The 47425-nt window shown below is 40.7% G+C and carries 49 protein-coding genes, 1 other RNA gene and 4 pseudogenes; 39 read left to right on the top strand and 15 right to left on the bottom strand.

The annotated features are described in order from the left end of the window. The coding region (locus HSISS3_RS10445) for an ISL3 family transposase (RefSeq protein WP_042772122.1) at positions 1–345 on the bottom strand (345 nt) is incomplete at its 3' end. A 275-nt stretch (positions 346–620) separates the two neighbouring features. Further along, positions 621–1877, bottom strand: coding sequence for a tyrosine--tRNA ligase (gene tyrS / locus HSISS3_RS10440; RefSeq protein WP_021152636.1), 1257 nt, complete (start codon positions 1875–1877; stop codon positions 621–623). Between the two features lie 101 nt (positions 1878–1978). On the opposite strand from tyrS, the gene pbp1b reads away from it, so the two are divergent. The 17 genes from pbp1b to HSISS3_RS10355 all read left to right on the top strand — a co-directional run bounded on the left by pbp1b (position 1979) and on the right by HSISS3_RS10355 (position 20953). After that, entirely contained in the window at positions 1979–4402 is a 2424-nt protein-coding gene (pbp1b, locus tag HSISS3_RS10435; protein WP_008536095.1) for a penicillin-binding protein PBP1B, read from the top strand. Positions 4403–4745: 343 nt separating this feature from the next. Further along, the gene (gene rpoB / locus HSISS3_RS10430; protein ID WP_021152635.1) at positions 4746–8327 is read left to right on the top strand and encodes a DNA-directed RNA polymerase subunit beta; all 3582 of its coding nucleotides are present in this window, start codon (positions 4746–4748) and stop codon (positions 8325–8327) included. Between the two features lie 101 nt (positions 8328–8428). Then, a complete protein-coding gene (gene rpoC, locus HSISS3_RS10425; RefSeq protein ID WP_042772014.1) occupies positions 8429–12067 on the top strand; it encodes a DNA-directed RNA polymerase subunit beta' in 3639 nt (1212 codons plus the stop codon). A 156-nt stretch (positions 12068–12223) separates the two neighbouring features. Then, entirely contained in the window at positions 12224–12586 is a 363-nt protein-coding gene (locus HSISS3_RS10420; RefSeq protein ID WP_021152633.1) for a DUF1033 family protein, read from the top strand. Positions 12587–12683: 97 nt separating this feature from the next. Further along, positions 12684–13625, top strand: coding sequence for a competence type IV pilus ATPase ComGA (gene comGA, locus HSISS3_RS10415; RefSeq protein WP_008536104.1), 942 nt, complete (start codon positions 12684–12686; stop codon positions 13623–13625). Continuing rightward, positions 13507–14607 carry a competence type IV pilus assembly protein ComGB gene (gene comGB, locus HSISS3_RS10410; RefSeq protein ID WP_134954269.1) on the top strand — a complete coding sequence of 367 codons (1101 nt, stop codon included), beginning with the start codon at positions 13507–13509 and terminating at the stop codon, positions 14605–14607. Before comGA ends, comGB begins: the two co-directional genes overlap by 119 nt. Positions 14608–14615: 8 nt before the next feature. Then, positions 14616–14930, top strand: a complete 315-nt coding sequence (gene comGC, locus HSISS3_RS10405; RefSeq protein WP_037609465.1) for a competence type IV pilus major pilin ComGC — start codon at positions 14616–14618, stop codon at positions 14928–14930. Continuing rightward, positions 14890–15318, top strand: coding sequence for a competence type IV pilus minor pilin ComGD (gene comGD, locus HSISS3_RS10400; RefSeq protein WP_269139625.1), 429 nt, complete (start codon positions 14890–14892; stop codon positions 15316–15318). Before comGC ends, comGD begins: the two co-directional genes overlap by 41 nt. Next, a complete protein-coding gene (gene comGE / locus HSISS3_RS10395) occupies positions 15290–15580 on the top strand; it encodes a competence type IV pilus minor pilin ComGE (protein WP_002887438.1) in 291 nt (96 codons plus the stop codon). Before comGD ends, comGE begins: the two co-directional genes overlap by 29 nt. Continuing rightward, entirely contained in the window at positions 15567–16004 is a 438-nt protein-coding gene (gene comGF / locus HSISS3_RS10390) for a competence type IV pilus minor pilin ComGF (RefSeq protein ID WP_021152629.1), read from the top strand. The genes comGE and comGF overlap by 14 nt, the downstream gene beginning before the upstream one ends. Beyond that, positions 15982–16299 carry a competence type IV pilus minor pilin ComGG gene (gene comGG, locus HSISS3_RS10385; RefSeq protein WP_008536113.1) on the top strand — a complete coding sequence of 106 codons (318 nt, stop codon included), beginning with the start codon at positions 15982–15984 and terminating at the stop codon, positions 16297–16299. The genes comGF and comGG overlap by 23 nt, the downstream gene beginning before the upstream one ends. Positions 16300–16343: 44 nt before the next feature. Next, a complete protein-coding gene (locus tag HSISS3_RS10380; RefSeq protein WP_008536115.1) occupies positions 16344–17300 on the top strand; it encodes a class I SAM-dependent methyltransferase in 957 nt (318 codons plus the stop codon). 56 nt (positions 17301–17356) lie between these two features. Next, entirely contained in the window at positions 17357–18550 is a 1194-nt protein-coding gene (locus tag HSISS3_RS10375) for an acetate kinase (RefSeq protein ID WP_021146568.1), read from the top strand. Positions 18551–18795: 245 nt separating this feature from the next. Continuing rightward, the gene (locus HSISS3_RS10370) at positions 18796–18993 is read left to right on the top strand and encodes a helix-turn-helix transcriptional regulator (RefSeq protein ID WP_021146567.1); all 198 of its coding nucleotides are present in this window, start codon (positions 18796–18798) and stop codon (positions 18991–18993) included. Between the two features lie 11 nt (positions 18994–19004). Further along, positions 19005–19661 (top strand): CPBP family intramembrane glutamic endopeptidase, encoded by a 657-nt coding sequence (locus HSISS3_RS10365; protein WP_021146566.1) that lies wholly within the window; start codon positions 19005–19007, stop codon positions 19659–19661. A gap of 73 nt (positions 19662–19734) precedes the next feature. Continuing rightward, entirely contained in the window at positions 19735–20178 is a 444-nt protein-coding gene (locus HSISS3_RS10360; RefSeq protein WP_021152628.1) for a hypothetical protein, read from the top strand. Positions 20179–20290: 112 nt separating this feature from the next. Next, positions 20291–20953 (top strand): CPBP family intramembrane glutamic endopeptidase, encoded by a 663-nt coding sequence (locus HSISS3_RS10355; RefSeq protein WP_021152627.1) that lies wholly within the window; start codon positions 20291–20293, stop codon positions 20951–20953. 26 nt (positions 20954–20979) lie between these two features. Here the strand turns inward: HSISS3_RS10355 and proC are convergent, their stop codons facing one another. Both proC and pepA read right to left on the bottom strand, forming a co-directional pair. Next, a complete protein-coding gene (proC, locus tag HSISS3_RS10350) occupies positions 20980–21750 on the bottom strand; it encodes a pyrroline-5-carboxylate reductase (protein ID WP_013991257.1) in 771 nt (256 codons plus the stop codon). A 15-nt stretch (positions 21751–21765) separates the two neighbouring features. Further along, a complete protein-coding gene (gene pepA / locus HSISS3_RS10345) occupies positions 21766–22833 on the bottom strand; it encodes a glutamyl aminopeptidase (protein WP_021152626.1) in 1068 nt (355 codons plus the stop codon). A gap of 99 nt (positions 22834–22932) precedes the next feature. On the opposite strand from pepA, the gene HSISS3_RS10340 reads away from it, so the two are divergent. The 7 genes from HSISS3_RS10340 to tadA all read left to right on the top strand — a co-directional run bounded on the left by HSISS3_RS10340 (position 22933) and on the right by tadA (position 27503). Then, positions 22933–23217, top strand: a complete 285-nt coding sequence (locus tag HSISS3_RS10340) for a DUF4651 domain-containing protein (protein WP_021152625.1) — start codon at positions 22933–22935, stop codon at positions 23215–23217. After that, entirely contained in the window at positions 23214–23528 is a 315-nt protein-coding gene (locus HSISS3_RS10335; protein WP_021152624.1) for a thioredoxin family protein, read from the top strand. The genes HSISS3_RS10340 and HSISS3_RS10335 overlap by 4 nt, the downstream gene beginning before the upstream one ends. A gap of 9 nt (positions 23529–23537) precedes the next feature. Beyond that, positions 23538–24161 carry a YtpR family tRNA-binding protein gene (gene ytpR, locus HSISS3_RS10330; protein WP_021146560.1) on the top strand — a complete coding sequence of 208 codons (624 nt, stop codon included), beginning with the start codon at positions 23538–23540 and terminating at the stop codon, positions 24159–24161. A 137-nt stretch (positions 24162–24298) separates the two neighbouring features. After that, positions 24299–25330 (top strand): YeeE/YedE family protein, encoded by a 1032-nt coding sequence (locus HSISS3_RS10325; RefSeq protein WP_021152623.1) that lies wholly within the window; start codon positions 24299–24301, stop codon positions 25328–25330. 14 nt (positions 25331–25344) lie between these two features. Further along, entirely contained in the window at positions 25345–25572 is a 228-nt protein-coding gene (locus HSISS3_RS10320) for a sulfurtransferase TusA family protein (protein ID WP_002887422.1), read from the top strand. Positions 25573–25760: 188 nt separating this feature from the next. Next, complete coding sequence (locus HSISS3_RS10315; RefSeq protein ID WP_021146558.1) at positions 25761–26153, top strand: single-stranded DNA-binding protein; 393 nt, start codon at positions 25761–25763, stop codon at positions 26151–26153. 831 nt (positions 26154–26984) lie between these two features. Next, positions 26985–27503, top strand: a complete 519-nt coding sequence (tadA, locus tag HSISS3_RS10310) for a tRNA adenosine(34) deaminase TadA (protein ID WP_008536135.1) — start codon at positions 26985–26987, stop codon at positions 27501–27503. Positions 27504–27581: 78 nt separating this feature from the next. Here the strand turns inward: tadA and HSISS3_RS12595 are convergent. The 3 genes and pseudogenes from HSISS3_RS12595 to HSISS3_RS10295 all read right to left on the bottom strand — a co-directional run bounded on the left by HSISS3_RS12595 (position 27582) and on the right by HSISS3_RS10295 (position 28277). Further along, positions 27582–27871 (bottom strand): annotated as a pseudogene (locus HSISS3_RS12595) (hypothetical protein). Positions 27872–27924: 53 nt separating this feature from the next. Continuing rightward, on the bottom strand, positions 27925–28062 hold the full coding sequence (locus HSISS3_RS10300) for a class IIb bacteriocin, lactobin A/cerein 7B family (protein ID WP_021146555.1): 138 nt from the start codon (positions 28060–28062) through the stop codon (positions 27925–27927). A 50-nt stretch (positions 28063–28112) separates the two neighbouring features. Continuing rightward, a complete protein-coding gene (locus HSISS3_RS10295; protein ID WP_042767141.1) occupies positions 28113–28277 on the bottom strand; it encodes a class IIb bacteriocin, lactobin A/cerein 7B family in 165 nt (54 codons plus the stop codon). A 311-nt stretch (positions 28278–28588) separates the two neighbouring features. Here HSISS3_RS10295 and ffs point away from each other — a divergent pair. The 7 genes from ffs to HSISS3_RS10265 all read left to right on the top strand — a co-directional run bounded on the left by ffs (position 28589) and on the right by HSISS3_RS10265 (position 33646). Next, an RNA gene (gene ffs / locus HSISS3_RS11855) (signal recognition particle sRNA small type) lies at positions 28589–28684 on the top strand. Positions 28685–28691: 7 nt separating this feature from the next. Then, positions 28692–29525: a methyltransferase domain-containing protein gene (locus HSISS3_RS10290; RefSeq protein WP_021152621.1), complete on the top strand. Its 834-nt coding sequence runs from the start codon at positions 28692–28694 to the stop codon at positions 29523–29525. A gap of 116 nt (positions 29526–29641) precedes the next feature. Then, positions 29642–30394 (top strand): HAD family hydrolase, encoded by a 753-nt coding sequence (locus tag HSISS3_RS10285; protein WP_021152620.1) that lies wholly within the window; start codon positions 29642–29644, stop codon positions 30392–30394. Positions 30395–30479: 85 nt separating this feature from the next. Then, positions 30480–31178, top strand: a complete 699-nt coding sequence (dapD, locus tag HSISS3_RS10280) for a 2,3,4,5-tetrahydropyridine-2,6-dicarboxylate N-acetyltransferase (RefSeq protein ID WP_002886999.1) — start codon at positions 30480–30482, stop codon at positions 31176–31178. A 74-nt stretch (positions 31179–31252) separates the two neighbouring features. Continuing rightward, positions 31253–32386, top strand: a complete 1134-nt coding sequence (locus tag HSISS3_RS10275) for an N-acetyldiaminopimelate deacetylase (RefSeq protein WP_002888689.1) — start codon at positions 31253–31255, stop codon at positions 32384–32386. A gap of 67 nt (positions 32387–32453) precedes the next feature. Beyond that, the gene (locus HSISS3_RS10270) at positions 32454–32981 is read left to right on the top strand and encodes a 5-formyltetrahydrofolate cyclo-ligase (protein ID WP_021146549.1); all 528 of its coding nucleotides are present in this window, start codon (positions 32454–32456) and stop codon (positions 32979–32981) included. Further along, entirely contained in the window at positions 32972–33646 is a 675-nt protein-coding gene (locus HSISS3_RS10265; protein ID WP_021152619.1) for a rhomboid family intramembrane serine protease, read from the top strand. The genes HSISS3_RS10270 and HSISS3_RS10265 overlap by 10 nt, the downstream gene beginning before the upstream one ends. A gap of 43 nt (positions 33647–33689) precedes the next feature. Here HSISS3_RS10265 and galU read toward each other — a convergent pair whose 3' ends face one another. The 6 genes from galU to HSISS3_RS10235 all read right to left on the bottom strand — a co-directional run bounded on the left by galU (position 33690) and on the right by HSISS3_RS10235 (position 39110). Further along, positions 33690–34604: a UTP--glucose-1-phosphate uridylyltransferase GalU gene (gene galU / locus HSISS3_RS10260; protein ID WP_021146547.1), complete on the bottom strand. Its 915-nt coding sequence runs from the start codon at positions 34602–34604 to the stop codon at positions 33690–33692. An 18-nt stretch (positions 34605–34622) separates the two neighbouring features. Continuing rightward, positions 34623–35630 carry an NAD(P)H-dependent glycerol-3-phosphate dehydrogenase gene (locus HSISS3_RS10255; protein ID WP_042767140.1) on the bottom strand — a complete coding sequence of 336 codons (1008 nt, stop codon included), beginning with the start codon at positions 35628–35630 and terminating at the stop codon, positions 34623–34625. A gap of 131 nt (positions 35631–35761) precedes the next feature. Continuing rightward, entirely contained in the window at positions 35762–36322 is a 561-nt protein-coding gene (locus tag HSISS3_RS10250; RefSeq protein ID WP_021152618.1) for an MptD family putative ECF transporter S component, read from the bottom strand. A gap of 8 nt (positions 36323–36330) precedes the next feature. Beyond that, positions 36331–37122: a formate/nitrite transporter family protein gene (locus tag HSISS3_RS10245; RefSeq protein WP_021152617.1), complete on the bottom strand. Its 792-nt coding sequence runs from the start codon at positions 37120–37122 to the stop codon at positions 36331–36333. Positions 37123–37238: 116 nt separating this feature from the next. Then, positions 37239–38489, bottom strand: a complete 1251-nt coding sequence (locus HSISS3_RS10240) for an NAD(P)H-dependent oxidoreductase (protein ID WP_021152616.1) — start codon at positions 38487–38489, stop codon at positions 37239–37241. An 18-nt stretch (positions 38490–38507) separates the two neighbouring features. Continuing rightward, positions 38508–39110 (bottom strand): NADPH-dependent FMN reductase, encoded by a 603-nt coding sequence (locus HSISS3_RS10235; protein ID WP_021152615.1) that lies wholly within the window; start codon positions 39108–39110, stop codon positions 38508–38510. A 221-nt stretch (positions 39111–39331) separates the two neighbouring features. Between HSISS3_RS10235 and HSISS3_RS10230 the strand changes: the two genes are divergently transcribed. From HSISS3_RS10230 to HSISS3_RS10210, 5 genes and pseudogenes are all read left to right on the top strand, one after another. After that, positions 39332–39778, top strand: a complete 447-nt coding sequence (locus HSISS3_RS10230; protein ID WP_002888708.1) for a dUTP diphosphatase — start codon at positions 39332–39334, stop codon at positions 39776–39778. 10 nt (positions 39779–39788) lie between these two features. Beyond that, positions 39789–40256 (top strand): annotated as a pseudogene (locus HSISS3_RS10225) (isochorismatase family protein). Continuing rightward, positions 40253–41613 (top strand): annotated as a pseudogene (radA, locus tag HSISS3_RS10220) (DNA repair protein RadA). Before HSISS3_RS10225 ends, radA begins: the two co-directional pseudogenes overlap by 4 nt. Positions 41614–41702: 89 nt before the next feature. Next, positions 41703–42398: a TIGR00266 family protein gene (locus HSISS3_RS10215; protein ID WP_008536168.1), complete on the top strand. Its 696-nt coding sequence runs from the start codon at positions 41703–41705 to the stop codon at positions 42396–42398. A gap of 150 nt (positions 42399–42548) precedes the next feature. Next, positions 42549–43046 (top strand): beta-class carbonic anhydrase, encoded by a 498-nt coding sequence (locus HSISS3_RS10210; protein ID WP_021152610.1) that lies wholly within the window; start codon positions 42549–42551, stop codon positions 43044–43046. Between the two features lie 96 nt (positions 43047–43142). Here the strand turns inward: HSISS3_RS10210 and HSISS3_RS11850 are convergent, their stop codons facing one another. Continuing rightward, positions 43143–43496: a DUF3397 domain-containing protein gene (locus HSISS3_RS11850; protein WP_021152609.1), complete on the bottom strand. Its 354-nt coding sequence runs from the start codon at positions 43494–43496 to the stop codon at positions 43143–43145. 171 nt (positions 43497–43667) lie between these two features. Between HSISS3_RS11850 and rplK the strand changes: the two genes are divergently transcribed. The 3 genes from rplK to HSISS3_RS10190 all read left to right on the top strand — a co-directional run bounded on the left by rplK (position 43668) and on the right by HSISS3_RS10190 (position 47035). Then, positions 43668–44093, top strand: a complete 426-nt coding sequence (gene rplK / locus HSISS3_RS10200) for a 50S ribosomal protein L11 (protein WP_002885648.1) — start codon at positions 43668–43670, stop codon at positions 44091–44093. A gap of 98 nt (positions 44094–44191) precedes the next feature. Further along, positions 44192–44881 (top strand): 50S ribosomal protein L1, encoded by a 690-nt coding sequence (rplA, locus tag HSISS3_RS10195; RefSeq protein WP_002888715.1) that lies wholly within the window; start codon positions 44192–44194, stop codon positions 44879–44881. Positions 44882–45064: 183 nt separating this feature from the next. Further along, positions 45065–47035 carry a peptide ABC transporter substrate-binding protein gene (locus tag HSISS3_RS10190; RefSeq protein ID WP_008536174.1) on the top strand — a complete coding sequence of 657 codons (1971 nt, stop codon included), beginning with the start codon at positions 45065–45067 and terminating at the stop codon, positions 47033–47035. A 104-nt stretch (positions 47036–47139) separates the two neighbouring features. Here HSISS3_RS10190 and HSISS3_RS11845 read toward each other — a convergent pair. After that, positions 47140–47425, bottom strand: a pseudogene (locus HSISS3_RS11845) (transposase); the annotation flags it as partial.

Genomic DNA, 47425 nt, shown 5'->3' with positions numbered 1-47425 from the left:
AGTAAGGAGCTGTGCAACTTTTTGCCGGACTAGATTGGAGATTTGGCAGTTTTTCTCAACGATTGATGTCTTAGCTACCGTGACTCTCCTACAACTTTTACACTGGAAACGACGCTTTTTAAGACGTAATAGTGTAGGTGTTCCAGCTTGTTCAAGGAGAGGAATTTTAGAAGGCTTTTGAAAGTCATATTTGATCATCTTTCCTTGGCAGTGAGGACATGATGGTGCAGGATAATCAAGTGTTGCTTGAACCTCGATGTAGGTATCTTTTTCAAAAACAAGAGAAATAATGATATTTGGGTCTTTAATTCCGATTAATTCTGTGGTATTCTTAATAAGTCTCATAAGTTCTTCCTAATGATGGTTTGGTTGCTTTTCATTATAGTTCTTATGGGACTTTTTGTCTGCATTCAAAAAGCTCTATAATCTCTATAGTGATTTTACCCACTACAGAAATTATAGAGCCAAAAAACCAGCCTAGTGCTGGTTTTTTTGTGTCTTGAAGAAAGTAGTAAGTATTGAGAGTTGATGCGCAGGCAGCCACTATTTTTATTGTGCACCTGTAGTTGAATGTCCAAGGTAAAAAACTCACTCCATTAAGGAGTGAGAATAGCTATAAATTAGTAAGTCAAGACAAAGTTTTTCTTCTTACCACGACGGATAACGGTGATTTCGTTGTCAATTTTATCGCTATCTGAAAGCGTGTAATCAAGGTCTTGGATACGTTCACCGTTGATGTAGATAGCTCCGTTTTGGACATCTTCACGTGCTTGGCGTTTAGAAGGTGAAATCTTAGCATTGACGAGAAGTTCAACGATGTTCAGATTTTCATCTGCTGAAATCTCATAAGTTGGGACACCGTTAAGGGCAACTTTAAGGTCACGTGCTGAGAGAGCTTTAAGGTTACCAGCGAAGAGTTGTTCAGTGATGTGAACAGCTTGTTCGTAGGCTTCTTTACCGTGAACCAAAGTAACAACTTCACGAGCCAAAACTTTTTGTGCCAAACGTTGGTGACGAGCTTGGTCAAATTCTTTACCGATTTCTTCGATTTCTTCAAGTGACAAGAAAGTGAAAATCTTCAAGAAGCGAACAGCATCATCATCCATAACGTTAAGCCAGAATTGGTACATTTCGTAAGGTGTTGTTTTAGTAGCATCAAGCCAGACAGCGTTACCTTCAGATTTACCGAATTTTTTACCAGTTGAATCTGTGATAAGTGGAACTGTGATAACGTGTCCAGATTTATCTGCTTTACGACGCAAGAGCTCAGTACCTGCTGTCATGTTACCCCATTGGTCAGATCCCCCGATTTGAAGAGTTACACCGTATTTATCGTTGAGTTCATAGAAATCGTAACCCTGCATAATTTGGTAGGCAAACTCAGTGTAAGAGATACCTGTTTCGATACGCTTCTTAACAGATTCCTTACTCATCATGTAGTTAACCGTGAAGTATTTACCCACATCACGCAAGAAATCGATGAAGCTGACTGAACCAAACCAGTCATAGTTGTTGACCATAACGGCTTTGTTGTCACCATTTTCAAAGTCAAGGAAGCGAGAGAGTTGGCCTTGAATTTTTTCTACCCAACCTTCAACCGTTTCTTTGGTTTGGAGGCTACGTTCAGCATCTTTAAATGATGGGTCACCAATCAAACCTGTTGCGCCACCAACGAGGGCATAAGGTTTGTGTCCAGCCAATTGCAGGCGACGGCTTGTAAGGATGGCTACAAGATGCCCAAGATGGAGACTGTCTGCTGTTGGGTCATAACCAGTGTAGTATGACACAGGTCCCTCTTCAAAGGCTTTTACAAGGGCTTCTTCGTCTGTGGTTTGAAAAATCAAGCCACGTGCTTTTAGTTCTTCAAAAATTGTCATGATATTCTCCAGTAAAGTATATTCTGCACCATTATACCAAAAGAAAGCAACCCTATGCAAGCTTTGTCAAAGTTTGTTATAATAGGCTTTGAGGTATTTCTATGAATTTTGAAAAAATAATAAATTTTTTTAGACGGCCAGGTCAAGCCATTCGTAAAAAGTTTGCCGGTTTCAGGTCTAAAAAAGGAGAGAAATCTTTAGGAGAGGGGAAGCTTGTGACTGAGTCTAAGAAAAATCACAAGCAAGCGAAGAAGTCGTCTGAGGACCGGATGACTTTCCTAGATATGGGCGATGTTTTCTTAAAAACATTAAAACTCTTGTCTGATTTCTTTTATGTGGTTATTATCGTCCTTACCTTGTTTGGTGCCGGTATTGGTTTGGGCTATTTGGGGAGTCAAATTGAGTCTGTTCCGTCTATTAAGGATAAAACCTTGTTGAATCAGATTAGTGAGGTTAGTCTGGTATCTTCGATGAGTTATTCTGACTCTAAGAAGATTGCAGATATTGACACGGACTTATTGAGAACTCCGATTGAAAGTGATGCGATTTCTAATAACGTCAAAAATGCCATCATCGCAACTGAGGATGAAAATTTCAAGAAGCATAAGGGTGTTGTACCAAAGGCGGTTTTTAGGGCCTTGGTGTCATCAGTGTTAGGTGTAGGTTCCTCAAGTGGCGGTTCAACGCTGACTCAGCAGTTAATCAAGCAACAGGTCACGGGAGATGCCCCGACCTTTAAGCGTAAGGCAGCAGAGATTATCTATGCCCTACAACTGGAGCGTCGTGCTTCAAAAAATGAAATTTTAACCGACTACCTGAATGTTTCTCCTTTTGGACGTAACTATAGGGGAAAAAATATCGCTGGTATTGAGGAAGCTGCCCAAGGAATTTTCGGGGTTTCTGCAGCGGATTTAACTGTTCCTCAAGCGGCTTATCTTGCAGGTTTACCACAGAGTCCCATTGTCTATTCGCCTTATACCGCAGATGGTCAACTCAAGAACGCAAATGACCTGTCTTATGGCTTAGCGCGTCAAAAAGATGTCCTTTACAATCTCTATCGAGGCGGCTACCTAGATAAGTCACAATACGATAGTTACAAGAATTATGATATTACTAAAGATTTCAAGGCTGGAGAAAATCCAGATGCTGTCAGTCATGACTATTTGTACTATTCAGTCATGTCTGAAGCTCAGGATGTCATGTATGATTATTTGGTGAAGCGTGACAAGGTATCAAGTCAAGAGTTAAAAAATGATAAGACAAAGGAAACCTACCGTGAGATGGCTCTTCGAGAGCTACAAACAGGTGGTTATCATGTCAAGACAACAATTGACAATGCCGTCTATAATGCGATGCAAAATGCTGCTAGTCAATATGGTGGCCTACTCGATCAAGGTGGCAATAGTGGCGTTGAAGTCGGAAATGTACTGATGGACAATGCGACTGGAGCAATTCTAGGATTTGTTGGTGGTCGTAGTTATGAAAATAACCAAAATAACCATGCCTTTGATACGGCACGTTCTCCTGGTTCTTCTATTAAGCCCATTATCGCTTATGGTATTGCTATTGATCAAGGTTTGATGGGAAGCTCCAGTATTCTTTCCAATTATCCAGCCAATTTTACAGGTGGGACACCGATTCTTCACGATGGTAATAAGGGTACGGCTATGATGAATCTGCAGGAGGCTCTTAATACCTCATGGAATATTCCTGCTTTTTGGACCTACCAAATGCTTCAGCGTAATGATGTTGATGTTGAGGGATATATGACCAAGATGGGTTACAATATTGCTAACTATAATATTGAGAGTCTACCTCTTGGTGGTGGGATTGAAACGACAGTCGCCCAACAGGTCAATGCTTATCAGATGCTTTCAAATGGTGGTGTCTACGAAAAAGGTTATATGGTTGATAGTATTACTGATCGTACAGGCGAGGTTATTTATCAGCATAAATCCGAAGGGGTTCAAGTTTTCTCGAGGGCTACGGCAAGTATCATGGATAATCTCCTCAAAGAAGTTGTCGTTAAGGGGGCAACGACCCAGTTCCATTCTGAATTGAAAAATGTCAATGGTTCAGCAGCTTCAGCCGATTGGATGGGTAAAACAGGAACGACAGATAACTTTGCGGATGCTTGGCTGATTGTGTCAACTCCTGGGATTACCCTTGGTGGTTGGGCTGGTTATGACAATAATACGCCGACCGATTCTAAAACAGGTTACACCTACAATGCCCAATATATGGCTCGTTTAACGTCAGCTATCTACAATGCTAATCCAGGTATTTTTAAGACAGGTGATAAGTTTAACATGGATTCAAGTGCCATAAAAGCCAGTGTGCTCAAATCAACAGGTCTTAAGCCAGCAACAGTGTCGGTCAATGGCCGTAATGTTTCCGTAAGTGGTGAAATGGTTGATAGTTACTGGGCCAAAAATGGGCCTGGCGACACCACTTACAAGTTTGCTATCGGAGGAACGGATAGTGACTATCAAAAGGCTTGGTCTAGTATTCTTGGAGGTCATTAAAATCTCCCAAAAACTTGCAAAAAAGCTAAAAATTAGGTATAATATAGGCAACTATTTGTCGTCTTACTTGGTTGAAATATTGTCCAATCAAGAGATACAGCAGTTAAATCAACGTTTTTTCGGTCAGATTTAGCTGCTATTTTTGTGCTTATTTTTAGGATTTCCAAGCATTGTAATGCATATTTAAAGGTTCTAAAAATTCACATCTTGCCCTATCTCTGAGTATCTGTTATTAGAGTGGTCAGATTTAGCATTTGATTGGATAAAGCACTAAAAAAATGGCAAATATTTAAAGTGCACGACTTGCAAAGCAGGTCTCGAATGTAGAAAAGGAGTAGAAGACTTGGCAGGACATGACGTTCAATACGGGAAACATCGTACCCGTCGTAGTTTTTCAAGAATCAAAGAAGTTCTTGATTTACCAAACTTGATTGAAATCCAAACGGATTCATTTAAAGATTTCTTGGATACTGGTCTTAAAGAGGTTTTTGAGGATGTACTTCCTATCTCAAACTTCACAGACACTATGGAATTGGAATTCGTTGGTTACGAATTGAAAGAGCCTAAGTATACACTTGAAGAAGCTCGTATCCACGATGCATCATACTCAGCACCAATCTTTGTGACTTTCCGTCTTATTAACAAAGAAACTGGTGAAATCAAAACTCAGGAAGTCTTCTTTGGAGATTTCCCTATTATGACTGAGATGGGTACTTTCATCATCAATGGTGGTGAACGTATTATCGTTTCTCAGTTGGTGCGCTCACCGGGTGTTTACTTTAACGATAAGGTTGATAAAAACGGTAAAGTGGGTTATGGCTCAACAGTTATCCCTAACCGTGGGGCATGGCTTGAACTTGAAACAGATTCAAAAGACATCGCCTATACTCGTATCGACCGTACACGTAAGATTCCATTCACAACGCTTGTGCGTGCGCTTGGATTCTCAGGTGATGACGAAATTGTTGATATCTTTGGTGATAGCGAGTTGGTTCGCAACACTGTTGAAAAAGATATCCACAAAAACCCAGCAGATTCACGTACTGATGAAGCGCTTAAAGAAATTTATGAACGTCTTCGTCCGGGTGAACCTAAAACTGCCGACAGTTCACGTAGCTTGCTTGTAGCTCGTTTCTTTGACCCACGTCGTTATGACTTGGCTGCTGTTGGTCGTTACAAAGTTAACAAAAAACTTAACATCAAGACACGTCTTTTGGGACAAACTATTGCTGAAAACTTGGTAGATTCTGAAACAGGTGAAATCCTTGTTGAAGCTGGTACTGAAATGACACGTGATGTGATTGATTCAATCGCAGAACACTTGGATGGTGATTTGAACAAATTTGTATACACACCAAACGATTATGCGGTGGTTACAGAACCTGTTGTTCTTCAAAAATTCAAGGTTGTTGCACCAAATGATCCAGATCGTGTGGTTACAATTGTTGGTAATGCCAATCCAGACGATAAGGTTCGTGCTTTGACGACAGCGGATATCTTGGCTGAAATGAGCTACTTCCTTAACCTTGCTGAAGGTATCGGTAAAGTAGACGATATCGACCACCTTGGTAACCGTCGTATCCGTGCCGTTGGTGAATTGCTTGCTAACCAATTCCGTATTGGTTTGGCTCGTATGGAACGTAACGTGCGTGAACGTATGTCAGTTCAAGATAACGAAGTCCTGACACCGCAACAAATTATCAATATTCGTCCTGTAACTGCAGCGGTTAAAGAATTCTTTGGTTCTTCTCAATTGTCACAGTTCATGGACCAACACAACCCATTGTCAGAGTTGTCACACAAACGTCGTTTGTCAGCCTTGGGACCTGGTGGTTTGACACGTGACCGTGCCGGATACGAAGTTCGTGACGTGCACTATACACACTATGGTCGTATGTGTCCAATCGAAACACCTGAAGGACCTAACATCGGTTTGATCAATAACTTGTCTTCATACGGACACCTTAACAAGTATGGTTTCATTCAAACACCATACCGTAAGGTTGACCGTGCAACTGGTAAGGTAACCAACGAAGTGGTTTGGTTGACTGCCGATGAAGAAGATGAGTACACAGTTGCTCAGGCCAACTCTAAACTGAATGAAGATGGAACATTTGCAGAAGAAATCGTCATGGGTCGTCACCAAGGTAATAACCAAGAGTACCCATCACACCTTGTAGATTTCGTAGATGTTTCTCCTAAACAGGTAGTTGCCGTTGCGACAGCATGTATTCCATTCTTGGAAAACGATGACTCTAACCGTGCCCTCATGGGTGCCAACATGCAACGTCAAGCTGTGCCATTGATTGATCCAAAAGCACCATTTGTTGGTACTGGTATGGAATATCAAGCTGCCCACGATTCAGGGGCTGCTGTCATCGCTCAACATGACGGTAAAGTTGTTTACTCTGATGCCGATAAGGTTGAAGTTCGTCGTGAAGATGGTTCGCTTGACGTTTATACTGTTCAAAAATTCCGCCGTTCAAACTCAGGTACTGCTTACAACCAACGTACTTTGGTTAAGGTTGGTGATATTGTCGAAAAAGGTGACTTCATCGCTGATGGTCCATCTATGGAAGGTGGCGAAATGGCCCTCGGTCAAAACCCTATCGTCGCATACATGACATGGGAAGGTTACAACTTCGAGGATGCCGTAATCATGAGTGAGCGTCTTGTGAAAGATGACGTTTATACATCTGTTCACTTGGAAGAATTCGAATCAGAAACACGTGATACAAAGCTTGGGCCTGAAGAAATCACACGTGAATTGCCAAATGTTGGTGAGGAAGCCCTTAAAGACCTTGACGAAATGGGTATTATCCGTATCGGTGCTGAGGTTAAAGAAGGTGACATTCTTGTTGGTAAGGTAACACCTAAGGGTGAAAAAGACCTTTCAGCTGAAGAACGTCTTCTCCACGCTATCTTTGGTGATAAATCTCGTGAAGTACGTGATACGTCACTTCGTGTTCCTCACGGTGGTGATGGTGTCGTTCGTGATGTTAAAATCTTTACACGTGCCAACGGTGATGAATTGCAATCAGGTGTTAACATGCTTGTTCGTGTTTACATTGCTCAAAAACGTAAGATCAAGGTTGGAGATAAGATGGCCGGTCGTCACGGTAACAAAGGGGTTGTTTCTCGTATTGTTCCGGTTGAAGACATGCCTTACCTTCCAGACGGTACACCAGTTGATATCATGTTGAACCCACTTGGGGTGCCATCACGTATGAATATCGGACAAGTTATGGAACTTCACCTTGGTATGGCTGCTCGTAACTTGGGTATTCACATCGCAACACCAGTCTTTGATGGAGCAAGTTCAGAAGACCTCTGGGATACTGTTCGTGAAGCTGGTATGGATAGCGATGCTAAGACAATTCTTTACGATGGCCGTACAGGTGAGCCGTTTGATAACCGTGTGTCAGTTGGTGTCATGTATATGATTAAACTTCACCACATGGTTGATGATAAACTTCACGCTCGTTCAGTTGGTCCTTACTCACTTGTTACTCAACAACCTCTTGGTGGTAAAGCACAATTTGGTGGACAACGTTTCGGTGAGATGGAGGTTTGGGCCCTTGAAGCTTACGGTGCTTCAAACATTCTTCAAGAAATCTTGACTTACAAGTCTGATGATGTTAACGGACGTTTGAAAGCCTATGAAGCGATTACTAAAGGTAAACCAATTCCAAAACCAGGCGTTCCAGAATCATTCCGAGTACTTGTTAAAGAATTGCAATCACTCGGTCTTGACATGCGTGTCCTTGACGAAGACGATCATGAAGTTGAATTGCGTGATCTTGATGAAGGTGAAGATGACGACGTTATGCACGTTGACGATCTTGAAAAAGCACGTGTTCAACAGGCTAAAGAAGCTGCTGAATTAGAAAAAGCTAAAGAAGAAGCTTCAAATAAAGAAGAATAAACATAAGCTTTAGAAGAGGAAGATTCTTCCCCCTCTAAGGTAGCTGATAAAGGTGACAATAGAGCTACTATTGTCAATAGAAAAAAAGAAAGGTAATACTAGTGGTTGACGTAAATCGATTTAAAAGTATGCAAATCACACTAGCTTCACCAACTAAAGTCCGTTCATGGTCTTATGGTGAAGTTAAGAAACCTGAAACAATCAACTACCGTACGCTCAAACCAGAACGTGAAGGTCTCTTTGATGAAGTGATCTTTGGTCCAACTAAGGACTGGGAATGTGCGTGTGGAAAATACAAACGTATCCGTTATAAAGGTATCGTTTGTGACCGCTGTGGTGTTGAAGTAACACGTGCTAAGGTTCGTCGTGAACGTATGGGTCACATTGAGTTGAAAGCACCAGTATCACATATCTGGTACTTCAAGGGAATCCCTTCTCGTATGGGATTGACTTTGGATATGAGCCCTCGTGCGCTTGAAGAAGTTATTTATTTCGCAGCTTACGTGGTTATCGATCCAAAAGAAACACCACTTGAACCAAAATCTCTCTTGACTGAACGTGAATACCGCGAAAAATTGCAAGAGTATGGACATGGTTCATTCGTCGCTAAAATGGGTGCAGAAGCCATCCAAGAACTCTTAAAACAAGTGGATTTGGAAGCTGAAATTGCTGAACTTAAGGAAGAATTGAAGACAGCAACTGGTCAAAAACGTGTTAAGGCTGTTCGTCGTTTGGACGTTCTTGATGCCTTCTACAAGTCTGGTAACAAACCAGAATGGATGGTACTTAACATCTTGCCAGTATTGCCACCAGATCTTCGTCCGATGGTTCAATTGGATGGTGGCCGTTTTGCAGCATCTGACTTGAACGATCTTTATCGTCGTGTTATCAACCGTAACAACCGTTTGGCTCGTTTGCTTGAATTGAATGCCCCAGGTATCATCGTGCAAAATGAAAAACGTATGTTGCAAGAAGCGGTAGATGCCCTTATTGATAATGGACGTCGTGGTCGTCCAATCACTGGACCAGGTAGTCGTCCACTTAAATCTTTGAGCCACATGCTTAAAGGTAAACAAGGACGTTTCCGTCAGAACTTGCTTGGTAAACGTGTTGACTTCTCTGGACGTTCTGTTATCGCTGTTGGTCCAACACTTAAAATGTATCAATGTGGTGTGCCACGTTTGATGGCCATCGAACTTTTCAAACCATTTGTTATGCGTGAAATCGTTGCGCGTGAATACGCAGGCAACGTGAAAGCCGCTAAACGTATGGTTGAACGTGGTGATGAACGTATTTGGGATATTCTTGAAGATGTCATTAAGGAACACCCAGTACTTCTTAACCGTGCACCTACCCTCCACCGTTTGGGGATTCAGGCCTTTGAACCAGTCTTGATTGATGGTAAGGCCCTTCGCCTCCACCCACTTGCCTGTGAAGCCTACAATGCCGACTTTGACGGTGACCAAATGGCCATTCACGTTCCATTGTCTGAAGAAGCTCAAGCTGAAGCACGCTTGCTCCTCCTTGCAGCAGAACACATCCTTAACCCTAAAGATGGTAAACCAGTCGTAACGCCATCTCAGGATATGGTTCTTGGTAACTACTACTTGACAATGGAAGAAAAAGGTCGTGAAGGTGAAGGTATGGTCTTCAAGGATATTGATGAGGCAGTGATGGCTTATCGTAATGGTTATGTTCACTTGCATAGCCGTGTCGGTATTGCTGTAGACAGTATGCCTGATAAACCTTGGAAAGAAAACCAACTTCACAAGATTATGGTAACAACCGTTGGTAAAATCTTCTTTAATGAGATTATTCCAGCAGAAATTCCATACCTCCAAGAAATCACAAATGAAAACTTGACCGATAGTACGCCAGATAAATACTTCCTTGAACCAGGTCAAGATATCCAAACCGTTATTGATAGTTTGGAAATTAATGCACCATTTAAGAAGAAAAATCTTGGTAACATCATCGCTGAAACCTTCAAACGTCTTCGCACGACTGAAACGTCAGCCTTCCTTGACCGTTTGAAAGACCTTGGTTACTATCACTCAACACTTGCTGGTTTGACCGTTGGTATCGCCGATATCCCAGTTATTGATAACAAACAAGAAATTATTGATGCTGCTCACCACCGTGTTGAAGAAATTAACAAAGCCTTCCGTCGTGGTTTGATGACAGATGATGACCGTTATGTTGCTGTTACAACAACATGGCGTGAAGCTAAAGAAGCACTTGAAAAACGTCTGATTGAGACACAAGATTCTAAGAACCCAATCGTTATGATGATGGACTCAGGAGCTCGTGGTAACATCTCTAACTTCTCCCAACTTGCCGGTATGCGTGGTTTGATGGCCGCTCCTAACGGACGTATCATGGAATTGCCTATCCTTTCAAACTTCCGTGAAGGTTTGAGCGTTTTGGAAATGTTCTTCTCAACTCACGGTGCTCGTAAAGGTATGACCGATACGGCCTTGAAGACTGCCGACTCAGGTTACTTGACTCGTCGTTTGGTTGACGTTGCCCAGGATGTTATTATCCGTGAAGATGACTGTGGAACAGACCGTGGTCTTCTCATTCGTGCGATTACTGATGGTAAAGAGGTTACAGAAACACTTGAAGAACGTCTTCAAGGTCGTTACACTAAGAAATCAGTTAAGAATCCTACAACAGGTGAAGTCATCGTAGGTCCAGATACCTTGATTACTGAAGAAATGGCTGCTGCTATTGTCAATGCTGGTGTTGAAGAAGTCACTATCCGTTCAGTATTTACATGTAACACACGCCACGGTGTCTGCCGTCACTGTTATGGTATTAACTTGGCAACTGGTGATGCGGTTGAAGTTGGTGAAGCTGTTGGTACTATCGCTGCCCAATCTATCGGGGAACCTGGTACACAGCTTACTATGCGTACCTTCCACACCGGTGGGGTAGCCTCAAACACCGATATCACACAAGGTCTTCCACGTATCCAGGAAATCTTCGAAGCTCGTAACCCTAAAGGGGAAGCGGTCATTACTGAAGTTAAGGGTAATGTTATCGAAATCGAAGAAGATGCTGCAACACGTACTAAGAAGGTCTTCGTTCAAGGTAAAACTGGCATGGGTGAATATGTTGTACCATTTACAGCTCGTATGAAAGTTGAAGTGGGAGATGAAGTTCACCGTGGTGCCGCTCTTACAGAAGGTTCAATCCAACCAAAACACCTTCTTGAAGTTCGTGATACCTTGTCAGTTGAAACTTACCTTCTTGCAGAAGTACAAAAAGTTTACCGTAGCCAAGGGGTAGAAATCGGAGACAAGCACGTCGAAGTAATGGTTCGTCAAATGCTTCGTAAAGTACGTGTCATGGATCCAGGTGACACAAATCTTCTTCCAGGAACACTTATGGACATTGCAGATTTCACAGATGCTAACAAGGATATTGTTATTTCTGGTGGTCTTCCTGCAACATCACGTCCAGTTCTTCTTGGTATCACTAAAGCCTCACTTGAAACAAATTCATTCTTGTCTGCGGCTTCCTTCCAAGAAACAACACGTGTCCTCACAGATGCTGCTATCCGTGGTAAGAAAGACCATCTTCTTGGTCTTAAAGAAAATGTTATCATTGGTAAGACTATCCCTGCTGGTACAGGTATGGCTCGCTACCGTAACATTGAACCACTTTCAGTTAACGAAGTTGAAGTTATTGAAAACATTGCTGTTGATGAAGCAATTGTGGAAACATCTGAAGACTAAGATTACAGTAAAAGGGCTCACAGCTGTGAGTCCTTTTTGTATTTATATGACCAGAATGCCTCTTTTCTTGATAAATATGAAAAATAAAACCATTTTTTTATCTTTCCCAGAAAATTTTGTATAATAGGAAAACAAAAGATGAAGTGAGAAAGAAAGATGTACCAAGTAGTTGAGATGAAAGGTGACTTGGAGCCGTGGTGGTTCTTAGAAGGCTGGCAAGAGGATATTATCAGCATAAAGGAGTTTGAAGATTTTTACGATGCTCTAAAGTACTACAAAAAACTTTGGTTTGCCATAGAAGAGATCTTGCCAAGCTATATTAGTCGTAGTAGTGTCATGACTGCCTTTTGGGATCAAAAGGATAAGCATTGGTGTGAGGAGTGTAACGAATATCTGCAGGTTTACCAATCTATCGCCCTCTTGGATGATTGGAAGGAGATTCCTGAGGAAAAATACCGTCCAGGCTATGAAAAGCGTAATGACCTTCCAACTCATGCTCATTGTAAAATAAAACGATAATCAGGATTATTGAATTGAAGCTCGAAGTTTTCGAGCTTTTTTTCATTTTCCTTATTTTTTTTCAATCTTTTGCGAATAGGACTATGAGGAGGTCCTTATGGTAACAGAATTTGCTAAGGAAATGATCAAAAATGCTGATAGTTGTGGGGCTCAAGACATCTATATTATTCCACGTCAGGATAATTACGAGCTCTATATGCGAATTGGGCAGGAGAGGAGATTGATTGATGTATATCGGCCTGATTTCATGGCTAGTCTTATTGGTCACTTTAAATTTGTGGCAGGAATGATGGTAGGTGAGAAACGTAGGAGTCAATTGGGCTCCTGTGATTATGATTGTGGTGATGGTCACTTGGTTTCTCTGCGTTTATCAACTGTTGGAGACTATCGAGGCTTGGAAAGCCTGGTTATTCGTGTTCTTCATTCCGAACGAAGAGAATTAACGTACTGGAATCAAGGGATTCAGCCAATTGTGGATGCATTGGATTATCGAGGTTTGTACCTTTTTGCAGGTCCTGTGGGTTCTGGGAAGACGACGCTTATGCATGCCTTAGTACAGGAGCGTTTTAAGGGGCAACAGGTGATTTCAATTGAGGATCCTGTAGAGATTAAACAGGATAATGTCTTGCAGCTCCAGGTTAATCAGGCGATTGATATGACCTATGATAATTTAATCAAGCTATCTCTGCGTCATCGTCCGGATGTTCTGATTATTGGAGAAATTCGGGATAGAGAGACTGCCCGAGCCGTTATTAGGGCTAGTCTGACAGGAGTGACTGTTCTTTCAACCATTCACGCCAAGAGTGTGGCCGGTGTTTATGAACGCCTCCTGGACCTTGGTGTAGACAAGTCTGAATTGGATAATGCTCTTCAAGGTATTGCCTATATGCGTTTGATAAAGGGAGGAGGTGTGATTGATTTTGCCAAAGAAAGTTTCCAAAACCATTCGTCAACCAGCTGGAACCAGCAACTGGAAGACTTGGTTAAACAGGGACATCTCACTGAAAGGGATATCCAAGGGGAGAAAATTAAAGATTAACCAACAAGTCAAGGTTATTCAGCTTTTCAAACAACTCTTGAAGGCAGGATTCACCCTAACTGAAATTGTGGCTTTCTTGGAGCGCAGTCATTTGTTGAAAGAATCCTCATTATCTCTTATGAAAGAGAGTTTAATGCGAGGTGAGAGATTGGACCAGATGTTTGCATCAGTGGGCTTTTCGGATAATATTGTCACTCAGATTGCACTTGCTGACAAGCATGGAGATCTTTTAGGGAGCTTGACTAAGATTGAAACCTATATGCTTCGCATGACCAAGGTTCGTAAGAAACTCATGGAAGTGGCGACTTATCCTATCTTGCTTTTGGGGTTCCTGATTTTGATTATGTTGGGACTCAAAAATTATCTTTTACCACAACTTTTAGAAGGTGATGGTAAGGATAACTGGGCAGTACAACTGGTTCAAATGTTTCCTCAGTTGTTCTTTGTGAGTTTGTTTGGATTCCTTGTGTTAGGGATTCTCCTCTATGTCTGGGTGAAACGCCAGTCAGCTCTTGTTTTTTATAGGCGAATGGCCAAAATCCCATTTATTGGTCAGACAGTAAGGCTTTACACGACAGCCTATTATGCTAGGGAGTGGGGAAATCTATTAGGTCAAGGCGTTGACTTGCTAGATCTAGTGGCTCTTATGCAAGAGCAAAAATCCAAGCTCTTTCGTGAGTTGGGGACCGATTTAGAAGAAGCCTTGATGCTGGGGCAGAGTTTCCCTGAACGTATTGCCAGTCATCCGTTTTTCACTGAGGAGCTCTCCCTAATTATTGCTTATGGGGAGGCTAATGCGAGGTTGGGATATGAGCTTGAAGTCTATGCTGAAGAGGTTTGGCAGACCTTCTTTAACCGTCTTAATAAGGCGACAACCTTTGTACAACCCCTCATTTTTGTTATTGTTGCTGTCGTGATTGTAATGATCTATGCAGCCATGTTATTACCGATGTATCAAAATATGGAAGGAATGATGTCATGAAATTGATGTTGAAAAAATTGAATGCCGTTAAGTTACGTGCTTTTACTCTGATTGAAATGCTGGTCGTGTTGCTCATTATCAGTATTCTTCTTTTGCTCTTTGTTCCTAACTTGAGTAAGCAAAAGGATTCTGTAAAAGAAACTGGAAATGCAGCTGTCGTCAAAGTTGTGGATTCTCAAGCAGAACTCTATGAAATGAAAAATAACAAGACAGCTAGTTTAGCAGCTCTTGTGTCATCAGGTCAAATTACACAAAAACAGGCAGATTCATACAATGATTATTATGCGAAACATGGTGGTGAAAGCCGCTCAGTTGCCAATTAGAGCCTTCACCTTGTTGGAAAGCTTGGTGACATTAGCGGTCGTTGCTTTTCTTACTCTGAGTTTGTCAGGGTCAGTGACGGGGATTTTTCAGCAAGTCGAGACTAATCTTTTTTATCTACGCTTTGAGTATCTGTACCGGGATAGTCAGCGCTTGGCAGCAGCGGAAGGGACTAACATTGAATTGCAGCTGACTAAGGATAAGATTAGTAATGGAAGAACCAGTCTCTCTATTCCTGAAAACATTCATCTGGATAAGGGGCAGACCCTAGTATTTGATGCTAAAGGAGGCAATTCTAGTCTTAGTAAGATTCGTTTCTCAAGTGACAAGGAGGTGGTGACTTATCAGCTTAACATGGGCAGTGGAAAATATAAAAAGACGGTCTCTTAGAGGCTATATTCTCATCGAAAGTTTGGTAGCCATGGCCGTTTTAGTGCTTGTCAGTGGCCTCATCTTAGAGCAAATTAACACTAATCGTAGGTTAATGGCTAAGAATCTTCATCAGCAAGAGGTCTTGAGTGTGGCAACTATGGCCGTCCAGACCAAACAGGATCAGTTGACCTTAAATGGCATCACGGTAACAGTGAAACGTAGCAAGCAAGGCATCACAGTTTATGAATCAGGAAAGGAAATTACTCATGTCTCTAAATAGTAAGGTTCGCGCCTTTACCCTTTTGGAATGTCTGGTAGCCTTACTGGTTATAGCTGGTTCTGTCCAAGTATATCAAGGCTTAACCACCGTTCTGGTGAGCAATGTCAAACAGGTAAGACAACAAGAAAATCAAGATTGGCTTCTGTTTGTCCAACAAATGGAGGCAGAGTTAGAAGGTTGTCAGTTGGTTAAAGTAGAAGGCAACAAGCTTTATGTCAAGCAGGATAATCAAGACTTGGCTTTTGGTATCTCAAATGCTTCTGATTTTCGAAAAACTAACGCCGATGGTCGAGGCTATCAACCCATGCTTTTCGGTTTAAAATCTAGTACAATCAGTCAAAAAAATCAGATAGTCACCATTGAAGTTATTCTTAAAAATGGTCTGCAAAGGAGTTTCGTTTATGCTTTTGAAAAAACAAGTTAGGGGAGGTGTTCTCCTCTATTCCCTTTTTATGGCTGGCATTTTTACACTTCTTCTTCAGGTTTATTTGGATAGGGTAGTTGCTAGCTCTAGACAAAATCAAGCACAAACAGTAGCTAGTCAGAGTCGACTTATGGCAGAAATGACGGTGGATTTGGCTGATAAGGAGTCGGGTTCTTTTAGTTTTGCTCAGGGAAATACGACTTATGAGGTAAAAGACAAGAAGATGATTATTAGAGTTGAGAATGAAGGACACACCAAGACCTATCACTATGTGAAGAAAGAGGACCAGAAATAGCAATTCTCCCCCCTTTTTGATATGATAGAGGGACGGAGGAAATCATGAATTTTGAAGCAATTGAGACAGCTTTTGCGCTGTTGTTAGAAAATGTCCAAACCATTGAAAATGATCTTGGGACCCATGCTTACGATGCCCTTATCGAGCAAAATTCCTATTATTTGGGGGCTGACGTTGATAACGAACTTATCATCAAAAATAACGAGAAATTACGTGCCCTTAATCTAAGTAAAGAGGAGTGGCGTCGAGCCTTTCAGTTTTTGTTTATCAAACTAGGGCAGTTGGAAGCCTTACAAGCCAATCACCAATTTACACCAGATGCTATTGGATTTATCATTCTTTACCTACTTGAGGGTTTGACTAAGGACAATCAATTAGATGTCTTGGAGATTGGTTCAGGTACAGGTAACTTGGCAGAGACTCTTTTAAATAATAGTCACAAAAACCTTAATTATATGGGGATGGAAGTTGACGATTTGCTTATTGATTTGTCAGCCAGTATTGCGGATGTAGTGAACTCAAAAGCGGTTTACATTCAAGAAGACGCAGTTCGCCCCCATATCCTCAAAGAAAGCGATGTTATTATCAGTGACCTTCCAGTAGGTTACTACCCTAATGATGAAATTGCGAGTCGTTTCAAGGTGGCAGCAACTGGTGAACACACATATGCCCATCATCTTCTTATGGAGCAATCGCTTAAGTACTTGAAGAAAGACGGTATTGCTATTCTTTTGGCACCAACTAATCTTTTAACGAGTCCACAAAGTGATTTGCTTAAGAAGTGGCTATCAGGATATGCTGATATTATTGCTGTAATCACTCTTCCTGAAGCAGCTTTTGGCAATAAACACAATATGAAGTCTATCTTTGTGCTTAAAAAGCAAACAGAAAATGCTCCAGAGACCTTTGTTTATCCGCTTAGTGATTTACAAAATCCAGAGATTCTCAAAGATTTTACTGAGAATTTCCAAAAATGGAAATCAGACAATTCCATTTTATAAAAAAACATGATAAAATAAGACTATATTACTGAAAGCGTTTTACAAAGAGGTGACTTATGACAAAAACAATCGCAATCAATGCAGGAAGTTCAAGTTTGAAATGGCAATTGTATGAAATGCCATCTGAAGTTGTACTTGCCAAAGGGTTGATTGAGCGTATCGGATTAAAAGACTCTATTTCAACAGTTAAGTTTGATAATGATTCTGAAACGCAGATTTTAGATATTACCGATCATGTTCAGGCTGTAAAAATCGTACTTGATGATTTGATTCGTTTTAATATCATCAAGAATTATGATGAAATCACAGGTGTAGGTCATCGAGTGGTTGCTGGTGGTGAGTATTTCAAAGAATCAAGTTTGGTAGATGATGAAGCATTAGCGAAAATCGAAGAATTGTCTGCTTTGGCTCCACTTCATAATCCTGGCGCAGCCTCAGGGATTCGTGCCTTTAAGGAGCTCCTCCCAGATATTACCAGTGTTGCTGTTTTTGACACAGCCTTCCATACATCTATGCCAGAAGTGGCTTACCGTTATCCAGTGCCTAATCGTTATTATACAGACTATCAAGTTCGTAAATACGGAGCACACGGAACAAGCCACCAATATGTTTCTCAAGAAGCAGCTAAGCTACTAGGAAAACCTATTGAAGAAACTAAGATTATCACAGCCCATGTTGGAAATGGTGTTTCAATTACTGCCGTGGACGGTGGTAAATCAGTAGACACGTCAATGGGATTGACACCACTTGGTGGGGTTATGATGGGAACACGTACTGGGGATCTTGACCCTGCGATTATTCCATTCATCATTGACCGTGAGCCTGATATGGCCGATGCTGAACGTATTCGTCACGTCTTTAATAAAGAATCAGGACTCCTTGGTATCTCTGAAAAATCAAGCGATATGCGTGATATCATTGCTGGTAAAAATGAAGGAGATGAAAAATGTATTTTAGCCTACAATCTTTATGTAGATCGTTTGCGTAAATACATTGCTCAATACTTTGGCGTATTGAACGGAGCAGATGCCATTGTCTTTACGGCAGGTATCGGTGAAAATTCTGCAGAAGTTCGTTCTTCAATTTTAGATGGTTTGACTTGGTTTGGTATTGAAGTGGATCCTGAAAAGAATGTCTTTGGACATGTTGGCGATATTACAACAGCAGAGTCACCTGTTAAAGTTTTTGTCATCCCAACAGATGAAGAATTGGTGATTGCGCGTGATGTTGAGCGCCTTAAATCTAAATAAGTTATCAAAAAATTGATAAGACCAGAAAAGTTGGCTGAGTGATTGGCCAGCTTTTTTGAGTACTTGGAAAGAATTATTCGCCTATATCCGGATATGTCATTCGATAAGTAAAGAAAACTTTACAAAAAATGCAAAATAGACTTTACAAAATATGTTAAGTGAACTATACTATAGATGTGAAGTTAACTTAACAAAGAGATGGGAGTTTAACTATTTGAGAATAAACTATAAGGTTGAGGTATCATATGGAAACAAAGATTCAGGAACTTCGCAAGGCTAATAAGATTAGTCAGGCAGAGTTAGCAGATGAGATGGGAGTCACGAGGCAGACCATCATTTCACTCGAAAAAGGTCGCTATAATGCGTCCTTGGAACTAGCTTTTAAAATTGCTAGGTATTTTGGAAAGACTATTGAAGAAGTCTTTCTTTTTGAGGAAGATTAAGGAGAAAAGATATGTTTAAACAAGTCATGAAGAAAATTGGTGTTATTGTTTTAGCGCTCACTCTACTAATCTTAGATTTAACACTATTAGGTGCTTTCCCACTACTTACTCAGGATGGTAAGTTTTCACTTGTGGAGCAAATAGGTTACGGTGTTTGGGCATTAGGGAGTTTGGCTATTTTTATCGTGATTGCTTATAGATTTAAACTCTTATCGCTTAAAGAGATTAATTGGAGACGTCTCGTTGCGATTGCTTCTCTTAATCTCGTCATCTTTTTCCTAGGTGATCTTCTAGGGTATTTTGTAGGTCAGTTAACACACAATGCAGCTATGGAAAATCAAGCTGCTTTAAATAAGATATTTATTCACGTACCATTCTATCTTTACCTAGTAGTTGCCGGTTTTATTATTCCTATTATGGAAGAAATTATTTTTAGGGGACTCTTAGCTAAGGTACTCTTTGGAAAATACTTTAAGACAGGTCTTGTTATTTCCAGTCTTCTCTTTATGGCAGGTCACTCAGCATTTACGCCTCAAACAATTGTCGTCTATGGCATTATGTCAGCTGGTCTTGCCATAACTTACTATAAGACTAAGCATATCGAGTACAGTATGGGTGTTCATATTTTAAACAACAGTATAGCTGTCCTACTCAGCCTTTTTGTTTAAGGTGAATGTTTAAAGTTATCATTGAGGAATTTTATCTTGCTCTTTTAAAGGATAATGAAAGGAATGTTAAGATATGTTATTAAAAACGTTAGGAAAGAAAAAAACAGAATCAGAGTATAAAAGATACATAGCCCGAGTAGCATGTTCTTTCTTTTCTTTGGGTATTTTGGGATTATTTATTGTTCGCTCTAACAGTCTTAGTGATTTTGCACTAGGATTAGTAGTGGGGGTTACCATTGGGAGTTACGCCCTGTCGATTTATTATTTTGCAGCGCTTAGGCATTCGAAACGTCTTCACCAGATGTACATTGCTACCTATGATGAGCGAAATAAACAGATTTTGCAGGTGACAGCAGTTGCAACACTGGTTCTGGAGTTTTTGCTTATCTTTGCTTTGATTGCCCTATATGCCTTTGTTAATATTCAGTTGCCATATGTTACAGTCTTATCTGTCTTGCTCTATGGCTTAGTTGTAGGATTTGTCCTTATTCGTATCATTCTATCTAAAATAGGATAAGAGTCCCTCATCTTTTCAAGATTGAATCTCTTATTTTCACGGTTTCTTGTCAAAGTAGTTGAATTGTATTATAATAAAGGTACAAAATAACAATAAAAAGAGGTAGCTTCTTATGAACAAAGTGTCCATTTTAAAATGCTTTCTTTATTTCTTACTGGCTTTCCTAATTTTGTGTATTGAACAGACTCCAACCATATTTGTTCGTGTTAAAGATGTGAGGGCAGTTAGTCTCCTAATTTTGGTTATGCTACTCATTAGTGCAGGAGCTCTTTTCTTGGGCAAACGTATGGGTCTTCTTGAGGGCTTTAGGGCGCTGTCTTCCATGAAGGCATGGGGAATGATTGGCCTGACCTACCTAGGTATTTACATTGTCACTGGGCTTGGTGCAATGGTCATGATGTGGGAAGGTGTTAGTAATAGCACCAATCAGGCAGCCATAGAAAATGCCCATATGAATCCCTTCCTTCTCATAACGTTTACAGTAATTATGGCACCGATTGTGGAAGAGCTGGTTTTTCGAGGGCTCCTCATGGGACGCGTCTTTAATCCAGATTCTATTGTTGGCTTGATTGTTAGTAGTTTACTTTTTGGCCTTGTTCATATGCCGAATAGTATCGGTGTTTGGATTGTATATGCAGGTATGGGGCTTGCCCTTGGGATAGCATATCGTAAGTTTCAAAAGTTAGAGTACTGTATCATGGCCCATATCATTAACAATAGTATTGCGGTTTCAATGTTGTTACTCTTACAATTTTTAGCGCCATATATCAAATAAAGCTCGGAATCTTCCGAGCTTTTTTCTTATAGTTTTTTGGCTTTAGCAATGGTTGTATCAATACTTGAAACCACACTATGGGTGAGGCCTGTACGCTCAAGGTCCATGAGACCGGCGATAGTAGTCCCACCAGGGCTACATACCTTGTCAATAAGATCATGTGGACTGTCGCTACCAAGACTGAGATTTTCAGCGGTAGCTAGAACAGTCTGTGTGGCAATGGTCAGAGCGACCTGCTTACTTAGGCCGTTTTTGACACCAGCCTTGGCTAGAGCCTCGATAAAGAGGGCGATGTAGGCAGGGCTAGAACCTGCTAAGGCAGTAAAGGTATCAAAATCCTTCTCAGCCAATTCAACAGTGGTTCCAAAACTGTCTGTGATTTCCTTGGCAACTGCTAAAAGGTCCTCGGATACCTTATCATTAGTGCAAAGACCAGTAGTGCTTTTGAGAATTTGAGCATTAAGGTTCGGCATGATACGAATAAGAGGAAGGTCTGGACTGGTGAGGGAAGCGAGGCGTTCTAAGGTCACTCCAGCAGCCATACTTATGATAGGTTGATGGAAATTGAGATCGGCTAGTACCTTATCAAACATTTGAGGTTTGATACCAAGGATGACCAGGTCAGCATTATCCAACAATTCCTGATGGGAAGCAGCCGCTTCAACCTCTAGTTCCTCTGCAATCTGGCGTGAACGAGCCAAGGAAGACCCTGAAATAATGATACGATGTGAGCTTGTATTTAGGCCGTTGATAATGGCTGTTGCCATTTTTCCGACACCGATAAAACCTATAATCATGGGTTACTCCTTGTCTTAGTAGTTTTTAATTAAATCTACTGTCGAGCGATCCAACTTCTTAACAATAGCTTGTAAGAAGGCCTGTGCTTCTAGGAAGTCATCCATCGCATAAAGGGTTTGGTGTGAGTGAATGTAGCGGGCACAAACACCGATAGTTGTTGATGGAACACCAGCATTCTGCAAGTGAGCGGCACCAGCATCTGTTCCGCCCGCAGCACAGTAGTATTGGTATTTGATACCAGCTTCTTCAGCAGTAGTTAAAAGGAAATCTTTCATATTGGGCAACATGATGTGACCTGGATCGAAGAAACGAATAAGTGTACCATCACCTACCTTACCTTGATTACCATAGATATCACCTGCAGGAGAACAGTCCACTGCAAAGAAAACTTCAGGATCAAATTTAGTGGTAGAGACATGGGCACCACGTAAACCAACTTCTTCTTGAACATTGGCCCCAGCGATTAGAGTATTGTTGAGTTCTTGATCCTTAACGTTTTCCAAGAGTTCACGAATCATGAGAACACCATAACGGTTATCCCAAGCTTTAGAAATGACATTCTTTTGATTGGCTGTGAGAATCGTTTCTGATTCAGGAATGATGACATCACCTGGGAAAACGCCGTAGGCATTTGCTTCTTCTTGGTTGGCAAAACCAGCATCAAAGACGATATCAGAAACACTGGGAAGACTTGAAGCGCCACCGCTAGCACGTAAGAAATGAGGTGGCACTGAACCTGAGATGACAGGATAGGTACGGCCGTCACGAGTGTGTAGAGTGAAGCGTTGTGAGCTGACAACAAGTGGGTTCCAACCACCAAGTTCAACGACACGGAAAGTTCCGTCTGCTTTGATTTCCTTAATCATAAACCCAACTTCATCCATGTGGGCAGCCACAAGCACCTTAGGGGCATTTTCTGCTTGGCTATGCTTGATACCGAAAATACCACCGAGACCATCTGTTTGGACCTCGTCTACAAGTGGAGTGATGTTGTTGCGAAGGTAGTCGCGTACAGGAGCTTCAAAGCCTGAAGTAGCACTGAGCTCGGTTACTTCTTTAATTTTGTCAAATAGGGTAGTCATAAAATCCTCCTTGAGTAGTACTTGCTACTATTTTAGCACGATTCTCAAGAGATAGGTAGCCTCTCCCCATTCGTCTAAAATTATGGTAAAATGTTTCTTATGAAACGTAAAACATTGGCCTTGTTTGCTGGAGGCGTAGGAGCTTTAGGTCTCTTGGCAATGGCAGAGAAGTATAGACAGTCACGTACAGAAATGAAGAAGGCTGCATTAATCCAAGATATTAGACAAGAATTATCTCACTTGGGGACTATCGCAGTCCTTTATACAAATCCCACTGATAAGGAAAATCCAGGACTTACAGGAGGTATCGTCTTAGAGGATGGACGTTCCTATAGCTTTGTTTATGCAGAGGATATCTTGACCTATGAGGAGGAGCAGGCATGATTATTCCTAAGAATCTTGAAGAATTGGCAAGCTATGTTGAAAGTGATCAAAAGGTGGTTTTCTTTTTCACTGCCGATTGGTGTCCAGACTGCCAGTTTATCTATCCCGTTATGCCTGAAATTGAAGCCCTCCATCCAGATATGACATTTGTGCGTGTTAACCGTGATGATTATATGGCTTTGGCGCAAACTTGGAATATTTTTGGTATCCCAAGTTTTGTCGTGACTCAGAAAGGTCAGGAATTGGGACGCTTGGTCAATAAAGCTCGTAAAACCAAAGAAGAAGTCAATGCCTTTTTGGCAACAGTATAAGGAGAACCCATGATTTTTGCATACAATAAAGAACAAGTTGGCGACGTTTTGTTGGTTATCTTGGAAGATACTAAGGACATTAAACGTAGCGTAGAACGTAAAGGTAAAGTGGCGCGTGTCACAGCTGATGAAACAGGCAAGACTCTTGCTTGGAACATTTTTGAAGCATCAAGCCTCATTGATATTAATGGAAATGGTCAAGTTTTCTTGTCAGACCAAGATGTAGCTGTCTTGAACGAGGAATTGGCCAAAGAAGGTTTTGAAGAACGCTTGGAAAATACACAGGGTCCCGTCTTTGTGGTTGGACAAATTGACGAAATGGTTCCACATCCAGATAGTGACCACCTTAACATCTGCCAAGTGAATATCGGCGGTAAGAAGGTCCAAATCGTTGCAGGAGCACCAAACGCAGCTCTCGGTCTTAAAACAATCGTAGCTCTTCCAGGTGCTATGATGCCTAGCGGTGCCCTTATCTTCCCTGGTAAACTTCGTGGTGAAGATAGTTATGGTATGATGTGTGCCCCACGTGAGTTGGCCCTTCCAAATGCCCCACAAAAACGTGGTATTATTGAACTTGATGATTCAGCAGTAGTTGGTGAGGCTTTTGATCCAGCCAAACACTGGAAAGGGTAAGTAAGAGAAGAAGCGGTAATAATCCGCTTTTTTTGTTTGTCATAAAGAAAGTTTATAGCTAATCATAAAAAAGAAAGATTATGCAAGCTATAATATTTTTCTTAAAATGTAATCAACATTTACTTTAGGAGGTACCTATGCTTACGACTGTTCTTTCTGGTGGGCTCATTGGTTTGATATTTGGATTTATTTTACAACGAACTCGTTTTTGTTTGACGGGTGGTTTTCGAGACATGTATATTGCACGTAATAATACCTTATTTTACGCTTTCCTTATTGCAATCACAGTGGAAAGTATAGGAGTACTTTTCTTGATTAAATTGGGTATTATTGGAAACCCTTATGAAGACTTTTCCGTGTTAGGAGCGATTGTGGGCTCCTATCTATTTGGTATTGGAATTGTTCTCGCGGGGGGATGTGCCACGGGAACGTGGTATCGTGCTGGAGAAGGGCTCCTGGGTAGTTGGGTTGCACTATTCTTTTATATGACGAGTGCGGCAGCTATGAAATCAGGATTTCTTGTTCCTTTGAATCAATTAATAGCTAAGCACTGGGTAATTAATGATGATTTAGCTGGTCAATTAGGAATTCCAGTTTGGTATCTTCTTGTTTTCTTAGTAGTTATAACAAGTTTCTTTGTAATTCGAGAGTTACGTAAGCCCAGACGTCAGATTGCTTCTCTTCCACCAAGATATAAGGGAGTGAGACACTACCTTTTTGAGAAAACTTACCATAAATATTTTGCAGGACTTCTAATAGGTCTTGTTGCTTTAATTGCTTGGCCAGCTAGTCAGCTGACTGGTCGTGTTGGAGGGTTAGGGATTACAACACCATCGGCACATCTAATTAGTTATATTATTACAGGCGATAGTAAGCAACTTGGTTGGGGTGTTTTTCTTGTATTGGGTATTTTTATTGGTTCCTTTCTTGCTGCAAAGGGATCTCAAGAGTTTCGCTGGCGTTTGCCAGACTTGTCAACCATTGGTAAGAGCACACTAGGGGGGATTTTTATGGGAATTGGTGCCTCATGGGCTGGTGGCTGTACAATTGGTAACGGTTTAACAGCTACAGCAATTTTTTCTAGTAAGGGATGGATTGCTTTGCCAGTGACTATTTTAGGTGTTTGGACGGCTTCCTACATTATCTTTGTAAAACCAAACAAAAATTAAGAGGAGAATATAATATGACTTTGGTAAAACTTGAAACTGGTGGATTGGTATGCCCATTCCCATTGATTGATGCGAAGAAGAAAATGGCTGAATTGGCTGTTGGAGATGAGTTGTTGATTGCTTTCGATTGTACGCAAGCAACGGAAAGTATTCCAAACTGGGCTGCAGATAATGATTATCCTGTAACTCGCTTTGACCAAGTCGGTCCTGCCTCTTGGGAAATTGTGGTTCAAAAACGTTGAGTTAGCTAAGCGAGTCGAGAAGATTTAAAGATTAATTGTTGTAATGAAAACATCTGATGGAGTACTATTTCTAGAAAAATAATAACCTTCGAGTATTAGAAAGGATCCTATCGAGAGAATCTTTAAAACTATTAAAAAATAACCTATTTTTTACTTCCTCTTACGAATAGATAGGTGGAGGTAAAAAAATGTATAACAAAGTTATTTTGATTGGACGTTTGACAGCGACACCTGAGATGGTTAAGACTGCTAGTGATAGGTCTTTTACACGTGTCACAGTTGCGGTTAATCGGCGCTATAAGGCGCAAAATGGAGAGCGTGAGGCTGACTTTATCACAGTGGTGGTTTGGGGCCGTTTAGCTGAGACCTTAGCATCTTATGCTAGCAAGGGGAGTTTAATTTCTCTTGATGGTGAGCTACGTACCCGTAAGTACGATAAGGATGGCCAAACCCATTACGTTACTGAGGTGCTTTGTTCCTCTTTCCAACTTCTGGAGAGTCGTGCTCAGCGTGCTGTTAGGGAAAATAATCCTGACAATGACTTGGCTGACCTTGTTTTGGAAGAAGAACTTCCCTTCTAGTTTGTCAGTTTACTTAGTCGCTTCTAAAAAATAAATATTCTTTCTTGCCAAAGTTAGAGTATTATTGGGTTAAATATTAAACACTTGTAAGACTTAATTAACAGTAAAATTAGATAAGACTTAGAATTATGGGTGGTTAATGGCCTTGTTAGAGTGGAAAAAATAATTAAAATCGTTGACAAGTGCAATGATAACAAGGGTTCCAGCATTTATAAAATTATTCAAAACGAAGTGTACAATTAACAGTTACTCCTCATTTGTATCATTGTTTTATTACCAATTTTTAAATTAAATGATAGAGGTTTCATGATAAACTATAGGTGGGTAAGGAAAAAGCTATGAAAGTTACCTTTTACTTTTGTAGTAGACATTATTTGTTTGGAAGGAAAGTGTGGAACACCTTAACTAGAACACTGTCCTTGCAATTGTTTGATACAGTTGCGTTTTTGTTATGTGTCTATAGGTTGATATAATGATTTCACAGACAATTGGTTGACATTCCGACTGACATATTAATTAGGATGTTAAGCGGTCATTGACTTTTCGTTAGACTTGGAGAAACACATTGGTGTGACTCCTAAGATTCACCAAACTAATGTGTTTGAAGCTAAGCGGATTCGTCTTAGCTTTTTTTGTCTACTTTGGTAAGGCTACCCTTGCTCAAGCTTTTCTTATGTTATAATAAAAAGAGTTAAGCGAGGGGGGTACGCCAAAACCTTAAAAAGGGTCGGTTGTCTAGAAGCCTCCTTTTTTAAAATCATGGAAGACCATCACACTGACATTTTGACTCTGTGGTGATATATGAAAAATCTTGGAACAGGAGTAACATTTATGATTGACTTTACTCAAGAGGAGAAAGACTTTTTCATGTCTGAGGCTCTTAAGGAGGCCCAAAAATCTTTAGATAAGGCAGAAATCCCAATTGGCTGTGTTATTGTTAAGGATGGAGAAATTGTTGGTCGTGGACACAATGCGCGTGAGGAACTTAACCAAGCAATCATGCATGCTGAGGTCATGGCTATTCAGGAGGCAAATAGGACCATTGGTAATTGGCGTTTGCTTGATTGCACTCTTTTCGTCACTATTGAACCTTGCGTAATGTGCAGTGGCGCCATTGGTCTGGCTCGTATTCCTAAAGTTATCTATGGAGCGAGTAATCAAAAATTTGGTGGAGCGGGGAGCCTTTACGATATTCTAAGAGATGAGCGTCTCAATCATCGTGTTGATCTTGAGACTGGTGTTATGGAGAAAGAATGTGCTGAAATCATGCAAAACTTTTTCCGTCAAAGTCGTGAACGAAAGAAAGAAGCTAAACGTCTGGCAAAATTAGAAGCAATACAAGAGATGTAAGCGCAAAATGCAAGCCCTTTTGGGCTTGCATTTTTCAATGGGAAATGAGAGTTTTTGTTTTCTTGAAGACTGTATGAGTTACTCTGTCTTAGCTTTAGGTTTTTCTTTCTCTCTTGTCAAAAGAAAAATGGGGAGGAAGAAGATGAGAGTACTACAAGCAGATTTCAAATTAGTATCAATAATTGGTGTACCCAATCGTACATAATAATTGGTGTACCCAATCGTACATAAAAGATAAGGTTGATTAGAAGTATCAGAAGTAGGGTAGAGATAATACAAATCAAGGCCCCTTTTACGAGCAGATAATTATTGCGTTTAGATGATTGCTTATTAGTAGTATCGTTTGTTTGATTTCTTGTATCTTTCATAGGTTATCATCCTCAAAATCTTTGAGATGTCATCATGGTGTAAGCTCTTATTGTTAGTGTGTGAGGTTGTAATAAGTTTTACCAACGGCATAGCTTAGGTCGTAAGTCAGCTTTGCAGCAGCAATCCCGACGGAGACAGCAGCCCAAGGAACCGCCCCACCTGATACACTTTCAAGCTCTTTAAGAGTCATGTTTTGATGTGTTTTGAGTTTATTAATTATTGTTGTTGTCTCCTTTCATCTTATCGTGCAGAATCCTTGTAGCCATTATAAGCACCAACACATACAAGAGTTCCGATAGGTCCTGAAGCTAGGCAGAGTCCTCCAATAGCGATGTTGATCTTCCATCCGCCTCCTGTGACTGCAGCTAGGTCTGCAACATTCATTTCTTTAGTTATCTTTGTCATTCTCCTCTTTTATTTTTGGTGAGTTCTTTAATCTCTTAGCCTCTTCACCATGAAGTAAGAGATATCCTAAAATAATTTTCTCCTTTCCATTGAGTTAGCATTGTCACTAGCTTTTGGTCTTTTCCTCAAGCTATGGTTTTATTATAAAAAGTGGAGAAATAAAAAAGTAGTGACATAGATGTCACTATGGCCTTAGTTGTGGTGTTAGAAGTTGGTAGTGATCGAAGTTATTTGTAGGGAGGTTTGGAGGATAAGTTTCATTGACAGTATCGGGGGTTCGCTACTTGCAATCACTTCGATTTATGGTATAATATCATTCGGAGCAACATCTGTGCGTGAAGCGGGTCAGGGGAGGAATCCAGCAGCCCTAAGCGATTTCAGGTGTGTGCTCTTTTTTGGTGTCGAGGAGGATTTATGGCCAAATTTAGTGTTTTTAAAGATCAAGAGAGTCTTTTTGCGTGTCCCATCTGTCAGGCACCAATGTGTTTGGACCAGTCTAGTCTGGTTTGTCAGACTAGGCATACCTTTAATATCGCAAAGCAGGGGTTTGTTAATTTTTTGAGACAGAATAAGGGAGATAAGCACTATGATATGGCTTCTTTTGAAAATAGAAGTCATATTCTGGCAGCGGGCTATTATGATCCTATCCTTGAGGTGATTTCAGAGCGCTTGCGTGACCTTCCTAGATATTCGCATGTTCTAGATGTTGCCTGTGGTGAGGGCTATTATAGCCGTCAGTTGGCTTTAGAGTTTGACAAGGATTTCATGGCCTTTGATTTATCTAAGGACTCCATCCTTCTTGCGGCCCGTCAAAATCCTCAGAAAAACGTGGCCTGGTTCGTTGGTGATTTGGCTAAACTGCCCTTGCGTGAGCACAGTATCGATGTGATCTTAGATATTTTTTCGCCAGCTAATTATCAAGAATTTGGACGACTTTTGACTGATCAGGGCTTGATTTTCAAGGTTATTCCTCATGAGGATCATCTTAAAGAGTTTCGCCAATTACTACCAGAGGCGCAGGCTTATTCCAACCAGGATGTTCTGGAGCATTTTCAGGACTCCTGTGAGCTTTTGGAGCGTGTGACGATTTCTAAGACTTGGTCTATGCCAGCAGAGCATGTTCAAGCATTTGCTGAGATGACCCCTCTTTTCTTCCATGTTGATAAAAAAACTTTAGATTTGACCTCAGTAAGGCAGCTAACGGTTGCAGGAGAATTGCTGATTGGTCGTATCAAAAATGATAAGTAATCCTAACGCCGTTGGGATTTTTTTGATGGAGAATATCTTGGTAAGCTTGTTTGGTTTTCTTAAATGATGTATGATGAGGATTATCAAGAAGAAAAGTTTAGTAACGAGTAGAAGCGATGAATAATAACGTTTATAAGAACTATATTTTTGATTTTTATGGAACCTTGGTTGATATATTAACCGATGAGAAAGACCCTATGTTATGGGATAAACTAGGCCAACTGTACCAAGCTTATGGAGCGTATTATAAGGGGAAAGCTCTTAAAAAAGCTTATGCCAAGCGCGTGGGTCAGGCTCGCAAGGACCTAGTGGCTCTAAAAGGAGTTGCTTATCCAGAAATTGACCTAGCTCACATTTTTAACCAGCTTTATGTAGATGCTAGTCTACAGTCTAGTAGACTTCATCAGCCAGAAGGCTGGGGGCAGCTGATAGCTATGGTCTTTCGGGTCTTATCTCGCAAATACTTGATGGCTTATCCTCATACTAAGGAAGTTTTAGCCTTTCTAAAAGAGCAGGACTGTCGTCTCTATCTCTTGTCCAATGCTCAAGCAGCCTTTACTAACGCTGAGATTGACCTAATGGAGTTAAGAGCTTATTTTGATGCCATTTACTTGTCTTCGGATGCGGGTATCTGTAAGCCTCAACCAGAGTTTTTAAAGCAAGTTTTGATTGATCATAGGTTGAAGCCATCTGAGACTGTCATGGTTGGAAATGATTTGACGACTGATATTGCTGTGGCTGAAGGAGTTGGGATCGATGGTATCTTGCTCAATACCTTTCCTTACTCACGCCGAGAACTGGAGAACTCCCCAATTAAGCCAAACCGAGTGATTACGGATATAGAAGCTTTAAAGATAGGTTTTACATAAAAATACACTCTATTTGGCAAAAGCAAAGACAATTATCAGAATTTTTGGTATAATAATCCCTAACTTTATGTGAATGGAGAATCTCATGACTGCACAAAAAATGTCTGCTCAAGAAATTATCGCTTTTATCGGTAATGCAGAAAAGAAAACGAATGTTAAAGTAACCTTTGAAGGGGAATTGGCAACTGCTGTTCCAGCTTCTGTCACTAAGCTTGGTAATGTTCTTTTCGGAGACTGGAAAGATATCGAACCACTTCTTGCCAACTTGACTGAAAACAAGGATTACGTTGTGGAACAAGATGGTCGTAACTCAGCTGTTCCATTGCTTGATAAACGTCACCTTAATGCACGTATCGAACCAGGTGCTATTATCCGTGACCAAGTAACTATCGAAGATAATGCTGTCGTTATGATGGGGGCTGTTATCAACATCGGTGCTGAAATCGGTGCTGGTACTATGATTGATATGGGGGCTATCCTTGGTGGTCGTGCTACTGTTGGTAAAAACAGCCACATCGGTGCGGGTGCGGTCCTTGCTGGTGTGATTGAACCGGCTTCAGCAGATCCAGTTCGTATCGGTGATAACGTTCTTGTCGGTGCCAATGCTGTTGTTATCGAAGGGGTTCAAGTTGGTAATGGTTCAGTCGTTGCCGCTGGAGCTATCGTTACTCAAGATGTTCCTGAAAATGTTGTTGTAGCTGGTGTTCCAGCTCGCATCATCAAGGAAATTGATGAAAAAACACAACAAAAAACAGCACTTGAAGACGCCTTGCGTAACTTATAACATATTGATAGTAGAGGCCGTAAGGCCTCTATTTCTAGATTCTCTATTAAATAAGACAAAAAAGGAAAATAAAAATGACACTTGATTTAATCAAAATCAGACGAGACCTTCATCAAATTCCAGAAATTGGTTTGGAAGAGTTTAAAACCCAGGCTTATCTCTTAGAGCGTATTGCTGAAATGACTGAGGGAAAGGACTTTGTGGAGCAACGTACTTGGCGTACAGGTATTCTGGTTTATCTCCATGGATATGCTCCTGAAAAAACCATTGGTTGGCGTACAGACATTGACGCTCTTCCGGTTGAAGAGGAAACAGGTCTTCCCTTCAAATCTACTCATGAGGGTCGTATGCATGCCTGTGGTCACGATATTCATATGACGACAGCGCTTGGACTTCTTGACCAAATGGTTGAGGTTCAACCTAAAAATAATATGCTCTTCTTATTCCAGCCAGCTGAGGAAAATGAAGCTGGTGGTATGCTTATGTATGAAGACGGGGTCTTCGGTGATTGGCTACCAGATGAGTTTTATGGACTTCATGTCCGTCCAGATTTCAAAGTAGGCGACATTGCGACTAATACGAACACCCTTTTTGCAGGAACTTGTGAGGTACTTGTTACTTTCAAAGGCAAAGGAGGACACGCTGCCTTTCCACATGAGGCTAATGATGCCCTTGTAGCAGCTTCTTACTTTATTACCCAAGTTCAAACTATTGTCAGTCGTAATGTTGACCCTATCCAGGGTGGGGTAGTTACCTTTGGTTCTTTCCATGCAGGAACGACCAACAATGTCATCGCTGAAACAGCAGAGGTCTATGGAACTATTCGTACGCTTACGCTAGAAATGGGTCGTCTTATTCAAAAGCGTGTCAGCCAAATCGCAGAGGGTGTGGCAGCTAGCTTTGGTATGGAAGTGGATGTTGTATTGAAACAGGGTGGTTATCTACCTGTGGAAAACAACCCAGCCTTGGCCAAAGAATTGATGACCTTCTTTGAAGCCAGTCCAGCTGTTAACTTGATTGATTGTTTACCAGCTATGACTGGAGAAGATTTCGGTTATTTGCTTAGTAAGGTTCCAGGTGTCATGTTCTGGTTGGGGATTGATACGCCATATGCCCTTCACCATCCTAAGATGAGTCCAAATGAGGACGCCCTTGCTTTTGGGGTAGCTGAAATCGGTAAGTTCCTTAAATACAAGGCAGAAGCCTAGTGACATTTTACAAAGCTGAAAAACTACCAGGTCTGACTTTTGGTAGCTTTTTTGATATGATAAACCTATGAAAAATGAACTTAGAAAAACTGTTTTGGCTCAGTTGACTTCACAGGAACCTGAGACCAAGGCTAAGTTAGACCAATATCTTTTAGAGCAATTAATTACCTTACCTGCTTATAAAGAGGCTCAGGTGATTGCTACCTATTTGGCTTTCCCGCATGAATATGACACCAGTCTTTTAATCAATCAGGCTTTAAAGGATGGGAAGCGTCTTGTGGTTCCAAAAACCTATAAACAAGGTCGAATGATTTTTGTCGATTACGATCCAGATAATCTTGTTGCAACCTCTTTTGGCTTGATGGAACCTGCGTCTGATTTGGCTGTGGAAAAATCAGAGATTGATTTGATTCATGTGCCAGGTGTAGTTTTCAATGCTGAAGGCTATCGCATTGGTTACGGAGCAGGTTATTATGACCGCTATTTGTCTGACTTTGAAGGGATGACAGTTAGCATGGTTTATCCCTGTCAGGAAAAGGATTTTACCCCAGATAGCCATGACGTCGCCGTTAGGGAGGTTATCACATGCAAGTAAATGAATGGAAGAGACACCCTGCTACCTATCTTTTATTGGGGCTAACGACGTTGACTTTTGGGTGTCAATATCTTCTAAATGATTTTCAAGCGACAGCACCCCTTAGTCTTTTTAAAATGGGGGCTATGTATGGTGTTTTTGTTCAATATAGTCCCTTAGACCTTTGGCGTTTAGTGACACCAATTTTTGTACATATCGGTCTGGAGCATTTCTTATTTAATATGCTTACCCTTTATTTTATTGGCAAAATGGCTGAGCAAATTTTTGGGACTCTGCGTTTCCTAGGGCTCTATCTGTTAGCTGGTGTTATGGGGAATGCCTTCACCTTGATTTTTACGCCTAATGTTATTGCAGCTGGTGCCTCTACCTCCTTGTTTGGCCTTTTTGCAGCTGTGGTAATACTTGGTTATTATAGTCATAGCCCCTTACTTAACCAGTTGGGACGTAGTTATCTATCTTTAATTGTCGTCAATTTGATTTTCAATCTCTTCACACCTAGTGTTGGGATTACTGGTCACCTAGGAGGCTTGGTTGGAGGTGCTCTAGCAGCTATTTTTTTGGCTAATAAGGTTGAAAGTCGACTTTTTAGTAGAGGTTGGCGCCTGACAGCATTTTTAACTTATATTATTCTTTTAGTGACTATTTTAGGTTTTACCTATCTTTAGATAATATGAAAAATCCATCGAAAATTTTTCGATGGATTTTATATTAGTCTTTTTGCTTAGGTTTGCCTTCGAGTTTGTGTCCCAAGTCAATAAGATATTTTTTAAGGTCTTCCTTAACTTGAGGGTGTTGGAGGGCGTAGTCAATAGAGGTTTTCATGAAACCAAATTTATCTCCTACATCGTAACGTTTACCTGTAAATTCGCGAGCAAAGACACGTTGCGTTTTATTGAGTTTATCAATAGCATCAGTCAATTGGATCTCATTACCTGCACCTGGTTCTTGTGTTTCCAAAATTCCAAAAATCTCAGGTGTCAGAAGGTAACGTCCGATGATAGCAAGGTCACTTGGAGCATCTTCTGGGTTTGGCTTTTCAACGAAAGTTTCCACGCTATAACGGCCATTGTGACCTTCACCATGAGGGGCGATAACACCGTAAGCTGAAACATCTTCGTGTGGTACAGGCATAACCGCAATAGTAGAAGCGTGTGTTTCCTCATAATCATCAATAAGTTGTTTGGTTAATGGAACCGCATTGTCATCGGTAATATCCATGAGGTCGTCACCAAGCATAACAACAAATGGTTCGTTACCGACAAAAGCTTTGGCTTGAAGTACAGCATCTCCGAGACCACGTGGGTGACTTTGACGGATAAAATGGAGGTTGATAGCAGTAGTATCATTAACCAATTTTAGCAGGTCTGTCTTACCTTTTTGTTCTAAGTTGTATTCCAACTCAAAGTTTGAGTCAAAATGGTCTTCGATAGATCGTTTTGACTTACCAGTCACGACCAAGATATCTTCGATGCCTGATTTGAGAGCTTCTTCAACGATAAATTGGATAGTTGGTTTATCAACGATTGGTAACATTTCTTTGGCCAAGGCCTTTGTAGCTGGCAAAAAGCGTGTACCAAGTCCTGCAGCAGGGATGACAGCTTTTTTGACTTTTTGATTCTTCATGAGAACTCCTTAGATTATTTATTTTTTATCCCATTCATTTTCAGAGCGCAATTCATTGGACATCATATTGAGAATAGATTCCTTGATGTCAGCACCCTCATAGATGGATTTGTAGATTGCTGTTGTAATTGGCATATAGACATTGAGTTCTTGAGCGATTTCGTAGGCAACCTTAGTAGTTGAAATTCCCTCAATTACCATACCCATGTTACGTTCAATGTCTTCCAGTTTTTCGCCACGACCGAGTGCATCACCAGCACGCCAGTTACGTGAATGAATAGAAGTCCCTGTAACAATAAGATCACCAACCCCAGAAAGACCGCTGTAAGTCAAAGGGTCAGCACCAAGTTTTACACCCAAACGAGTGATTTCTGCGAGACCGCGAGTAATAACGGCTGCCTTAGCATTATCTCCATAGCCCATACCATGAAGGGCGCCGGCACCGACGGCAATAATGTTTTTAAGTGCCCCAGCTGTTTCAACACCAATAACATCTGAATTGGTGTAAAGGCGGAAGTAGTTATTACTGAACATACCTTGAACATAGCGTGCAGTCTCAAGATCTTTTGAGGCCGCTGTAATTAAGGTGATATCGCGAACGATAGTTTCTTCAGCATGGCTTGGACCGGATACGACAACAATGTCACTGCGAAGTTCTGCAGGAATCTCTTCCTCAAGGATAGTTGAGAGGCGTTCGTGTGTTCCTGGCTCCAATCCTTTTGAAGCATGCATGATAACAACTTCATGGTCCAAAAGTTCGGCAACTTGTTTGGCTACCAAACGAGTAACCTTGGTTGGAACAACGAAGAGAATAGCATTAACTCCATCTAAAGCTTGGGAAAGTTCTTTGTAGGCTTTAATGTTTTCATCCAAAACCACATCTTTGAAATAACGGGTATTGGTATGTTTCTCGTTAATTTCATCAATTTGTTCAGGGATATTTCCCCAAATACGAACCTCGTGTCCGTTGTCATTGAGTACCTGAGCAAGGGCAGTTCCCCAAGAACCAGGGCCCAAGACAGCGATTTTTTGTTTTTCATCATTAGGTCTCCCTTTAGGTCCTTTCTAACAAAGCAGAAAAAGACTATATTCTTTCTCATTATAACATAAGAAAAGCGTGTTTGTCTTGTACTCTCTGTTAGGAACGTAGGTGGTTATTATTTTTTAAGCCAGTTTTTAGCAATGTAACCTCCAATGAGAGCAGCCATGAGAGTTCCACCTATTAGAATTAAGACATGGCTAGTTGTAAATGGGACCATAACTTGGTCTACATAATCCTGTGTTTTCCCCTTGGCAAGGAGTTGTGCAATATAGGCTTTAGGAGCTATCCACATGGTAACAATGGGAGCCAAGTTTCCCAGAGAGAATATCATGTAGGAAAGTAGATTAAATTTATCATTCTCATAATTACCTTGCTTGGCAATAAAATCAGCGATTAGACCAGCTAAAAGGTTGGGAAGGAAGGTAAGGACAAAGTGACCAGAAGCAAAGAAGAAGACAGACATAAATATTCCTAGACAGGTAATAGCTCCAAATTGCTTGGTCTTTCGAATAAGCCCTAAATAAACCCATCCCGCAAAGATAGCCACCATAGCAGGTGTGTGATACATGTTTTTGACTTTAAAAAATATTAAATCAATGGCGACAGCTATAGCTAAGCAAATAAAATAAAGCAGCATAGCCAGGATAGTTTCTTTGATAAGTCTTTTTTGACGCATGTGGCCTCCTAATCAATGTGAGGTGTCTTAGTTTTATTGAGCCAAGAGTATGCCAAACCAATGAAAATACCGCCGCCAATCCAGTTACCGAAGAAAACGACTACCCACTGACGTAGAATATTTGCCAATGTGAAATTGTCCACAGCATCACGAACACCATTGAAGCCTAGCAACATAAAGGAAGCAAAGTTAGCAATCAAGTGTTCATTCACCAAGAAGACAAACATAAAGATGGCTGATAGGGCAATGAAAATCTTGGCAGACTCTTCTTTGAGGAGCATATAGCCCAAGATAGCAAGGTTGACGAACATATTAGCAGTAATACCTTCAGTAAAGTTCATCCAATCTGTTTTTCCAAGTTTAGTGGAAACAGCAGTGACTAGGAAGCTCTTGTCTGTCAAATGGTGGAAAGAGAAGGATTGATTGAAAAACCAAGCTAAGATAAGAGCTCCGACAAAATTAAAGAAAGTACAATAGAGAAGGATGGTACAAACCTTACTCCATTTGATTTTGCCATAATAGGCACCACTAGTAAGGAACATCATGTTTGAAGTGGCTAACTCTCCGTTGAAAATGAGAACGAAGACCAATCCGATAGCAAAGATAAAGGCAAATACAAAGCGAGAAAGGGCTGGCATACCTGTAGCAATAATATCAGCACCAATAATCCCTACGGCAGTTGACATGGTGAGATAAGCGCCTGCAAGCATCGAACGCAAGGCATAGCGACCAAGGCTTTCGTTGAAGAGCGCTTCTTTTTTAGCGCAAGCAGCAAAAACTTTTTCTTGGAATTGAGACATAAGTTTACCTCTAAGTAGTGTGACATGGAGCATGAGTAGATACACATGCTTGGGTGAAGGTTAATCTAAGATGACCATGAAAAAAGCCAGGACAGTTGTCCCAACTTTTCCAAGTCTTAATGTGAGGATGCTCCAGATGTTGCATCTGCGTCTGAAGCTGCATCGCCACTGTGACCGCCGGCATCTGATGCTCCAGATGTTGCGTCGCTACCGCCATGACTAGCTGCAGCCGGTGCAAAAGGACCACTTCCTCCGACAAGGCGTTGACCAGTTGTTTCGAGATACCAGTCAAGCCATGGTTTAAAGTTAAAGACGATTTCATTGATTCCTGCATAAGAACCATCATCATAGTACATAGCCTGATAATTGTGTGTGTTGATAACCCCTTCAGGTGAGCCTGGGACAATCGTACGCACATATTCTTGGTTGCCGTTACGAAGGGTACCGATAACCCATTCCACATTTTTCATACGAGCTGGTGGAAGTGAACCGTGAACTGTTGACATACGGCTACCTGATTGAGGTGGCACACGTTTGGCAAACATGGTATCAGGATCTTGATGGGCATTATTGTAGTAGAGGAATTGGTTATTATCATCGGCATAAGTTAATTCAAATGGCATAGCCTTGAGGAACATGTCAATTTGGTTAACTGTCAAAATACCGTGATCTAGTTTAACATATGTATCACCAGACACTGCACCAGTGATTTCAGCTACTTTTTCTACCCATTCTGGATCGTCAGGATCAACCTCGGTAACAGTTGTAGCGATTGGGTTGTTACAATCTAAGTCTTCTGGTTCAATTGGTTTTGGTTTTTTCAATTTAGAAACCACTCCTACATATTGGACAAAATTGTCTAAGCATTGTTCAAGGAAGTTAACAGTACCTTCATTTGTGATGTTACCATCAAGGTCGAAAGCTTCTTTGGCCTTACCGAGCAAGAATTCATTACCTGGAAGTGTATAGGCGTTAACACCAGGTGCTTCAAGGATTTTACGCAAATGTACTTGGGCGCGTGAAGTTCCTTGGTCGTAGTAAGATGCCCCAACAATCATGACAGGTTTGTTTTCAAATGGGTGCACTTCGAATGAGAGCCACTCTAAAACAGATTTAAGCGCTGCAGAAATGGTGTGGTTGTGTTCGGGAGTTGCAATGATGACCCCATCAGCGCGTGTAATCTTGTTGTTAAGCAAGCGAAGTTGGAAGCTTTCGTCCCATTTTTCGTCTTGGTTAAACATAGGCACTTCGTCAATTTCCAAGACTTCAAGTTCAAATTTAATTTTAAAATGTCTTCTGATAAATTCGAGCAATTTACGGTTGTATGATTGATCATAATTTGCTCCAACAAGTCCAACAAATTTCATAGTTTCTATTCTCCTGTATTATAAGCTTTCCCAGTCAAAGTTTTCAGCTTCTTTATGTAGCAATTCTGTAGCGTGTGAGAGTTTACCAGTGATTTTAACAAACAGACGGAAGTCATCAAAAATGGCGTCTAATTTTTGAATAACATCAAGGTCAACCAAATCACCATTGCCATCAAAAGCTTGGAGAGAATGTGATAGCAAGAATTCGTCTGGAAGCACATTAGCTTTGATTTCTGGAGCGTTCAAGATTTGACGGAGTTGTAGCTGTGCGCGAGAAGCACCAAGAGTTCCATAAGATGCCCCTGTAATCATAACGGGTTTATTCAAAAGAGGGAACACACCGTATGACACCCAAGCTAGAGCGTTCATAAGAACAGCAGGAATAGAATGGTCATATTCAGGTGTTCCAATGATGACCCCATCGGCTTCTTCAATTTTCTTAACAACCTCTAGGACATTTTCTGGAAGTTGTTTATTGGCTGGCTTGTTAAAGACAGGGAAGTCTTTAATTTCTACAAGTTCGATGTCTGCCTTATCTGCAAAATGTTTCTGAATATATTGCAATAATTGTCTATTAGTTGAACACTTTGAATTCGTACCAACAAGTCCGATGAATTTCATGACAATTCTCCTTAAAAGTATTATATCTTATACTATGTTAGCGTTTTCCTACCTAAAAGTCAATCTTAGTTTAATGAGAATGCCATTAGACTGCTACCTTTGTCATCTGATTTCGAATAGACTATAATAGGATGGATATCAAAAAAGCTACTCTTTTTGTTAAAGCTAGTGTTGCTAATTTTACAAGACAAAGTCAATAGATGTATCGAAAGGAAAAAATAATGACAAAAATTCGTGGATTTGAACTCGTATCAACCTATAACAATCAGGACTTGCTTCCAAAACGTGAGACTGCCCATGCTGCGGGTTATGATTTAAAGGTAGCAGAGAACACTGTAATTGCTCCTGGAGAAATTGTTCTCGTTCCAACAGGTGTTAAGGCTTACATGCAACCTGGTGAGGTCCTCTATCTCTTTGACCGTTCATCGAACCCTCGTAAAAAGGGGCTGGTCTTAATCAATTCTGTAGGTGTTATTGATGGCGATTATTATGGTAATCCTGGAAATGAGGGTCATATCTTCGCTCAGATGAAAAATATTACTGATCAACCCGTGACTCTTGAAGTTGGCGAACGCATTGTTCAAGGTGTCTTTATGCCTTTCTTGATTGTTGATGGAGATGAGGCAGATGGTGTGCGGACTGGCGGATTTGGGTCAACTGGACAGTAGAGGGAGCAAAATGGCAGACTATTTATTAGTTGTAGACATGCAGTCAGATTATGTTGCTGTTGGAAAAGCATATCATGAAGAACTGACTGTAGCTGTAAATGACAAAATTGCTAGCTATCCCAGCGACCGGGTTATCTATATTCTCAATCGTTTTTTCTGGGAGAGAAAAGATAGAAGGAAGAAATTTGCGACCGGCTTGCTGCTTGTATCTTCTCGTATCTTTGAGAAGCGTCGGGCTTCTTGATTTACTAATCCAGATTTAAAAGATTTTTTAGAGGAAAATGGTGCTAAGAGCATAGAGTTTATAGGGGTAGATGGCAATGGCTGTGTCAAGGCTTCTGTTTTGGCAGCTGTCAAGGAGAATTATCAGGTTTCCGTCGATTTGTCTGCTGTCGGAGTTGCCAACCAGAAGAAATTTCAAAAAACATTGCATAAGTGGCACTCTATAGGAGTCGCAGTAGAAGGAGAATTATTATAGCTAAGAAAAAATCAACTTTTGTTTGTCGAGAATGTGGCTACAATTCACCCAAATATCTAGGGCGCTGTCCCAACTGTTCTTCTTGGTCCTCTTTTGAGGAAGAAGTTGAGGTGCAGGAGGTTAAAAATGCCCGTGTCAGTTTGACGGGTGAAAAGTCTAAACCAACTAAATTAAAAGAAGTCTCTTCAATTAATTATGCTCGCATAAAGACCGACATGGATGAGTTTAACCGTGTTTTAGGTGGCGGTGTGGTTCCAGGTAGCCTGGTTCTTATTGGAGGGGACCCAGGGATAGGAAAATCGACCCTTCTCTTACAAGTGTCAACACAGCTGGCTAACAAGGGAACTGTCCTCTATGTATCTGGGGAAGAATCTGCCGAGCAAATCAAATTGCGGAGTGAACGTTTAGGTGATATTGATAACGAATTTTATCTTTATGCTGAGACCAATATGCAAGCCGTTCGCAGTCAAGTGGAGGCTATAAAACCTGATTTCCTCATTATCGACTCTATTCAGACCATCATGAGTCCAGAAATTTCTGGCGTTCAAGGTTCGGTTTCTCAGGTTCGTGAAGTTACTGCTGAACTCATGCAAATTGCCAAAACCAATAACATTGCCACATTTATTGTTGGGCATGTGACCAAGGAGGGACAGCTGGCTGGACCACGTATGTTGGAACACATGGTGGACACGGTTCTCTATTTTGAGGGGGAACGTCACCATACCTTCCGTATTTTACGAGCAGTCAAAAACCGTTTTGGTTCAACCAATGAGATTGGGATTTTGAGATGCAGTCTGGTGGTTTGGTAGAGGTTCTAAACCCTAGCCAAGTTTTCTTAGAAGAACGCCTAGACGGTGCCACAGGTTCTGCCATTGTTGTCACAATGGAAGGTAGCAGACCTATCCTAGCTGAAGTTCAAGCCTTGGTGACACCAACCGTCTTTGGTAATGCCAAGCGGACAACAACAGGACTGGATTTTAACCGTGTTAGCCTTATCATGGCTGTTTTAGAGAAACGCTGCGGACTTCTTCTTCAAAATCAAGATGCCTATCTCAAATCAGCTGGTGGTGTCAAATTAGACGAGCCGGCTATTGACCTTGCTGTTGCCGTTGCTATTGCTTCCAGTTACAAGGAGCTTCCAACCAATCCCCAGGAAGCCTTTATAGGAGAAATTGGCTTGACTGGAGAGATTCGCCGTGTGACTCGGATTGAGCAGCGCATCAATGAAGCCGCTAAACTAGGCTTTACTAAGATTTATGCTCCAAAGAATTCCCTTCACGGCATGACAATTCCAGAAGGTATCCAGGTCGTTGGAGTTACGACCGTAGGAGAAGTGCTCAAAAAAGTCTTCTCTTAAAAAATCTTGCCCAAAGCGATATATTGTAAGCGCTTGCAAAAATATCTGTTCAATGCTATACTTTTCTTAAGAATAGGGAGGTATTTATGATGCAATTTTTCACAGACAGCAATATGCAATTCCCACTGGTAGAGCTAACTCTTAATCAAGGTGAAACGGTTTTTATCCAACGTGGCAGTATGGTATACCACACACCTAATGTAACCCTGAGTACTAGATTAAATGCTAGTGGCTCAGGGTTGGGTCGCCTTGTGAAAGCGGTTGGGCGTTCAATGGTTTCGGGTGAAAGTAGCTTTATTACTCAGGTTGTTGCTCAGTCCAATAATGGTTATTTGGCTTTGGCACCTGATTCCCCAGGTCAGGTGATTCCTTTGTATCTGGGTGAAAAGCAGTACCGACTTAATGATGGTGCCTTTCTAGCACTTGATGGCACGGCCTACTATACAATGGAATACCAGTCTGTTGGTAAGGCTCTTTTTGGTGGTCAAGGTGGCTTCTTTGTGATGACGACACAAGGTCAAGGTACCCTTTTGGCCAATGCTTACGGTTCCATCAAAAAAATTGAGCTAAACAATCAAGAAGTGACCATTGACAATGCCCATGTTGTTGCTTGGAGTCAGTCTCTGGATTACAATATTCATTTGGAAAATGGTTTCTGGCAGTCTATCGGAACAGGAGAAGGGGTTGTTAATACCTTTAGAGGGACAGGCGAGATTTATGTTCAGAGTCTCAATCTTCAGACCTTTGCAGGCCTTCTTAATCGCTACTTACCAAAACGATCATAATAGTAATAGCGAGAGTATCCTGACCTTTGTGATACTCTTGTTTTTCTTTTTCAGCAATTCATTTAACTGACAAGGTTTTTAAAAGGTGGTAAGATATAACCTAGATAATTTAATGTTTATCCTAATTTGTCCACTAGAAAGTGAGTTACTATGTCTTATTTTAAAAACTTTCTCAATGCCAATAATGCCTATGTTGATTTGCATGGGACAGGCCATCTTCCCTTGAAACCAAAGACAAAGGTTGCTATTGTGACCTGTATGGATTCTCGCCTTCACGTTGCTCAAGCCTTGGGATTAGCTCTTGGTGACGCCCATATTCTACGTAATGCAGGTGGGCGTGTGACAGAAGACATGATTCGTTCCTTAGTCATTTCTGAACAACAGATGGGAACGCGTGAAATAGTGGTTCTCCACCATACAGATTGTGGTGCTCAGACCTTTAAGAATGATGAATTTACAGCTTACCTCAATAAAGAGCTTGGTGTTGACGTGTCTGATAAAGACTTTCTTCCATTCACTGATGTTGAAGAGAGTGTTCGTGAAGATATGGCTATTTTACGTCAGTCACCGCTTATTCCTGATGACGTCATTATTTCCGGTGCAGTTTACGATGTTGATACTGGACGAATGACCCAAGTAAACCCTTAATACTGAATAGTTAAGCAGGCACGAATGCCTGCTTTTTATGATTCAACGCAAAAAAACTCAGCACACTGAAATAATGTACTGAGTCTGTCTCATTGTCTAAGTGACGATAAAAATAAGAATGACAGTCCCTAAATAGAAGAGACTGGTGATGAAGAAACTGACGCGCCAGAATAATTTAAAGAACCGTTTAAATTTAAAGGATTGTGTCTTTCTTAACATCTGAATTGTGATAATGATAGCTGCCAAGGATAGCAAGATCGTGATGTATGGCAGAAAACTATGGGTAAAGAAACGTGCTGATACGGCAACTACTTCAATAAAGTATAGCGGAAAGGTTAAATCAGCAAAATTAAGCCCAAGGTATTTTAAACTGAAGAAGCGATGGATAATAAAAGCAAAGATAGGTGTTAAAATCAAAAATGCTATGGCAAAGAATTTATATAGAATCATAAATCTATTTTACCTCGAAAAGGGCTTTATGTAAATTTTTTCCTAAACTTAATAAGAATTTCTTGCATCTAAAAGGAATTTCTGTATAATAGATAAGGTATGTAAAAACATACTTGTGGGAGGTAACAAAACTTACTTACCGCCAAAACCACAATAGGAGGAAATTACAAAATGGCTAAAAAAGTCGAAAACATCGTAAAACTTCAGATTCCTGCTGGTAAAGCGACTCCAGCTCCACCAGTTGGACCAGCCCTTGGTCAAGCCGGAATCAACATCATGGGATTCACTAAAGAGTTTAACGCTCGTACAGCTGACCAAGCTGGTATGATCATCCCAGTTGTTATCTCTGTGTATGAAGATAAATCATTTGATTTCATCACTAAAACACCACCAGCTGCTGTTCTTTTGAAAAAAGCAGCAGGTGTTGAAAAAGGTTCAGGTACTCCAAACTCAGTTAAAGTTGCTTCAGTAACTCGTGCACAAGTACAAGAAATTGCTGAAACTAAAATGCCTGACTTGAACGCTGCAAACATCGAATCAGCTATGCGTATGATCGAAGGTACTGCACGTTCAATGGGATTCACTGTTACTGACTAATTCAGTTAACAAGAAAACCACAGACGTCGTCTCACTTCGCTGAGTGACGTGGAAGATGAAAGTCGTTATGACCACATTACACAAGGAGAAATAATTAAATGGCTAAAAAAAGCAAACAAATGCGTGCTGCTCTTGAGAAAATCGACAGCACAAAAGCTTACAGCGTAGAAGAAGCTGTAGCTCTTGCACAAGAAACTAACTTCGCAAAATTCGATGCTACTGTTGAAGTATCATACAACCTTAACATCGACGTTAAGAAAGCTGACCAACAAATCCGTGGCGCAATGGTATTGCCAAACGGTACTGGTAAAACTCAACGTGTTCTTGTATTTGCTCGTGGTGCTAAAGCTGAGGAAGCTAAAGCAGCAGGTGCTGACTTCGTTGGTGAAGATGAACTCGTTGCTAAAATCAACGGTGGATGGCTTGACTTTGACGTTGTTGTTGCAACACCAGATATGATGGCTATCGTTGGTCGTCTTGGACGTGTCCTTGGACCACGTAACTTGATGCCAAACCCTAAAACTGGTACAGTAACTATGGACGTTGCTAAAGCAGTTGAAGAGTCTAAAGGTGGTAAAATCACTTACCGTGCTGACAAAGCAGGTAACGTACAAGCTATCATCGGTAAAGTTTCATTTGAAGCTGAAAAATTGGTTGAAAACTTTAAAGCATTTAACGATGCTATCCAAAAAGCTAAACCAGCTACAGCGAAAGGTGCTTACATTACAAACCTTTCAATCACTACTACACAAGGTGCTGGTATCAAAGTTGATCCAAACTCATTGTAAGAGTAGTAAGGAACCTATCTTCGGATAGGTTTTTTTGTTGCCTGAAATGAGGTGTATGAACAGAAAATAAAAAAATATTCAGAAAGTAGTTTTAATTTTACGGACTTATGGTATAATTTAAGCGTATACACATCATTATTGAATGTTTAAACTTCTGACATTGCAAATTTAAGGAGACGATGCATGAAAAAGAGTAAGGTATTTTTACTGGCGGCCGTAGGTCTGCTATCTGTGGGTGTTTTAGCAGCTTGTTCGTCATCAAGTAAGACATCTGGGAAGACTTATAATTATGTTTATGGTGGTGATCCTGCAACCCTAGATTATGTTTCTACAAATAAGAAAAATATGACTACAGCTGTTAGTAATGGCGTTGATGGTTTGTTCGAGAATGATCAATATGGGAACCTTAAGCCATCCGTAGCTGAAAGTTGGTCTGTTTCCCAAGATGGTTTAACCTATACTTATAAGATTCGTAAGGGTGTTAAATGGTACACTTCAGATGGTGAAGAATACGCTGATGTGACAGCCAAGGACTTTGTGACTGGGCTTAAACATGCTGCTGATACAAAATCTGAGGCTATTTACTTGTTGCAAAACTCTGTTAAAGGCTTGAATGACTATGTTTCAGGAGATAATAAAAACTTTGCAGATGTAGGGATTAAGGCTATTGATGATCATACCTTGCAATATACTCTTAGTGAACCAGAGCCTTATTGGAATTCCAAGTTGACTTATTCAGTGACTTGGCCTGTTAACGCAGATTTTTTGAAATCTAAAGGGAAAGACTTTGGTAAATCAACAGATCCAACTTCTATTCTTTATAATGGACCATTCCTTCTTAAATCACTGACAACTAAATCCTCAATTGAGTTTGTTAAGAACGAAAATTATTGGGATAAGGACAATGTCCACTTTGACAATGTTAAGTTAACTTACGATGATGGGACAGACCAAGAATCTTTGGAACGTAATTTTACGGATGGTGTCTACAACCTAGCACGTCTATTCCCAACAAGTTCGAATTATTCTAAAGTTGCCAAACAGTATAAAGATGACATCTACTACACACAACCTGGTGCCGCTGTAGAAGGTGTTGGTATTAACATTGATCGTCAAACTTATGGTCATACTTCTAAAGAAAATGATCAACAAAAGTCATCAACGAAAGCAGCTCTTCTTAACAAAGATTTCCGTCAATCGTTGAGTTTTGCCATTAATCGTACGAATTATGCAGCTCAATTGAATGGTAAAGAGGCAGGAAAAACAGCTGTCCGTAATATCTTTGTCAAACCTGATTTTGTACAGGCAGATGGCAAAAACTTTGGAGCTATGGTGATGGAACAACTTCCAGCCTTTGGTGATGAGTGGGCAGGCGTGAATCTTGCCGATAGTCAAGACGGACTTTACAACCCAGAAAAGGCTAAAGCTGAGTTTGCTAAAGCTAAAGCAGCTCTTCAAGCAGAAGGGGTACAGTTCCCTATTCATTTGGATGTTCCTGTTAATCAGACAAATAAGATTTATGTGAATCAAGTACAATCGCTTAAAGAATCTGTTGAATCTGCTCTAGGAAAAGATAATGTTGTACTTGATCTCCACCAAATGTCATCTGATGATTTCTACAATATCACTTATTCTGCGGCAAATGCAGCAGCAGAAGATTGGGATTTATCAGTTGGTGTTGCCTGGGAACCAGACTATCTAGATCCATCTACTTACCTTGATGTCTTGAAGACTACTAATAGCGAGAATACGAAGTCCTTTATGGGATATGATAATCCTAATAGCCCAGCAGCTGAAAAAGTAGGTCTTAAAGAATACGATCAGCTCGTTGACGATGCTTCTAAAGAAACAACCAATTTAACAGCTCGTTATGAAAAATATGCCAAAGCTCAAGCATGGTTGACAGATAGTTCGCTGTATATCCCAACAACTACTTATAATGGGGCTGCAGCTGTGATTTCACGTATCAAACCATTCTCTGGAGCTTATGCTCAAGCAGGTGATAAAGGTTCGACTTACTACTTCAAGTATCTCCAATCTCAAGATAATATTGTTACTAAGAAGCAATATGATTCGGCCTACAAAGATTGGCTGAAAGAAAAAGCGAAATCTAACGACAAGGCTCAGAAGGATTTTGAAAAACATATTAAGTAATCTATTCAAAACGACTTTGATATGATACCTCTTAAGTAGACACGGTAAATACCTAAAATCTACTGGCTCTTTGTCAACTGTAGTGGGTGACGAAAAGCTAACATCTAGAGAGAACCTGATAGGTTTTCTCTTTTTGTATGTTCAGAGTGATGAAAACACGCTTCCTAAAGTTAATAAAGTTTCTAAAACCGAAGCCCAGACGTTTAATATCTTTGATAAGCTTATTGGTGCCCTCCAATTTTGCATTTGAGTAATGTGTTTCTAGCGCATTTTTGATGTATGGTTTGTGTCTAAGGAAGGTCCTAAAGACAGTTTTGAAGTAATGATTAACCTTGCTTATATTTTCCTCTATGAGCTCAAAAACTCATCTACCCTCTTCTCCTGAAAGTG

Source organism: Streptococcus sp. HSISS3, from assembly GCF_000448605.1.
GTDB lineage: Bacteria > Bacillota > Bacilli > Lactobacillales > Streptococcaceae > Streptococcus > Streptococcus raffinosi.
The sequence above is the reverse complement of the archived record's forward strand: the minus strand, read 5'-3'. Positions and strand labels throughout refer to the sequence as shown.

Bases quoted from the DNA above. Each gene is read 5' to 3' on its own strand.
- HSISS3_RS10270 (WP_021146549.1), top strand. From the start codon at position 32,454: ATGAAAAATGAACTTAGAAAAACTGTTTTGGCTCAGTTGACTTCACAG.
- HSISS3_RS10365 (WP_021146566.1), top strand. From the start codon at position 19,005: ATGTTTAAACAAGTCATGAAGAAAATTGGTGTTATTGTTTTAGCGCTC.
- HSISS3_RS10295 (WP_042767141.1), bottom strand. From the start codon at position 28,277: ATGACAAAGATAACTAAAGAAATGAATGTTGCAGACCTAGCTGCAGTC.
- ytpR (WP_021146560.1), top strand. From the start codon at position 23,538: ATGATTTTTGCATACAATAAAGAACAAGTTGGCGACGTTTTGTTGGTT.
- HSISS3_RS10265 (WP_021152619.1), top strand. From the start codon at position 32,972: ATGCAAGTAAATGAATGGAAGAGACACCCTGCTACCTATCTTTTATTG.
- HSISS3_RS10285 (WP_021152620.1), top strand. From the start codon at position 29,642: ATGAATAATAACGTTTATAAGAACTATATTTTTGATTTTTATGGAACC.
- rplA (WP_002888715.1), top strand. From the start codon at position 44,192: ATGGCTAAAAAAAGCAAACAAATGCGTGCTGCTCTTGAGAAAATCGAC.
- dapD (WP_002886999.1), top strand. From the start codon at position 30,480: ATGACTGCACAAAAAATGTCTGCTCAAGAAATTATCGCTTTTATCGGT.
- HSISS3_RS10335 (WP_021152624.1), top strand. From the start codon at position 23,214: ATGATTATTCCTAAGAATCTTGAAGAATTGGCAAGCTATGTTGAAAGT.
- HSISS3_RS11850 (WP_021152609.1), bottom strand. From the start codon at position 43,496: ATGATTCTATATAAATTCTTTGCCATAGCATTTTTGATTTTAACACCT.
- HSISS3_RS10420 (WP_021152633.1), top strand. From the start codon at position 12,224: ATGTACCAAGTAGTTGAGATGAAAGGTGACTTGGAGCCGTGGTGGTTC.
- tadA (WP_008536135.1), top strand. From the start codon at position 26,985: ATGATTGACTTTACTCAAGAGGAGAAAGACTTTTTCATGTCTGAGGCT.
- HSISS3_RS10290 (WP_021152621.1), top strand. From the start codon at position 28,692: ATGGCCAAATTTAGTGTTTTTAAAGATCAAGAGAGTCTTTTTGCGTGT.
- comGG (WP_008536113.1), top strand. From the start codon at position 15,982: ATGCTTTTGAAAAAACAAGTTAGGGGAGGTGTTCTCCTCTATTCCCTT.
- HSISS3_RS10240 (WP_021152616.1), bottom strand. From the start codon at position 38,489: ATGAAATTTGTTGGACTTGTTGGAGCAAATTATGATCAATCATACAAC.
- HSISS3_RS10370 (WP_021146567.1), top strand. From the start codon at position 18,796: ATGGAAACAAAGATTCAGGAACTTCGCAAGGCTAATAAGATTAGTCAG.
- HSISS3_RS10245 (WP_021152617.1), bottom strand. From the start codon at position 37,122: ATGTCTCAATTCCAAGAAAAAGTTTTTGCTGCTTGCGCTAAAAAAGAA.
- HSISS3_RS10325 (WP_021152623.1), top strand. From the start codon at position 24,299: ATGCTTACGACTGTTCTTTCTGGTGGGCTCATTGGTTTGATATTTGGA.
- HSISS3_RS10355 (WP_021152627.1), top strand. From the start codon at position 20,291: ATGAACAAAGTGTCCATTTTAAAATGCTTTCTTTATTTCTTACTGGCT.
- pbp1b (WP_008536095.1), top strand. From the start codon at position 1,979: ATGAATTTTGAAAAAATAATAAATTTTTTTAGACGGCCAGGTCAAGCC.
- HSISS3_RS10215 (WP_008536168.1), top strand. From the start codon at position 41,703: ATGCAATTTTTCACAGACAGCAATATGCAATTCCCACTGGTAGAGCTA.
- tyrS (WP_021152636.1), bottom strand. From the start codon at position 1,877: ATGACAATTTTTGAAGAACTAAAAGCACGTGGCTTGATTTTTCAAACC.
- comGA (WP_008536104.1), top strand. From the start codon at position 12,684: ATGGTAACAGAATTTGCTAAGGAAATGATCAAAAATGCTGATAGTTGT.
- HSISS3_RS10275 (WP_002888689.1), top strand. From the start codon at position 31,253: ATGACACTTGATTTAATCAAAATCAGACGAGACCTTCATCAAATTCCA.
- HSISS3_RS10360 (WP_021152628.1), top strand. From the start codon at position 19,735: ATGTTATTAAAAACGTTAGGAAAGAAAAAAACAGAATCAGAGTATAAA.
- HSISS3_RS10210 (WP_021152610.1), top strand. From the start codon at position 42,549: ATGTCTTATTTTAAAAACTTTCTCAATGCCAATAATGCCTATGTTGAT.
- pepA (WP_021152626.1), bottom strand. From the start codon at position 22,833: ATGACTACCCTATTTGACAAAATTAAAGAAGTAACCGAGCTCAGTGCT.
- HSISS3_RS10230 (WP_002888708.1), top strand. From the start codon at position 39,332: ATGACAAAAATTCGTGGATTTGAACTCGTATCAACCTATAACAATCAG.
- galU (WP_021146547.1), bottom strand. From the start codon at position 34,604: ATGAAGAATCAAAAAGTCAAAAAAGCTGTCATCCCTGCTGCAGGACTT.
- HSISS3_RS10190 (WP_008536174.1), top strand. From the start codon at position 45,065: ATGAAAAAGAGTAAGGTATTTTTACTGGCGGCCGTAGGTCTGCTATCT.
- proC (WP_013991257.1), bottom strand. From the start codon at position 21,750: ATGATTATAGGTTTTATCGGTGTCGGAAAAATGGCAACAGCCATTATC.
- comGD (WP_269139625.1), top strand. From the start codon at position 14,890: ATGCGAAACATGGTGGTGAAAGCCGCTCAGTTGCCAATTAGAGCCTTC.
- HSISS3_RS10300 (WP_021146555.1), bottom strand. From the start codon at position 28,062: ATGACTCTTAAAGAGCTTGAAAGTGTATCAGGTGGGGCGGTTCCTTGG.
- HSISS3_RS10320 (WP_002887422.1), top strand. From the start codon at position 25,345: ATGACTTTGGTAAAACTTGAAACTGGTGGATTGGTATGCCCATTCCCA.
- comGF (WP_021152629.1), top strand. From the start codon at position 15,567: ATGTCTCTAAATAGTAAGGTTCGCGCCTTTACCCTTTTGGAATGTCTG.
- HSISS3_RS10235 (WP_021152615.1), bottom strand. From the start codon at position 39,110: ATGAAATTCATCGGACTTGTTGGTACGAATTCAAAGTGTTCAACTAAT.
- HSISS3_RS10380 (WP_008536115.1), top strand. From the start codon at position 16,344: ATGAATTTTGAAGCAATTGAGACAGCTTTTGCGCTGTTGTTAGAAAAT.
- HSISS3_RS10250 (WP_021152618.1), bottom strand. From the start codon at position 36,322: ATGCGTCAAAAAAGACTTATCAAAGAAACTATCCTGGCTATGCTGCTT.
- HSISS3_RS10340 (WP_021152625.1), top strand. From the start codon at position 22,933: ATGAAACGTAAAACATTGGCCTTGTTTGCTGGAGGCGTAGGAGCTTTA.
- rplK (WP_002885648.1), top strand. From the start codon at position 43,668: ATGGCTAAAAAAGTCGAAAACATCGTAAAACTTCAGATTCCTGCTGGT.
- HSISS3_RS10375 (WP_021146568.1), top strand. From the start codon at position 17,357: ATGACAAAAACAATCGCAATCAATGCAGGAAGTTCAAGTTTGAAATGG.
- HSISS3_RS10315 (WP_021146558.1), top strand. From the start codon at position 25,761: ATGTATAACAAAGTTATTTTGATTGGACGTTTGACAGCGACACCTGAG.